Origin of the sequence: Kitasatospora sp. YST-16 (genome assembly GCF_026802215.1) — a bacterium.
Lineage (GTDB): Bacteria > Actinomycetota > Actinomycetes > Streptomycetales > Streptomycetaceae > Kitasatospora > Kitasatospora cineracea.
Genome location: NZ_CP113837.1, coordinates 2902854 through 2958490, shown reverse-complemented (window position 1 = coordinate 2958490; position 55637 = coordinate 2902854). Strand labels below are relative to the sequence as shown.

The following is a 55637-nucleotide window of genomic DNA, read 5'->3' as shown; positions in this document are numbered from 1 at the left end:
CGCTGCCTGGCGCTGCTCGCCGAACGCCGCCCCCGGCTGCGCGACCTGCCGCCCGAGCAGGCCGGCCCGGCGGTCGCCGAGTTCCAGTGGGCGCTGGCCGCGCTGGACCGCACCGCGCTGCGCGGCCCGGAGAACTGGTGGGCCGTGATCGTCGAGCAGCTCTGGGACGGGATGCTCTGACCCCGTCCGCATCCCCGGTGGTCACCGGGGTGGGCTAGGTTGGACGGTCATGCGACTCGGTGTGCTCGACGTAGGCTCCAACACCGTCCACTTCCTCGTGGTGGACGCCCACCCCGGCGCGGCCCCGCTGCCCGCCTACTCCCACAAGGCCGAACTGCGCCTCGCCGAGCTGCTGGAGGACGACGGGGCGATCAGCGGGGCCGGGATCGAGCGGCTGGTCTCGATGGTCGCCTCCTCGCTCCGGGTCGCCGAGGACAAGGGCGTCGTGGACCTGCTGCCGTTCGCCACCTCCGCGGTCCGCGAGGCCAGCAACGGCGAGGAGGTGCTGCGCCGGGTCGAGGAGGAGACCGGCGTCGCGCTCACCGTGCTGTCCGGGCAGGACGAGGCCCGGCTGACCTTCCTGGCCGTCCGCCGCTGGTTCGGCTGGTCCTCGGGCCGGCTGCTCAACCTGGACATCGGCGGCGGCTCGCTGGAGATCGCCTGCGGCCTCGACGAGCAGCCCGACGTCGCCACCTCGCTGCCGCTCGGCGCCGGCCGGCTCACCTCCCGGCTGCCCGGCGAGATCGCCGACCCGGGCGACCTGCGCGAACTGCGGCGGCACATCCGGGCCGAGATCGCCGGCGCGGTCGGCGACTTCGCCCGGCTCGGGGCGCCGGACCACTCGGTGGCCACCTCCAAGACCTTCAAGCAGCTGGCCCGGATGACCGGCGCCGCCCCCGAGGGCGCGGGCGTGCGCGTCCCGCGCCGGCTCACCCGCTCCGGCCTCTCCGCGTGGCTGCCCCGGCTCGCCGCGATGACGCCCGCCGAGCGCGCCCGGATCCCCGGCGTCTCGTTCGGCCGGGCCCGCCAACTGCTGGCCGGGGCACTGGTCGCGGACGCCGCGATGGACCTGTTCGGCCTGGAGGCGCTGGACATCTGCCCGTGGGCGCTGCGCGAGGGCATCATCCTGCGGCGGCTGGACGCGATGGACGGGCACGAGGGCCGGGTGGCGATCGAGGCCTGACCGGACGGTGCGTTTAACCTGGTGGACGTGGCGGATTCAGCGGGCGGGCGGAGGACGGGGCGCGGCCCTCTGCCGTCGAAGGCGGCCCGGGCCGCCCGGGCGGCGCGGCGCAAGCTGGAGCGGGCGCCGCTGCTGCGCACCACGGACCGGCTGGTGCTGCCGCCGCACCCGGCGCTGCACGTGCCGGACACCAAGGTCGCGCTGTCGACCGCGTCGGTGTACCCGTCGACCACCGAAACGGCGTTCGAGCTGGCCGCCCGGCTGGGGTACGACGGCGTCGAGGTGATGGTCTGGAACGACCCGGTGAGCCAGGACGTGGAGGCGCTGCGCCGGCTCTCCGACCGGTACGCGGTGCCGATCCTGGCGGTGCACGCGCCCTGCCTGCTGATCACCCAGCGGGTGTGGACCACCGACCCGTGGACCAAGCTGGTGCGGGCCCGGCGGGCGGCCGAGCGGCTCGGCGCGGACACCGTGGTGGTGCACCCGCCGTTCCGCTGGCAGCGGCAGTACGCGCGGGACTTCGTGACCGGGGTGGACCGGATGGCCGGGGAGACCGACGTCCGGTTCGCGGTGGAGAACATGTACCCGTGGCGCTACCGGGACCGCGAGGTGCTGGCGTACGCGCCGGGCTGGGACGTCACGGACGAGGCGTACCGGCACTTCACCGTCGACCTGTCGCACGCGGCGACCTCCCGCACCGACGCGCTCGGACTGGTCGACCGGATGGGCGACCGGCTGGCGCACGTGCACCTGGCGGACGGCTCGGGCTCGGGCAAGGACGAGCACCTGATCCCGGGGCGCGGCAAGCAGCCGTGCGCGGAACTGCTGGAGCGGCTGGCCCGCACCGGCTTCGACGGGCACGTGGTGCTGGAGGTCAACACCCGCAAGTCCGGCGGCCCCGCCGAGCGGGAGGCCGACCTGGCCGAGGCGCTGGCCTTCACCCGGCTGCACCTGGCCACCGCGCGGCCCGGGAGCTGACGGGCCCTCTGTTCACAAAGCGTGTGCGCGGCGGGGGAGTTCGGCCTAGGGTCGGCCACATGATCAACGGAACCCCGGTCGAACCGGTGCGCGCCCACGAGGCCGAGACCTGCGCGGACCCGAGCAGCGTGATCGCGCTGCTGGGCGAGAACGCCGAGCACACCACCTACCGCTCCAGCTTCGCCGAGGGCGCGGTCGGCGCCCCCGCGCACTTCCACACCCGCGCCACCGAACTGTTCTTCGTGCTGGACGGCGCCCTGCGGGTGCTGGTCGACGACCGGGTGGTGCTGCTGGAGCAGGGCGACTTCCTGGCCGTGCCGCCGCGCACCCCGCACGCCTTCGCCGCCGCCGAGGGCCGCACCGCGGACGTGCTGTTCACCTTCACTCCGGGCCTGGGCCGCTTCGACTACCTGCGCCTGCTGGGCCGGGTGACGCGCGGCGAGGCCGACCCGGCGGAGATCCGCGCCTCGGCGGAGCGCTACGACAACCACTACGTGGACAGCCCGGTGTGGCAGGCGGAACTCGCGTGATCGGCCCCGCCACCCACGTCCGGCACGCCCGCCCCTCCCGGGACCTGGCCGCCGCCGAACGCTTCTGGACCGAGGGCCTGGGCCTGTCGGTGCTGTGGCGCACCACCGAGCGGGTGCCCGGCGAGCACGACCTGGTGATGGTCGGCTTCCCGGGCGGCGGCTGGCACTTCGAGCTGACGCTCGACCCGGAGCGCCCGCTGGAGCCCACCCCGACCGCCGACGACCTGTTCGTGCTCTACCTCGGCGGCCCGGTGGACGAGGCGCTGGTGCAGCGGCTGGTCGAGGCCGGCGGCACCCGGGTCGCCGCGCACAACCCGTACTGGGACGAGCACGGCGTCACCGTGCGCGACCCGGACGGCTACCACCTGGTGCTCTGCTCGCGCAGCTGGGCCTGAGGAGAACACCGTGACCGAACAGGGGAACCCACTCGTGTACGACGCCAAGGCGCACGCCAACTCCTTCGGCCCGGTGGCCGCGCAGTACCAGGCCGCCCGGCCGTCCTACCCGGACGAGCTGTTCGACGAGCTGGAGCGGCTGGCCGGCCGCCCGCTGGCCGGCGCCGACGTGCTGGACGTCGGCGCGGGCACCGGCATCGCCACCCGGCTGCTGGCCGGGCGCGGCGCCCGGGTGGTCGCGGTCGAGCCCAGCCCCGGGATGGCCGCGGTGCTGCGCGAGGTCAGCCCGCAGATCCCGGTGGTGAAGGCCGTGGGCGACGAACTCCCGTTCCACGACGCCTCGGTGGACCTGGTGACGTACGCCCAGGCGTTCCACTGGACCGAGCCGGAGCGCTCGGTCCCGGAGGCGGTGCGGGTGCTGCGCCCGGGCGGGGCGCTGGCGGTGTGGTGGAACGTCAAGGACTACGAGGTGCCCTGGCTGGCCGCCCAGCAGGAGCGGCTGACGGCGGCCCTGCCGGACACGTACCACCACAACGGAGGGATGAACGCCAGGCCCGAGAAGTTGACGGCCTCGGGCCTGGAGGTGCGCTCCGCGCGGCTGCGCTGGGAGCGGCGCCTCCCGGTGGACCAGGTGATCGACGACCTCACCTCCCGCTCGTACTTCGCGGTGCTGGAACCGGAGCAGCGGGCCCCGGTCCTGGCCGCGGAACGGGCGGCGCTGCTCGCCGACTTCCCGGACGGCGAGGTCACCGAGCCCTACCTGCTGGACGTGTACGTGCTGCCCAAGCCGTAGTCCCGAGCCGTGGTCCGGAGCCGTGGTCCGGAGCCGTGGTCCGGAGCCGTGGTCCGGCCCGGCCGGGGCGTCCGACGGCGCGCCCGCACTGACCGCATCGCGGACACCGGGTCCGGGAGCGGCCGGTGCGGGCGTAGGCTCGACAGCCCCCGAGAGTCTCCTGAAGGAGCGGCAACGATGCCCCAGCTGAGGTCCAACACGGTCACCCAGGGTCGCAACATGGCGGGCGCGCGCGCCCTTCTGCGCGCCGCGGGCGTAGCCCGCGAGGACTTCGGCAAGCCGATCATCGCGGTCGCCAACTCCTTCACCGAGTTCGTCCCGGGCCACACCCACCTGCAGCCGGTCGGCCGGATCGTCTCCGAGGCGATCAAGCAGGCGGGCGGCATCCCGCGCGAGTTCAACACCATCGCGGTCGACGACGGCATCGCCATGGGCCACGACGGCATGCTGTACTCGCTGCCCTCGCGCGACCTGATCGCCGACTCGGTCGAGTACATGGTCAACGCGCACTGCGCCGACGCGCTGATCTGCATCTCCAACTGCGACAAGATCACCCCCGGCATGCTGATGGCCGCGCTGCGCCTCAACATCCCGACGGTCTTCGTCTCCGGCGGCCCGATGGAGGCCGGCAAGGCCACCCTGGTCGACGGCACCGTCCGCAAGCTCGACCTGGTCGACGCGATCTCCCAGGCGGTGAACGAGAACGTCTCCGACGCGGACATCTCGATCATCGAGGAGAACGCCTGCCCGACCTGCGGCTCCTGTTCCGGCATGTTCACCGCCAACTCGATGAACTGCCTGACCGAGGCGATCGGCCTCTCGCTGCCCGGCAACGGCTCGCTGCTGGCCACCCACACCGGCCGCCGCGCCCTGTACGAGCAGGCCGGCCGCACCGTCGTCGAGATCACCAACCGCTACTACGGCGGTGACGACGAGTCGGTGCTGCCGCGCAACATCGCCACCCGCGCCGCGTTCGAGAACGCGATGGCGCTGGACATCGCGATGGGCGGCTCCACCAACACGATCCTGCACCTGCTGGCCGCCGCCCAGGAGGCCGAGGTCGACTTCGACATGCGGGTGATCGACAGCATCTCCCGCAAGGTGCCCTGCCTGTCCAAGGTCGCCCCGAACGGCTCGTACTACATGGAGGACGTGCACCGGGCCGGCGGCATCCCCGCCATCCTCGGCGAGCTGTACCGCGGCGGCCTGCTGCACGAGGACGTGCACACCGTGCACTCCGACTCGCTCGCCGAGTGGATGAAGACCTGGGACGTCCGCGGCGGTTCGGCCTCCGCCGAGGCCGTCGACCTCTGGTACGCGGCCCCCGGCTGCGTCCGCTCCGCCGAGGCGTTCAGCCAGTCCGAGCGCTGGGACACCCTGGACACCGACGCCGCCGGGGGCTGCATCCGCAGCGTCGAGCACGCCTACTCGGTCGAGGGCGGCCTCGCCGTGCTCTACGGCAACATCGCCGAGGACGGCTGCGTGGTGAAGACCGCCGGCGTGGACGAGTCGATCTGGCGCTTCCAGGGCAAGGCCGTGGTCTGCGAGTCCCAGGACGAGGCGGTCGACAAGATCCTCCGCAAGGAGATCACCGAGGGCGACGTGGTGGTCATCCGCTACGAGGGCCCCAAGGGCGGCCCCGGCATGCAGGAGATGCTCTACCCGACCTCCTTCCTCAAGGGCCGCGGCCTGGGCAAGGCCTGCGCGCTGATCACCGACGGCCGGTTCTCCGGCGGCACCTCCGGCCTCTCGATCGGCCACATCTCCCCGGAGGCGGCCTCCGGCGGCGCCATCGCGCTGGTCGAGGACGGCGACTCGATCACCATCGACATCCCGGCCCGCACCATCAACCTCGACGTCTCCTTCGAGGAACTGCACGAGCGCCGGCTCAAGCTGGAGTCCGAGGGCGGCTACCGCCCGAAGACCCGCGAGCGGCACGTCTCGGCCGCGCTCAAGGCGTACGCGGCGATGGCCACCTCCGCCGACAAGGGCGCCGTCCGGGACGTCTCCAAGCTCGGCTGACCCCGCCCGGGCCCGGGGCCCGCTCCGGAGCGCGTTGCTCCCGGGGCGGGCCCCCGCTCGTGGTGATAATCGGACCGTGACGACGACGAGCACGGCGGGACCGACCAGCACCGCGGACGGGGCACCCGCCCCCCGGCCGATCCGCTACTTCGGCACCACCTGGGTCCACCGCGGCACCGGCTACTGGCTGCGCCGCGCCGCGGTCTCGCTCGGCGCCCTCGCGGCCACCGCCGCCGGGGCGCTCGCGCTGCGGCTGGGCGTCTCCGGCGTCCGGCTCTCCGAGGCCGCCCCGCTCTCGCTGCTGCTGATGCTCGCCATCGGCGTCTGCTCGGCCCTGGCCGGCCTGCGGAACTGGAAGATCCTCACCGAGGGCAAGGACTCGCTGACCGGCTGGATGGCCGAGGAGAAGTCCCTGGCCGGAGTCTGGCTGATCGGCTTCGCCGGCGCCCTGGCCGTCTACTTCGCCCGCAGCCTGGTCGAGGCCCCCGGCGAGGGCCTCCAGCGCGCCGCCTACGACCAGGAGAACGCCACCTGGCACCGCCGCCGGGCCGCCCGCGCCGAGCGCGAGGCCCGCAAGGCGGCCCGGCGGCGCCCCTGAGCGCCCGTCAGCTGCGGGTCAGCGTGCCGCACTCCCCGCTGTCCTGCAGCGGCTTGGTCCGGTCGTACGGGTCGGTGGCCGGGCCGCTCGGCGCCGGGCCGGTCGCGGCCGCCCGCATGAACTCGAACTCGGGCTCCAGGTAGCCGGAGTAGGCGTCGCACCGGTTGTTGCCGAAGTCGCTGCTGCCCTTGCCCAGCCTCGGCTTCCCGGGCGTCACCTTGTAGTGCTTCGGGTCGTAGAACCGGAAGTCCTGCACCCGGCGGACGATCTCCCGGTCCACCACCCGGCTGCGGTCCACCTGGGCCCAGGAGGCCGGCAGCGCGGTGCCACCGGTGCCCGGGGTGGCCTTCCCGGCATCCGGGCCGGGGCGCAGCGCGTACACGTAGGTCACGTCGGTGTGCACCAGCATGCCCTGCGCGCCGTCGTCCTCGAAGCTGATCCGGCCCTGCACCTTCACCTGGTCGGTGACCGGCACCGCCCGGGCCGGGTCGAACCGGCTCACCCAGGTCGTCGGGTCGTGCTCGGCGCTCGGGTGTTCCAGCGCCGCGGCCAGGTCCTCGGCGTCCGGCCCGTCCATCAGGTCCAGGACGGGCTGGACGCTCCCGCCGGACAGCACCTGCGGGTCGAGGTTGCCGGCGACCAGGTACGCCTTCACCGCCTCCACGTTCGCGGCCACCTGCTTCGCGCTGAACACGCCCGTCGCGGGCGTGCTGTCGGGCATCCCGATGCCGTCCACGCCGTTCGGCCACGCCTCGGCGGGCGAACCCGCCCACGGGCGCTCCGGGGTCGGCACGTCCGGGTCCACGCTGGGCGCCGCACTGCTCGGCGGGGCGGTCTCCGCACCCACGGTGGGCAGCGCGGAGGACTTCGGCGGGAGCGTCGAGCCGTCCCCGAGGGACGCCAGCCCGATCAGCACCAGCACCGGCACCAGCAGCAGCACCAGCGCGCTGCCCAGGCCCGGCCGCCACCGCGCCCGCGGGTAGCGCGCCACCGGGCGGGCCCGGCGGCGCCACCGGGAGCGGCGGATCTCCGTGACGGGGCGGACCTCCGTCGTCGGGCGCCACGGCCCGTTCTCCGGCGGCGGGTCCTTCTTCCACCGCTCGGCCAGCATCCGGGCCCGCCCGGACGCCTCCTTGTTCGTCGCGGACCGGACGAACTCCTCGTCCAGCACCAATCCATCGAAGGGGTCGTCGGGTCTGCCGGGGCCTTCGTCCGGCCTCGGCTCGTCTATCGTCGGCACGGCCGGAAGTATGCCGACCACCCCCGGCACGCCTGACACCGGGGGTGCCCGATCCGCCGCCCGCCGGGGTGTTCGATCGGCCCGGCAGCGGCGGATCCTGACGGAGCGTCAGCGTTTGCGGGCCGCCTTCACCGCGCCGACCACGCCCGCCACCGCCAGCAGGGCGCCGGCCGGCAGCAGCGAGGTGAACAGCGCCCCGAACAGGCCGTGGTCGCCCAGCAGCCACAGCGCCAGGGTGTTCAGCACCAGCAGCGCCCCGGAGGCCGGCAGCGCCGATTGCCACGGGTGCTCGTCCGCCCAGCGGCGCAGCCGCCGGTCACCGCCGCCGCGCAGCCGCCCGCCGACCGTGCCGACCAGGAAGAAGAAGAACAACCCCAGGCTCACCGGCCCGGACAGGATGCCCAGTGACCAGTGCAGGGTGACCACGTCCACCGCGAGCGCGGCCCCGCCGACCACCGTGCCCACCGCCGCAGCCGTCCGCCACGGTCCGAGCGTCGCGGCGGCGACGGCGACCTGGCGGTTCTCACGTCCTGACAACTCTCCGTGTCCCATGCCTCCACGGTGCCCCCGGTCCGCGCCGGAATCCAGAGCCCGGGCCCCTGAGATTCCCCCTACGGGAGCGGCCCGCCCGGCCCGGCCCGCCCGGCCGCCCGCAGGGTGGACACCTGCGCCGGGGCGGGCCGCTCCCGGGGCAAGATGGCGGGCAGGAACCGGAACCGCAGCGCACGGAGAGTCCCATGAGCGACCGCACCACCGCCGGGCAGAAGATCGCCTTCCTCGGGACGGGCAAGATCGGCGAGGCCCTGCTCTCCGGACTGCTCCGGGCCGGCACCGCACCCGCCGACGTGCTGGTCACCGCCCGCCGCCCCGAGCGCGCCACCGAACTCGCCGACCGCTACGGCGTCACCACCGTCACCAACGCCGAGGCCGCCAAGCTCGCCGACACCCTCATCCTCGCGGTCAAGCCGCAGGACATGGGCGCCCTGCTGGACGAACTGGCCGAGCACGTGGCCGCCGACAAGCTGGTCGTCTCGGCCGCCGCGGGCATCCCCACCGCCTGGTTCGAGGAGCGCCTCGCCCCCGGCACCCCCGTGGTCCGCGTGATGCCCAACACCCCCGTCCTGGTCGACGAGGGCATGAGCGTCATCTCCGGCGGCTCGCACGCCACCGAGGCCCACCTGGCCCGCACCGAGGCGATCTTCCGCTCGGTCGGCAAGGCGCTGCGCGTCCCGGAGAACCAGCAGGACGCCGCCACCGCGCTCTCCGGCTCCGGGCCCGCCTACTTCTACTTCCTGGTCGAGGCGATGATCGACGCGGGCATCCTGCTCGGCCTGCCCCGGCAGGTCGCGCACGAGCTGATCGTGCAGTCCGCGATCGGCGCCTCGGTGATGCTCCGCGACTCCGGCGAGCACCCGGTCAAGCTCCGCGAGGCCGTCACCTCCCCGGCCGGCACCACCATCGCCGCCATCCGCGAACTGGAGAACCACGGCGTCCGGGCCGCCCTGCTCGGCGCCCTGGAGGCCGCCCGGGACCGCTCCCGGGAGCTGGCCGGCGGCGGCAAGTAGGCTCGGGCCCCGTGAGCGACGACACGGGCTACGACCTGCTGATCCTGGACAACGACGGCGTGCTGGTGGACAGCGAGCCGATCTCCAACCGGGTGCTCGCCGAGTACCTGACCGAACTCGGCTTCCCCACCACGATCGAGGACTCCTACCGCGACTTCATGGGCACCGCCGCGCACACCGTGCACGACGTGGTCGCCGAACGGTACGGGGCGGTGCTCCCGGCGGGCTTCGACGACCTGTTCCACGAGCGGGTGTTCGCCGCCTTCGAGCGCGAGCTGCGGCCGGTGGCCGGGGCGGAGAAGCTGCTCACCCACCTCCAGGAGCACGGCGTCCGCTACTGCGTGGCCTCCTCCGCCCACCACTCCTGGATCCGCACCGCGCACCGCCTCACCGGCCTGTCCGGGTACTTCACCGACGAACTGCTGTTCTCCGCCCAGGACGTCGGCGTCGGCAAGCCCGCCCCCGACCTGTTCCTGCACGCCGCCCGCACCATGGGCGCCGACCCGGCCCGCTGCCTGGTCCTGGAGGACAGCCGCAACGGCGTGCTGGCCGCCCGCGCCGCCGGCATGGACGTGTACGGGTACGCCGCGCTCACCGACCCGGCCAAGCTCACCTCGGCCGGGGCCACCGGGCTGCTCACCGCGCTGGATGAGGCGGTCCGGCTGCTGCCGAACTGATCCCGTCGCACCCCTCCCGCCGGCGCCGCCGACCGCCTACGCTCTGCCCAACAGTTGCGTACCGGCCGGTAGCGTCGGTGGTGAGCGAGGTTCCCATGCAGGTCGCGGCGCCGACCGAACCCACCCCGCGGCTCCGGCAGGCCCGGGCCGCGCTGGCCGTCTCGTTCTTCCTGCAGGGCACCACCTTCGCCCTGCTGGTCACCTGCATCACCGACCTGCAGAAACGTTACGGCCTCAGCGACGGACTGCTGCCGGTCTTCCTCGCCGCCGTCCCGGTCCTGGCCGGCGTCGGCTCGATCGCCTCCGAGACCCTGGTCAAGCGCACCACCGCCCGCGGCGTCCTGCGGGTCGTCCAGCCCGCCCTCTGCCTCACCCTCGCCCTCACCGGCCTCGGCTCGCAACTGTGGCAACTCGCCATCGCCCTCGGCCTGTTCGGCCTCCTGGTCGGCGCCCTCGACGCCTCCATGAACATGCTCGGCGTCGGCCTCCAGCACCGCTACGGCCGCAGCATCATGATCGGCTTCCACGCCGCGTTCAGCCTCGGCGGCATCCTCGGCGCCGCGCTCGCGGCCCTCGCCGCGCACCGGGACACCGGCCTGCCCCTGCTGTTCGGCGGCGCCGCGACCGTCCTGGTCCCCGCCGCCCTGCTCGTCGGCCGCCACTTCGCCGGCCCCGCCGAACTCGGCGACGCCGTCCGGGAGGCCGCCGAACTCGCCGCCCGCCGCATCCCCTGGAAGCCGCTGCTCCCGCTCTGCGCCGTGATGGCCTTCGCCTACATCGCCGACGCCTCCGTCTCCAACTACAGCGTCAAGTACCTCACCGACGGCCTGCACAGCCCCGCCGACCTCGCCAAGTTCTCCTACCTCGGCTACATGGTCGCCATGCTGCTCGGCCGCGCCGTCGGCGACCGCGCCGTCCAGCGCTTCACCGTCCTGCCCGTCGTCCGCACCGGCACCGCGGTGGCCGGCGCGGGCTTCCTGATCGCCGTCCTCGCCCCCGGCACCTGGACCGGAATCCTCGGCTTCACCGTCCTCGGCTTCGGCATCTGCGCGATCATCCCGCAGGTCTTCGCCGCCGGCGGCCGCCTCTTCCCGCACGCCAGCGACGCCGCCGTCGCCCGCCTCAACCTCTTCAACTACGTCGGCTTCCTGATCGGCTCCCCCCTCGTCGGCTCCCTCGCCGAACTCTCCGACTACCGCTGGGCCTTCTGCGCCCCCATGCTCCTCGTCCTCGCCGTCCTCCCGCTCGCCCGGCACTTCCTCCCGGCCCCGGCCGACGACCGGCCCGACCTGGCGAAGGCCCCGGCCTAGGCGCTGTGCTCGACGTACTCGAGGACGACGCCGCCGGGGTGCCGCACGACGGCGTTGCGGCCGGTCGGCACCCGGTTCGGGCCCGACAGGATCTCCCCGCCGCGGGCGTCCAGGAGCGCCTGCAGCCCGTCCAGGTCGTCGACGAGCACGGTGCCCTGGACGTCCCGGAACGGGGCGAGGGCCTCGTCGGTGCCCGCGACGAGCAGGAAGCCGCCGATGCCGGCCACCTCCACGCCCCGGTAGGGGAAGCGCTGCCTGACCTCCTGGCCGGTCAGGTCCCGCAGGGCGGGCAGCGCGCGGTCGAGGTCGTCCACGTACAGCCGGGCCAGTGTGGTCAGTACCTTCACGGTCGCCCCTCCGAGATCAATTCGACTTTCCCGAACTGTTGAATCGATCGTCATACTAGACGCGGACCCCGAGGAGGAGGAAGCGGATGCGCGCACTGCCCCAGCCCCAGCCCGAAGACCTCGACCTGGCGACCGTGCTGCACGCCCTCGGCGACCCCGTGCGCCTGGAGCTGCTGCGGCGCCTGGCGGCCGACGGCGAAACCACCTGCAGCCCCGAGGGGTTGACGGTCCCGCGCTCCACGCTGTCCAACCACTGGCGGATCCTGCGCGAGGCGGGCGTCACCTCCACCCGGATCAGCGGGAAGACCCGGCTGGTGACCCTGCGCCGGGACGAACTCGACGCCCGCTTCCCCCGCCTGCTCGACGCCGTGCTGGACGAGTTCACCCGCCCCGCCGCGAACGGCCCCGCCCCGGCCTGACCGCGACCGCCCCTCCGGGGAGCGGGACTCGGGCGGGCGCGGGCGGCTTCGGCGCAGCCGGCGACGGCGTTCCGGTTCGCGCGCGGGGAACCACGGGAGGTTCGGGCCGGAGGGGCGGGAGGGGGTTTCTCTGCTTGGTTTCCTTGCCTCGGAGAGTGCGGGAGAACCGGATGCCGGAAAGTCGTCAACCGGTCGTTCCGGAAGCCGAGTCGGAACCGGGGCGGACCGGGAGCCGGGGCCGGCCCCGATACGGTGTGGGTCATGGCGGACACCACCTGCGGACTGCACCTGTTCTGGGACGAGGCCGAGACCGGATACGACTTCGGGCCCGGGCACCCGATGGACCCGACCCGGCTCGCGCTGACGATGCGGCTGGTCGAGTCGCTCGGACTGACCCGGCAGCCGTCGGTGACGGTGCGCTCGGCCCCGCCCGCCGGAGACTCCACGCTGCGGCTGGTGCACACCGCCGAGTACGTGGCGGCGGTGAAGCGGGCCGCGGCCGACCCGTCCGCGGTCGACGCGGCGCACGGACTGGGGACGGACGACAACTGGGCGTTCCCGGGGCTGCACACGGCCTCCGCGCTGATCGCCGGGCAGTCGGTGGCGGCGGCCGAGGCGGTGTGGCGCGGGGAGACCCCGCACGCGGTGAACTTCGCGGGCGGCCTGCACCACGCGATGCCCGGGCAGGCGTCCGGGTTCTGCATCTACAACGACCCGGCGCTGGCGATCGCCCGGCTGCTCGAACTCGGCGCCGAGCGGGTCGCGTACGTGGACGTGGACGTCCACCACGGCGACGGCGTGCAGCAGGCGTTCTGGAACGACCCGCGGGTGCTGACCGTCTCGCTGCACGAGAGCCCCAGCACGCTGTTCCCGCAGACGGGTTGGGCCACCGAGACCGGCGGCCCGGACGCCGCGGGCAGCGCCGCCAACCTGGCGCTGCCCGCCGGGACGGGCGACGCCGGGTGGCTGCGCGCCTTCCACGCCCTGGTGCCGGAGCTGCTGGCCGCGTTCCGACCGCAGGTGATCGTCAGTCAGCACGGCGCCGACACCCACGTCGAGGACCCGCTGGCCCACCTCGCCGTCACCGTCGACGCCCAGCGGATCATCGCCGAGGCCGTCCACCGCCTCGCCCACGAGCACGCCGGCGGCCGCTGGATCGCCACCGGCGGCGGCGGGTACGCGGTGGTCGACGTGGTGCCCCGGACCTGGACCCACCTGGTGGCCACCGCGGCCGGCCACCCCGTCGACCCGGCCACCGAGACCCCCGAGGAGTGGCGCGCCGAGGTGTACCGGCTGACCCGCCACCCCGCCCCGCTGCGGATGACCGACGGCGCCACCCCGCACTGGGCGGACTTCCAGGACGGCGGCTACGACCCCGCCGACCGCCTCGACCAGGCCGTCCTGGCGACCCGCCGGGCCGTCCTGCCGCAGCACGGACTGATCCCGTGACCGCCCGCGCGGAGCTGCGCGCCTACCTGGTCAAGCACCGGCTGGCCGGCCCCGAGGTCCCCACGCCCCGGCAGAACAACCTGCGCCACTACCGGCTGTTCGCCCAGGGCGACCCCAAGGCCCTGATGGGGCTGGAGCCGGAGCCCCGCCGCGACCCGGACGCGGTGCTGCGGCTGATGGCCGAACGCGTCGGCGTGCACCCGGACCCCGGCTACACCGAGGGCCCCGACTCGATCGACCCCGACCGCACCCTGGACGCCCTGGACCGCCTCGCCCTCCTGCTGCGCCGCACCGCCGAGCGGCGCGGCAGCGTGCTGGCGGGCACCGGCCACCCCACCAAGCTGGCGGGCTTCCACCGCGCGCTGGCCGAGGCGCTCGAAGCGGCCGGCTGCACCGTGCACACCCCCGCGCGGGGCGTGCGCTTCCGCGAGCCCACCCCGGAGGGCGAGCGCCCCCGCTACCTCGACGTGCTGGACGGCGTCCTGGTGATGCGAGCCCTGGACGGCCCGGACGGGCCCGGCCGCCCCGGCCCCGGCGACCTCGCCCACACCCACTCCCCGCTGCCGGTCCGGCTCGCCCTGACCGCCCTCGCCGACGCCGGGCACCGCCCGCCCGACCTGGTGCTGGGCGACCACGGCTGGCTCTGCGGCGCGGGCCGCCTGGGCATCCCGGCCGGCGGCATCGCGGACTGCAACGACGTCGCCCCGTTCGCCGCCGAGGCGGACGGCCTGGTGGAGGTGGTCGTCCCGCTGGAGGACGGCTCCGCGCCGAGCTGCTACGTTCCGCTGAGCGACTACGTACTGCAACGGGCGGATCTCGCACCGTACAACAGGTGAGGGCCCCCCTCTTCCCACCCGTACCACCCATAACTACTCTGGGGATACACGTGTGCCGGTGGAGTCACCGGAGGGGAAGCCGGTGCCTTGCACACGGGTAAGGGTCGGGTGATGGGTCATGAGTTCCGGCGAACGTCCCCTGCAGGATGTCGTCTTCCTGACCGTGGCCGAGGTCGCCTCGGTGATGCGGGTGTCGAAGATGACGGTCTACCGCCTCGTGCACAGCGGCGAGCTTCCGGCCATCCGGGTCGGACGCTCCTTCCGGGTGCCCGAGCAGAAGGTGCACGAGTACCTCCAGGAGTCCTACGTGCGCCTGGAAAGCGCGTAGGCCGGGGCCCCGACGGGGCACCGATTACGGCAAACGCGACGTGGACGGTAGGCTAGGCCCTCCGTCAGTCGTATGGACTCCCGTCTCTCACGGGCGCGGGTCCGAGTGAGCGAGGAAATTCCGTGGGCTCTGTCATCAAGAAGCGTCGCAAGCGTATGGCCAAGAAGAAGCACCGCAAGCTTCTGAAGCGGACTCGCGTCCAGCGTCGCAACAAGAAGTAACACCGTTCGGCGCCATCCTCGCTCTCGCGGGGATGATCCCCCCGCACACGCGTTCAGCTACGCAGGTAGAACTGGCGCCGACGGTGTGCCGCTGCCCGCCCCAGGGAGAAATCCCCGGGGCGGGCAGTGGCGTTTGAGCCTCCGGAACCTCCGCGCGGTACGGTGCAGGCCAGGGCGGGCATCCAGGGAGGTCGGGGCATCGTGGGCAAGGTCGTGCTCGTCACCGGCGTGGCGCGCCCGCTCGGCGCGCGCTTCGCCGAGCGGATCGCCGAACGGCCCGACGTGGACCGGGTGGTCGGGGTGGACGCCGCCCCGCCGCCGGCCGCACTGCCGCCCGGCGTCCGCTACGCCCAGGTCGACCCGCGGCGCCCCGCGATCGCCCGGGTGATCGCCGAGCACGAGGTCGACACCGTCGTGCACCTCAACGTCACCGCGCTCGGCCACGGCGGCCGGGCCGCGGTGAAGGAGAGCAACGTCATCGGCACCATGCAGCTGCTCGGCGCCTGCCAGCAGGCGCCCGGGCTGGGCCGGCTGGTGGTCAAGTCCACCACCGCGGTGTACGGCTCCGCGCCCCGCGACCCGGCCGTGTTCGGCGAGCGGATGCAGCCCAAGGCACTGCCCCCCGGCGGCTTCGCCCGGGACGCTGCCGAGGTCGAGGGCTACGTCCGCGGCTTCGCCCGCCGCCGCCCCGACGTCGCGGTCACCGTGCTGCGCTTCGCCAACATCCTCGGCCCGGACGGCGACACCCCGCTCGCCGCCTACTTCCGCCTCCCGGTGCTGCCCACCGCGTTCGGCCACGACCCGCGGCTGCAGTTCGTCCACGAGGACGACGCCCTGGAGGCGCTGCGACTGGCCGCCCTCGGCGCCCCCACCGGCACCTACAACGTCGCCGGGGACGGCGTCCTGCTGCTCTCCCAGTGCGCCCGCCGGCTCGGCCGCCCCACCGTCCCGCTGCTGCGGCCCGCGCTCGGCCTGGTCGCCCAGCTGGCCCGGCAGCTGGCCGCCCCCGCGGACCGGGCGTTCTCCCAGGAACAGCTCCAACTGCTCACCCACGGACGGGTGGTGGACACCGCCCAGCTGCGCGACCGGTACGGCTGGGCACCGCGCTGGACCACCCCGGAGACCTTCGCCGACTTCGTCGCGCACAGCTCGCCCGGCCCGCTGCCGCCCGAGCGGCTCACCGCCGTCACCGACCGGCTGGCCGGACTGCTCGGCGACCCCCACCACCCCACCGACACCCAGGAGTTGAGGCCGCGATGACAGCCGCCCGGGAGTCCGCCGACCCGGCGGCCAAGGTCATCCCGATCGAGTCCGCCCCCAGCTGGAACGGCCCCGAACCGCGCCCCGGCCTCGCCGACCGGATCGCCGACGGCGTCGGCACCGCCCTCGCCGGACAGCTCGGCGCCACCGCCACCCGGGTGTTCGGCAAGGGCTGGGAGGAACGCGCCGCCCACGGCCTCGGCTTCCTGCGCCGCCGGCTCACCGGCGACTACGAGGTCGACGACTTCGGCTTCGACCGGGAGCTCACCGAGGAGGTCTTCCTCGCCCTGCTCCGGCCGCTCGCCGAGAAGTACTTCCGGATCGAGGTCCGCGGCACCGAGCACATCCCGGCCGAGGGCGGCGTGCTGATCGTCGCCAACCACTCCGGCACCATCCCGCTGGACGCCCTGATGACCCAGGTCGCCGTCCACGACCACGCCGACCGGCACCTGCGGATGCTCGCCGCCGACCTGGTCTTCGTCCTGCCCGTGGTCAACGAGCTGGCCCGCAAGGCCGGACACACCCTGGCCTGCAACGAGGACGCCCAGACCCTGCTGGAACGCGGCGAGGTGGTCGGCGTCTGGCCCGAGGGCTTCAAGGGCATCGGCAAGCCCTTCGCCGACCGCTACAAGCTCCAGCGCTTCGGCCGCGGCGGCTTCGTCGCCTCCGCGCTGCGGGCCGGCGTGCCGATCGTGCCCTGCTCGATCGTCGGCGCCGAGGAGACCTACCCGATGATCGGCAACTTCAAGACCCTGGCCCGGCTGCTCGGCCTGCCCTACGTCCCGATCACGCCCACCTTCCCCTGGCTCGGCCCGCTCGGCGCGATCCCGCTCCCCACCAAGTGGACCATCCAGTTCGGCGAGCCGATCCCCACCGACAGCTACCCGAAGGACGCGGCCGAGGACCCGATGCTGGTCTTCAACCTCACCGACCAGGTCCGGGAGACCATCCAGCACACGCTGTACAAGCTGCTGGTGCAACGGCGTTCGGTCTTCGGCTAGGCGGGGCCGCCTGCGAAAGCAGGGGCGCGGTTCCCCGCGCCCCTGCCGGTGCTCGCGCTTCGCTAGTTGAGCGTCAGGCCCGGGAGCAGGCCCGGGACCAGCGGCGGGATGGTGATGCCCGGGACCGCGCCCCCGGCGGGGGCGCTCGGGGAGCCCGAGGGGGCCGGGGTGGGGGCGGCGGACGCGGCCGGGGAGCCGCTCGCGGCGGGCGAGGCGCCGGTGCCGGTCAGGCCGCCCAGCAGGTCGCCGAGACCGCCCGCGGTGCCCGCACCGGGCGCCGGGCTGACCCGGACCGACGGCCCGGCCGCCGGGGCCCGGCCGCCGCTCGCGCCGCCGGACGCCCCGGTGCCGGGCAGCAGCGGCTGCTGCTCCGTGCCGGTGCCCGCACTGCTGCCGCCGCTCGCGCCGCCGCCCGCGGTGCTCCCGCTGCCGCCGCTGCCGCCCTGGCCGGGGACCTGCTCCAGCCGGAGCGGCGCGACGTCCTCGCTTATGTCGTCGAAGAGCTGGTCGACCTTGCCGGCCTGGGCGCTCAGCCCGGACGGCAGCTTGGACTGCAGGGCCGACCAGCGCTGGTCCTCCCCGGCGAAGCCGGCGAGCTGGCGCATCGGGGTGAGCGAGCCGTTGGTGCGGTAGACGGCGCGGAGCAGGTCGCGGCCGCGGATCGCCTCGGCGTGCATGTCGTCGAGCGCGCGGCGGACCTGGTCGACCGTGGTGGGGCTGAGCGAGGTCGGGCTGTCGGAGCGGCCGAGCAGCGACTGCGCCTCGTCGAGCCGGGTGGACGCCTGCTGGAGCAGCAGGGCGCCGCGCTCGGTGTCGCTGTCGGCCCAGTCGAGGCGCAGCCCTTCGAGGCCGCGCTTCATGCCGTACAGGGCGTCGCCCGGGAGGGCGTTGGTGGAGGCGGCGGCGGCTCCGGCGAACCCGCCGACGGCGACGCCGGCGACCAGGCCGCCGATGGCCAGGCGGCGGCCCCAGCGGGTGCGGCGGGTGCGCGGGGCGCGCTGGGCGGGGAGGACCGCGGTGGGGGCGCCACCGGCCCACTCCTGCTCGAACGCGGCCATCAGCCGGGCTCGTTGGACCGTCCGCGTCTCGGCGGCGAGCTCGGGGGCGGGCACCGCACCGAGCGCGTCGGCCATGGCGAGGAGCTCGGTCATGGCGGCGGAGCCGGCCCGGTGCGAGCCGCTGCTCCGCTGGTCACTCTGGTGGGCCTCCAGCGCCTCGGCGAAGGACTTCGCCCGCCGGTGCTCCAGCACGTTTGCCGTCACGGGCCACACCTCCCTTCGTCGTTTTCGACACCGTGGCCCGCCGGTTGGTTGTCCCGACAGGCCGAAACCACACCATCGGGTGACAGCTCGAGTTCCCACTTGACTGAGAGCCCGGTGGCGGATTGCACGCTGGCCAACGAGCGGTGTCGGGAGTCGGTTACGCACGACCCCCCTGGCGTATTAAGCAGAGCAGATGACCACTCCGTCACCCGGACGTGCCTGCGGCCTGGGCGGGTTGACGGTCCGTCGGGCGCGGGCGCGGGCCGGGGCCGGGCCGGTCTGTGGGCTGTCACGTCCACGGGCCGCGGATCACCGGGCGTCCGGCGGCAGCAGGCGGGCCAGCGTGCGCACCGCCCGGTACTGCAGCGTCTTGATGGCGCCCTCGTTCTTGCCCATGATCCGGGCCGTCTCGGCGACCGACAGGCCCTGCAGGAAGCGCAGCGTGACGCACTCCTGCTGCTGCGGGTTGAGCCGGCGCACCGCGTCCAGCAGGGCGGCGTTGGAGAGCGACTCCAGCACCGACTCCTCGGGGCTGCGCTCGCACTCGTTGGAGTCGAGCATCTCGCCGGTGGTGACCTCCAGCCGGAACCGGCTGGACTTGAAGTGGTCGGCCACCAGGTTGCGGGCGATGGTGACCAGCCAGGCGCCGAAGTCCCGGCCCTGCCAGGTGAAGGTGCCGATCCGGCGCAGCGCGCGCAGGAAGGTCTCGCTGGTCAGGTCCTCGGCGGTGGCCCGGCTGCCGACCCGGTAGTAGATGTACCGGTACACGGTGTCGGCGTAGTGGTCGTAGAGCCGCCCGAAGGCCTCGCTCTCGCCGTTCTGGGCCCGTTCGACCAGCTCCACCACCGGGTTGTGCTCGGTGTCGTAGCCGGGCCCGGCGGGCGCGCTGCGGGAGCGGCCGCGGGTGCCGGGGGCGGGCACGGTGCGGCCGCGCGGGCCCGCGGCGGGGGCGCTGCCGGAGGCGGCGGAGCCGGTCGTGGTCGAGCGCAGCAGCGGTGCGGCGAACGCGGCCGGGGCGGGCGCGGCGAACGCGGGGCCGGCCACCGCGGGCTGCGGCACGACCAGTTCGAACTCGCGGATCGCGGCCCACAGCCGTTCCAGGCGCACACCGCGGCGCAGAGTGGCGGTCGACGGGCGGGAGGTGGCTGGCGCGTCGTTCCGGACGGGTGGGTACACGGGACTCCCAGAGGCAGAACTGTGGACGGATCACCTCCGCCTGTGCGGAGAGCACGCCGCACTGGCCACCCGTCACGGGGACGTTCGGGTGGGGTGCATCCAGGAGAGAATAACGCTTTGTGCAATGACAGCTACACCGCGTGGTCGAAGTGGTCGGTTGAGGTCCACTTCTTGCGCATATTCACCTACCGGTGACCGGAGTTGGCGCCATCCATCCGGCTCAATGTGACCATTTGTGCACAGCAGGTGACCGAACACCGGTGCGCAGGCCGGGTTTCCCCGCTATCCGCCGCCCCAACCCACGACTTTGGCCGACTGCCGAACGATCAGTTCCGGTCAGGGCCGGACGCTCCCGAACCACTGCCCGCCCCCGGGCGCCCCCGCACCGCTCCGACCTGCACGACCACCCGCGCAGGGGCGTGTCGCGACCACCGGGTTGACGCCGGATCAGGCCCGCTGCCGGCGGTGCACCGCGACCGCCGCCGCGGCCGCCCCCGCCAGCACGCCCAGCCCGGCCGCCGCCGGGAGTCCGATCCGGGCCGCCTTCCGCCCGGTCCGGAAGTCCCGCACCCGCCAGCCCATCGCCCGCGCGTGCCGGCGCAGCGCCCCGTCCGGGTTGATCACGTACGGGTGGCCGACCAGGCTCAGCATCGGGATGTCGTTGGCGGAGTCGCTGAACGCCGCGCAGCGCGCCAGGTCCAACTGCTCGCGGCGGGCCAGCTCCTGCACCGCGGCCGCCTTGGCCGGGCCGTGCAGCATCCCGCCGACCAGCCGGCCGGTGTACTCGCCGTCCCGGGTCTCGGCGACGGTGCCGAGCGCGCCGGTCATGCCCAGCCGGCGGGCGATCAGCCGGGCCACCTCCTGCGGCGCGGCGGTCACCAGCCACACCCGCTGCCCGGCGTCCAGGTGCATCTGCACCAGCGCCCGGGTGCCCGGCCAGACCTTCTCGGCCAGCACCGGCTCGAAGATCTCCTCGCAGATCCGCTCCAGGTCCGCGGTGCGCTTGCCGGCCACCAGCCCGAGCGCGCTGTCCCGGGCGTCGGCGATGTGCTCCGGGTTCTCCGCGCCGTGCAGCCGGAACGCCGCCTGCTGCCAGGCGAACCGGGCCAGGTCGCGGCGGGAGAAGAAGCGCCGCCGGTACAGCCCGACCCCGAGGTAGAAGATCGCCGCCCCGCGCAGGATGGTGTTGTCGCAGTCGAAGAACGCGGCCGCCCGGACGTCCCCGGGCTCCGGCGTGTGGTCGCCCGCGGGCGCCTTCGGCGGCTGCGGCGCGAGCTGGGCCTCGGCGGCGTCGGCCGCGGCCTCGGCCGCCAGGGCGGTCCGGTCGCCGGTGGAACGCCTTGACTGGGTGAGCCTTCGTAGCGCGGCCATGCGACGAGCATAGTCAGCGCGGCCGACCGACCCCGTGTCCGCGGAGTGCCGCCGCAGTGAACGGGCGGCGGCACAATGAACCGGTGAGCCTGCTGCGACGCGCGAAGAAGAACCCCGCCGAGACCACCGTCACCCTGATCGGCAAGCCCGGCTGCCACCTCTGCGAGGACGCCCGCGCGGTGATCCTCAAGGTCACCGGCGACCTGGGCGCCGCCTTCGAGGAGAAGGACATCCTCCAGGACCCGGCCCTCTACGAGCAGTACGCCGAGCAGATCCCGGTCACCCTGGTCGACGGCCGCCAGCACGACTTCTGGCGGGTCGACGAGGCCCGGCTGCGCAAGGCGCTCGGCGCCTAGCCCGGCCCCCGGCCCCCGCCGGGTACCCGTGCTTCGTGAACGTTCGATGAAGATCGGCCTAGGAGTTCCTTCACTCCTCGGCTTACGATCGAACGGTTTCCGTGTCCGCCGGGGGCCGTGCAAGAGGAGGGCGCGATGAACGGCTACGCCGTCGTCGACGTCGAGGCCACCGGTCGTAGCCCCTGGCGCCACCGGGTGGTCGAGGTGGCCGTGGTGCAGCTGGACGCCGGGCTGCGCACCGAGCGGGAGTTCACCACGCTGGTGGACCCGGCCGGGCCGGTCGGGCCGACGCACGTGCACGGCATAGCCCAGGACGACGTCGAGGGCGCGCCGCGGTTCCGGCAGATCGCGCCCCGGCTGCTGGAGCTGCTGGCCGGCCGGGTGCTGGTCGGCCACCACGTGACGTGCGACCGGGCGTTCCTGGAGCGCGAGTTCGCCCGGATCGGGGTGGCGCTGCCGCCGGTGCCGCTGCTGTGCACGATGCGGATCGCCCGCCGGATGCTGCCGGAGGCCGGCGGCTTCGGGCTGTCCGCGTGCGTGGAGGCGGCCGGGCTGGGCTGGTTCCCGGCGCACACCGCGCTCGGCGACGCGCAGGCGACGGTGGAGCTGCTGCGGCACTGCCGCCGGACCGGCTGCCCGGACGTCCGGCTGCCCGCGCCGCCCGCCGCACCGGTGGTGCCGTGGCCGCGGCTGGGCCCGGCCCGCTCGGCCGGCCCGCGCGGGGAGGCCCCGCTGCTGCGCCGGGTGGCACCGCTGGGGCCGTGGCCGGCGGGGGTGGAGGGCCCGCGGGCGCTGATCGGTTCGGCGGGTTACGAGTGATGCGTGTCACTGTTCGGGGACAAATCGGACACCATCTTTGTGCACACGTTCACAAACGCATAGCCTGGCGGTCCAAGCCCAGCTTCACCCACAGGAGCAACGTGGCAATCGGCCGACCCTCACCCAGCAGTTCGCAGACGCCCGACCCGGGCGCCGCGCGCAGGTCCTCGCGTGCGCGGGGCATCCCCGAGGCGACCGTGGCCCGCCTCCCGCTCTACCTGCGGGCGCTGACCGCGCTCTCCGAGCGCTCGGTCCCGACCGTCTCCTCCGAGGAGCTGGCCGCCGCCGCCGGGGTGAACTCCGCGAAGCTCCGCAAGGACTTCTCCTACCTCGGCTCCTACGGCACCCGCGGCGTCGGGTACGACGTGGAGTACCTCGTCTACCAGATCTCCCGCGAGCTGGGCCTCACCCAGGACTGGCCGGTCGTCATCGTCGGCATCGGCAACCTCGGCCACGCCCTCGCCAACTACGGCGGTTTCGCCTCCCGGGGCTTCCGGGTAGCCGCGCTGCTGGACGCCGACCCGAACGTGGTCGGCAGCACCGCCGCGGGCCTGCCCGTGCGGCACATGGACGAGCTGGAGGAGATCGTCGCCACCCAGCACGTCTCCATCGGCGTGATCACCACCCCGCCCGGTGCCGCCCAGCAGGTCTGCGACCGGCTGGTGGAGGCCGGCGTGACCAGCATCCTGAACTTCGCCCCGACCGTGCTGACCGTGCCGGACGGGGTGGACGTGCGCAAGGTCGACCTGTCGATAGAGCTGCAGATCCTCGCCTTCCACGAGCAGCGCAAGGCCGGCGACGAACCGTCCGCGGGCGACTCGGTGCTCGACCGCGCCCCCGGCCCGGTTCGGGCCGCCGCTGCCAAACTGCGTCGAGCTGCCGGTGGCGGCAAGGCCGAGCAGGCGAAGACCGCGCCCGCCGCCAAGGCGGGCCCGGACGACGACCTGTCCGCGGTGATGCCGGCGTGAGCACCAACATCCGTCACGACGAGGTGGGGGCATGAGTCTTCTGGTAGTCGGTCTGAGCCACCGGACCGCGCCGGTCGGCGTGCTGGAGCGCGCCGCGCTCACCGGCGACAGCCCGGCCCGGGTGCTGCACGAGGCGGCCGCGTCGGCGACCGTCGCCGAGGCCGCGCTGGTCAACACCTGCAACCGGATCGAGCTGTACGCCGACGTGGACAAGTTCCACGCGGGCGTCGCCGAGCTGTCCCAGCTGCTCGCCGGGCACAGCGGCGTCGACCTGGACGAGCTCACCCCCCACCTGTACGTGCACTACGAGGACCGCGCCGTCCACCACCTGTTCTCGGTGGCCTGCGGCCTGGACTCCATGGTGGTCGGCGAGGGCCAGATCCTCGGCCAGCTGCGCGACGCGCTGGCCAAGGCCCAGGAGGAGCACACCGCGGGCCGCGGCCTGAACGAGCTGTTCCAGCAGGCCCTGCGGGTCGGCAAGCGCGCCCACAGCGAGACCGGCATCGACAAGGCCGGCCAGTCGCTGGTCACCTTCGGCCTGGAGCAGGTCGCCGCCGGGGCCGGCCCGATCGTCGGCAAGCGCGCCCTGGTGGTCGGCGCGGGCTCGATGAGCTCGCTGGCCGCCGCCACCCTGGTCCGCTCCGGCGTCACCGACCTGCTGATCGCCAACCGCACCCCGGCCCGCGCCGAGCGGCTGGTGGAGATCCTCGGCGGCGCCGCCCGCACCCTGGACTTCGCCAAGGTCCCGCAGGCGCTCGCCGACGTCGACCTGGTGATCTCCTGCACCGGCGCGGCCGGCACCGTGATCGACGCCCCCGAGGTCGCCGCCGCGCTCGCCCTCCGCACCGCCGAACAACCCCTCGCCTTCCTCGACCTGGCCATGCCCCGGGACGTCGACCACGCCGTGCACGCCCTCGACGGCGCGCTGCTGGTCGACCTGGAGAGCCTCTCGCACGCGCACGCCGCCACCCCCGGCGCCGGCGACGTGGACGCCGTCTCCACCATCGTCGCGGACGAGGTCACCGCCTTCGGGCAGGCCCAGCGCGCCGCCCGGATCGCCCCGACCGTGGTCGCCCTGCGCGCCATGGCCTCCGAGGTGGTCCGCAGCGAACTCGCCCGCCTCACCTCGCGGCTGCCGGACCTCGACGAGCGCTCCAGCGCGGAGATCTCGCAGACCGTGCGCCGGGTGGTCGACAAACTGCTGCACGCCCCGACCGTCAAGGTCAAGCAGCTCGCCGCCGAACCCGGCGGAGCCTCCTACGCGGAAGCCCTGCGCGAACTGTTCGACTTGGACCCCGCGGCAGTGCACGCTGTCTCCGGCACCCCGATCGGCGCCCAGGCGGGATCCTCGATCCCGCCGGGCGGCATCCCCGCCGCCCAGGCCGCCGTCGCCCCGCCCGCCGGAGCCACCGCCCCGCCCGCCGGAGCCACCAGATGAACACCCCGTCAGCCCCCCAGCACGACCAGGACGATCACCTCATGAATGGTCAAGAGACAGTGACGCCGCTGCGCCTCGGCACCCGCCGCAGCGCCCTCGCCATGGCCCAGTCGGGCATGGTCGCGGAGGAGGTGGCCGAGATCACCGGCCGCCGGGTGGAGCTGGTCGAGATCACCACCTACGGGGACGTCTCCCGCGAGTCGCTGGCCCAGATCGGCGGCACCGGGGTGTTCGTCTCCGCCCTGCGCGACGCCCTGCTGGAGGGCCGGATCGACCTGGCCGTCCACTCGCTCAAGGACCTGCCCACCGCCGCCCCCACCGGGCTGCTGCTGGCCGCCGTCCCCGAGCGCGAGGACGTCCGGGACGCGCTGGTCGCCCGCGACGGCCTGGACCTGGCCGGACTGGTCGGCAAGAGCTCCGGCCGCACCGTCCGGGTCGGCACCGGCTCCCCGCGCCGGATGGCCCAGCTCAACGCCTGGGCCCGGGCCCGCGGCGCCGACCTGGAGACCGTGCCGATCCGCGGCAACGTCGACACCCGGATCAACTACGTCCGCTCCGGCGAGCTGGACGCCGTGGTGCTGGCCACCGCCGGACTCAACCGGCTCGGCCGCTCCGCGGAGATCACCGAGCACCTCGACCCCGCGCTGATGCTCCCCGCCCCCGGGCAGGGCGCGCTCGCCGTCGAGTGCGTCGACCCGACCCTGGCCGCCGTACTGGCCCGGCTCGACCACCGCCCCACCCGGGCCGCCGTGGTCGCCGAACGCGCCCTGCTGGCCACCCTGGAGGCGGGCTGCTCCGCCCCGGTCGCCGCCCTGGCCGCCTGGACCGGCACCGAACTGCGCCTGGACGGCGTGGTCGGCACCACCGACGGCGCCGAACTGCTCAAGATGTCCGCCAACGGCCCGCTCGTCCCCGACGAGACCGCCGAGGAGCAGGCCGCGGCCCTGGGCCGCGCCCTGGCCACCCGGCTGCTCGACACCGGAGCGGCCAACCTGATGGGGGAGCGCGCCCGATGACCGCCGCCGGATTCCACCCGCCCGCAGGGCGCTGCACCTTCCTCGGCGCCGGCCCCGGCGACCCCGGACTGCTCACCCTGCGCGCCGTCGACGTGCTCGGCACCGCCGACGTACTGATCGCCGACCCGCTGACCGCCGCCGCGGTCCGCACGCACTGTCCGACCGGCGTCCAGGTCCTCGACCCGGCCGACGCCGGCAAGGAGCTCGCCGACCTGGCCGCCGACGCGGTCAAGGCCGGCCGCCACCTGGTCCGCACCGTCGACGGCGACCCCGGCCTGGACGGCTGCGCCGCCCAGGAGATGCTGCGCTGCGCCCAGGCCGGCGTGCCGTTCGAGGTCGTCCCGGGCGTCGCCCAGTCGGTGGGCGTGCCCGCCTACGCGGGCGTGCCGCTGCGCGGCGGCCAGGGCGCCGACGTCCGCTTCGTGGACGCCGAGGCGCTGCTGGCCGGCCAGGTCGTCGACCTGGGCGCGCCGGAGACCACCCTGGTGGTCCGCACCACCCTGGGCCAGCTGCCCGCGACCGCCAACTCCCTGGTGGCGCACGGCCGCAAGCCCGACGCGGCGCTCTCCGCGACGCTGTCGGGCACCACCACCCGGCAGCGCACCTTCACCTCCACGCTGGCCGCCATCGCCGCCGACCTGAAGGCCGCCCGGGTGCTGCCCTCGCCGGTCTCCGCCCCGGTGGACCCGGCGACCTCGGTGATAGCCGTGGTGGGCGAGCAGGTCGCCCACCGGGCCTCGCACTCGTGGTTCGAGACCAAGCCGCTGTTCGGCTGGAACGTCCTCGTGCCGCGCACCAAGGAACAGGCCCACGGCCTGTCCGACCAGCTGCGCTCGTACGGCGCGGTGCCGCAGGAGGTGCCGACCATCGCGGTCGAGCCGCCGCGCACCCCGCAGCAGATGGAGCGGGCCATCAAGGGCCTGGTCACCGGACGCTACGAGTGGATCGCCTTCACCTCGGTCAACGCCGTCAAGGCCGTCCGGGAGAAGTTCGAGGAGTACGGCCTGGACGCCCGGGCGTTCGCCGGGATCAAGGTCGCCGCGGTCGGCGAGACCACCGCGCAGGCGCTGGTCGACTTCGGCGTCAAGCCCGACCTGGTGCCCTCCGGCGAGCAGTCCGCCGCGGGCCTGCTGGAGGACTGGCCGCCGTACGACCCGGTGTTCGACCCGATCGACCGGGTGCTGCTGCCGCGCGCCGACATCGCCACCGAGACCCTGGTGGCCGGCCTGGTCGAACTCGGCTGGGAGGTCGACGACGTGACCGCGTACCGCACGGTGCGCGCCTCGCCGCCGCCGGCCGAGACCCGCGAGGCGATCAAGGGCGGCGGCTTCGACGCGGTGCTGTTCACCTCGTCCTCGACCGTCCGGAACCTGGTCGGCATCGCCGGCAAGCCGCACAACGTGACCGTCATCGCCTGCATCGGCCCGGCCACCGCCAAGACGGCGGAGGAGCACGGCCTGCGGGTCGACGTGATGGCCCCGGCCCCGTCCGCGTCCGCGCTCGCCCAGGCGCTGGCCGACTTCGGGGCCACCCGCCGGGACGCCGCCACCGCGGCGGGCGAGCCGGTCTACCGGCCGAGCGAACGCCGCCCCGGCTCGCGCCGCAAGGCGCGCTGACCCTCGGTCGGGGGAGGCCCTCGGGCCTCCCCCCGACGCATTCTCCGCGACCCAGGGAGCCTTCGAAGTGTCCGCCGAATTCCCGTCCGTCCGCCCGCGCCGGCTGCGCTCCACCCCGGCGATGCGCCGCCTGGTCGCCGAGACCCGGCTGCACCCGGCCGAGCTGGTCCTGCCCGCGTTCGTCCGCGAGGGGATCACCGAGCCGAGGCCGATCACCTCGATGCCGGGCGTGGTCCAGCACACCCGGGACACCCTGCGCCGGGCCGCCGTCGAGGCCGCCGAGGCCGGGGTCGGCGGCATCATGCTGTTCGGCGTCCCCGAGGTGCAGGACGCGGTCGGCTCCGAGGGCACCAACCCCGAGGGCATCCTGCAGCTCGCCATCCGCGACGTGGTCTCCGAGGTCGGCGACCAGCTGGTGGTGATGTCCGACCTGTGCCTGGACGAGTACACCGACCACGGCCACTGCGGGGTGCTCGCCGAGGACGGCTCGGTCGACAACGACGCCACCCTGGAGCGCTACGCCGAGATGGCCGTCGTCCAGGCCGACGCGGGCGTCCACCTGGTCGGCCCGTCCGGGATGATGGACGGCCAGGTCGCGGCGGTCCGCAAGGCGCTGGACGCGGCCGGGCACCGGGACACCGGCATCCTCGCCTACACCGCCAAGTACGCCTCGGCGTTCTTCGGCCCGTTCCGGGAGGCCGTCGGCTCCTCGCTCAAGGGCGACCGCAAGACCTACCAGCAGGACCCGGCCAACGCCCGCGAGGCGCTGCGCGAACTGGAGCAGGACCTCGCCGAGGGCGCCGACCTGGTGATGGTCAAGCCCGCGATGGCCTACCTGGACATCCTGCGCCAGGTCGCCGACGCCTCCCCGGTGCCGGTCTCCGCGTACCAGGTCTCCGGCGAGTACGCGATGGTCGAGGCCGCCGCGGCCAACGGCTGGATCGACCGCGAGCGGACGATCATGGAGACCCTCACCTCGATCCGCCGGGCCGGCGCCGAGCAGATCCTCACCTACTGGGCGGTCGAGGCCGCGGGCCTGCTGGGCTGACGGGGCGTCAGATTCGTCAGGTGCGTCAGGTGCGCCGGGATCAGGCGGACTTCGGGAAGTCCTTCCGCTTGATCTTGGCGCGCCGACCGTCCGGGTGGTGGAAGACGATGCCCTCGGCGAGCGCGCCCGGCGCGAACCGGCTCTCCAGCTCCGCCAGGTGCTCCCGCAGGCCCCGGTAGCTGCGCGGGACCTCCTCGTACACCGGCGCCTCGCGGTCGAACGGCAGGCACAGGTGGGCGTCCAGCCCCAGCGGGTTGCCCTGGATCCGCGGTCCCAGCGCCTCGCACGGGTGCTCCCCGTCCGGCCAGCCGGCCACCTCGGTGCCGCGGGCGGCGGCCAGGATCCACCTGTCCTCGGCGGCGTCCTCCGCGGTGTCGACGTACCAGCCGTCGACGATGCCCAGCTTCTTCTGCGCGGCGCTCGGGTTGCGGCGCTTCTCCACCCGCACCAACTGCCCCGAGCGGACGGTCAGTCGGACGTTCGTGCCGTCCAGCTTCTCGGTCGCCGTGCCCTCCCCGGCGAACACCCAGGCGCACTCGGCGCGCGGGCGGTCCACCACCCGGAAACCGGCGTCCCGCTCGAACAGCGTCGGGATCTTCTCCATGGTCGCCATCCCCCTCCGTACCTGACCGACGAGCTCCTCGGGCGTGACCGTCCCCGCGGCCAGGCCCGCGGCCAGCGCGCGGACCAGGTCCGCGACCGACACCTCCGCCTCCACGGCGACCCGCTTCAGCGCCTTCTTCTCCTCCGGCGACACCCAGGCCACCAGCCGGGACCAGCCCTCCGGCGGCACCCAGCGGGCCAGCTTCTCCGGGTCCTTCCTGGGCCTGCCGCGGCCGCGTTTCTCCTCCACGGGCGTCGACGGTAGGTCAGCTTTTCCCTGGTGTCAATTGGCATAACGGAAAATCGGCGCGGGCACGACGAAGGGCGCGGCGGCCGTGAACGGCCGTCGCGCCCCGGGGTGTTGACGTCGGGTCAGCCGATGTCGACGATGCCGCCCTCGCCGCCGCCGACGGCGGTGTCGGTGGCCCAGCCGTAGCCGCCGCCCGCGGTGAAGATGTGGGAGGTCTCGGCGAAGCCCGCCCAGTGGCCGGCGACGAAGGGCTCGTCGGCGGTGGCGACACCCTCCTGGCCGCCGCCGACGGCGACGTGCGCGTAGGCGGGGGCGGCGATGCCGGCCAGTGCGAGGGCGGCGACGGAGGTGACGACGACCTTGCCCAGCTTGCTCTTCATGGGGGTTCCTCTCTGCGTCAGGGTGGTTCTACGGGAACACAGCGGTGCGGCTGGATCGGCGCTGCACGCGCCCACCGGTGCTCCGATCACCCGATCGCGCCGCAGACGAACGGGTTTCCGGGAGCGGCCGGAGACATGGAACCGCCGGGCCCGCGGGATCGCTCCCCCGGACCCGGCGGTCGGTTGCGACCGGAAGGTCAGCCGATCAGGTGGCTGACGCCACCGTCGCCGCTGCCCACGGTGTTCTGGCCGACGACGCAGGTCTGCGACGGCTGGTTGTTGAGGACACCGGCCTCGACCGGCACCGCGACACCGATGACGGCGACGGCGATGTTGTGGACCTCGGGGAGGCAGAGGTTCGGGTTGTCCAGGGTGTGGAAGTTCGGGCTGTGGTTGCCCGAGGTGCCGGTGGCGTTGGTGCCGCCGTTGCCCTGAACCGAGGTGGCGGCGCCGTCCGCGTCGCCGATGGCCATCGCCGGGGAGGCGATCGAGGCGAGACCGGCGGCGGCGATGCCGGCGGCGGCGAGAGCCTTCTTGATCATTGGGTTTTCCTTTTCGGATCTGATGGAGTGGAGCAGCGGACCGACGCGTGGCTCGCGCCCGGTCCTGACCGCCGGGCCGGGGGAGCGGACCGGGCGGGTCGTGCTGCGCGGAGCGTGGGGCTCCGCGCCGGGGGGCAGTGGCGGTGGGTCAGCCGACCAGGTGGGAGACGCCGCCGTCACCGCTGCCGAGGGTGCCCTGGCCGACCACGCAGGTCTGCTTGGGCTGGTTGTTGAGCGCGTCCACCTCGACCGGGACAGCCACGCCGAGCACGCCGACGCCGATGTTGTGGATCTCCGGGAGGCAGATGTTCGGGTTGTCGGCGAAGTGGAAGTTCGGGCTGTTGTTGCCCCAGGTGCCGGTGGCGTTGGTGCCGCCGTTGCCCTGGATCGAGCCGGCCGAACCGTCCGCGTTGCCGATGGCGACGGCGGGGGTGGACACCGCGGCGAGCGCGGCGGCGGCCAGGCCGACGGTAGCGAAAGTCTTCTTGAGCATGGTGGAGATGCCTCTCTGAAATGCTGTTCGAGGGGTGCTGCCCCGTCGTCGTCGGGATCAAAGAATGGCGGCACGGAAAGTTACGGGGTCCGGAGGAAATTCGTCATCGGTCACCGGTTTACCCGCGCGCCGGTCGGATTTTCGTCGGTGCGGAGATCGGATTATTCAGCCGTTCCGGTTAACTCCCGCTATCCGCGAGGGAGCTGGCTCGTTCGCCAGGGTGCCCACCAGGCACTCGAACCCATTTCCCGAACTCCCCGAACGAACGGCGAACAGCATGAAGCTCTCCAAGCGGGCGACCGGCGCCCTGCTGCTGGCGGTCGGCGCCGGCGTGGTGGCGGCGCAGGGCGCGGCCCAGGCCGCTCCGAAGACCCCGGCCGAGGTGGCCGCGATCGAGAACGGCCTGGCCACCCAGGAGGTGCCGTTCAGCATCCCGCTCAGCGCGGCCACCGCCCCGCTCCCGCTGCTGCCGGACGGCGGCGAGGTGCACGGCGGGATCCCGACCTCGCCGCTGATGCCGCCCACCGGGACCGACCAGAGCCCGACCCGGCCGATCCCGGACCACGTGCTGCCCGCGCTCAACGGCGGCAAGGCCGGCCCGTCGCTGGGCGCGGTGCTCCCGCTGCCCGAGGTCGACCGCGGCGCCGAGCTCGGCACCCTCGGCCTGGACGCCCCGGCCGCCCCGCTCAACCTGGGCGGCCCGGCGGTCGGCCTGGGCCAGCCGGTCTCCTTCGTGGAGGGGCAGGGCGGTCAACTCACCGACGCCGCACTGACCCTGGACAAGGTCGACCCGCACCTGGTGACCGCGCCGGTGCAGGCCGTCCCGGGCGCGAGCGCCTCGCTCGGCGGCCAGCAGGACCGGATCTCGGTCACCGACTCGGTGCGGAACCTGGCCGCCACCACCACCGCCGCCACCGGCGAGATGATGAACCAGGCCGACCCGGTGGGCATCCTCGCCAGCGGGCTGGACCGGACGCAGTTCTGACGGCCGGTCGGACACGGCGGAGCGGCCCGGGCCCCTCGCGGGGAGCCCGGGCCGCTCCGCGTCCGCGCTCAGCCCGGCAGCACGCCGAGCAGCGGGCCGGCCAGCGGGAGGTCCTTCGCGCCGCCGCCGCCGGACAGCGGCGCGGTGAGCGGGGCGGTGCCGACCGGGGCGACGCCGTTGTCGGGGACGACCGCGACGCCGTTGTTCAGCACGTCCGCACCGGAGCCGGCCCACGGGTCGAGCCGCAGGTCCTTCACCGGGGCGACGGCGTAGCCGAGCGCGCCGGTGGTGCTGCCGACGGCCTGCTGGGGGTCGGTGTTCTGCAGGTGGGTGGTGGGCACGGGCAGCCCGCCGAGCGTCTCGGTCTCGGCGTGCGCGGCCTGGGCGGTGACGCCGCCGAGCAGCACGGCGGCGCCGAGCGCGGCCACGGCGCCGGTGGTCTTCCGGGTCATCGGCCAATCCTTCGGGGTGAGTGGAGCGGTGCTCCAGGGGGAACGCGCGCGGCCCCCCGGCCGCGGGGCCGAGGGGCAGTCTGCACGGGGTTACCGATCAGCCGGGGCCGTTCAGCAGTCGTCGCCGACCGGCGGCTCGTGGTGCTCGTGGTGCTCGGCCGGCACGTCCACGTTGGCGCAGGTGTTGCCGAACGCCGGGTTCAGCAGGCCGATGACGTTGATCGAGTTGCCGCAGACGTTCACCGGGACGTGCACCGGGACCTGCACCGCGTTGCCCGAGAGCACGCCGGGGGAGTTGGCGGCGACGCCCTCGGCGCCGGCGGAGGCGTTGGCCAGACCGGCCGAGCCGAGGACCAGGCCGGCCGCGGCGGCCGACAGGACGGCGGCCTTCTTCACGTTCTGCATGGGGGTTGATCTCCTAGATCACACAGGGAGTTGGTGCGCCGCACCGCACCCGGGGGTGCGGTGCGGCGCGGGCGCTGCGTCAGGCAGTTCAGCCGACGTTGGCGCAGGAGTTGCCGAACGCCGGGTTCAGCAGGCCGATCACGTTGACGGTGTTGCCGCAGACGTTGACCGGGACGTGCACCGGGACCTGGACCAGGTTGCCGGAGAGCACGCCGGGGGAGCCGGCGGCGACGCCCTCGGCGCCGGAGGAGGCGTTGGCCAGGCCGGCCGAGCCGAGGACCAGACCGGCGGCGGCGACGGACAGGACCGCGGCCTTCTTGAAGTTGCGCATAGCTCTCTTCCTCACGTTCTGCCCGACTGATGGATGGTCGGGTGCCGGGCGATCGCATCATCGCCCGCGGTTTTCCGGATGCGCCGTGAATGTCACTCACGCGGCCCAACTGCCTCGTGTCGCCCATGGCTCGGGCGACGCGTGCCGCGTCGGGGTGCGCCGGCGGCTGCCCACTCACGGCTGGGGGCGGTCGCTTGGCGGCGCGTCCAGGGCGGCCCGGGGGCTGCCTGTGGAGCGGTGTTCGTGAGGAAGAACGAGCCGATGCGGCCGGGGAAACGGGCGGATTCCGCGAACTCCCCCGGGCGTCACCCGAATGCGCGGATTAGGCCGAGTGGGTGATTGTTCGGGGGCGTCCGCAACTGTGCCGGAGCGGTTTCGTTGGCCTGGTGCACGTCCCGTGTGCTTCCTTCCGGCAGCCCCCGGCGCGGCAATTGGAAGATCTGATTTATCGAGGAGACTCAATGAGCATCAAGAAGGCCGCCGCCGTCGGCGCCGCTGTCGTGGGCATCGTCGCCGCCGGTGCGGGCTCCGCCATGGCGAGCAGCGGCGCCGAGGGTGTCGCCGCCGGTTCCCCCGGTGTCGCCTCCGGCAACGAGATCCAGGTTCCGGTGCACATCCCGGTCAACCTGTGCGGCAACTCGATCGACGTGATCGGCGCCCTGAACCCGGCGTTCGGCAACTCCTGCGCCAACGTCGGCTGACGCACGGCCACCAGTCGGCCGAGCCGTCGTCCGCACCCTCCTGGCGGGGTGCGGACGGCGGCTTGTGCGTTTTCCCGGGCCGCGGCTCCGTTCCTCCGGGCCGCGGCTCCGCTTTTCCTGGCTGGGGCGCTGACGGACCGTCATGCTGCCGCGAGTCTTGTTGTGTTACCTGTCAGTACCTAGCATGTGAGCCTGCCTCATGTTCGCCGGGCCCCCGGCCCGGCACCCGTGCTCCGCGCCGCCCGGCAGCCGCCGGGCGATCCCCCACCCTCGCAAGGAGTCATGAGTGTCCAGGTCACTCCTCGGCCGAGCGGCCCGCCGCCGCCCGCCCGCGCTGCTCGCCACCGCCGCCCTGCTCGCCGCCCTCGGCCTCGGCACCGGCCTCGGCGCGGCCGACGCCCGAGCCGCCTCCGGCAGCCCGGGCAAGCCCGCCGCGATCGTCGCGCTCGGCGACAGCGCGATATCCGGCGAAGGCGCCGGCACCGACACCAACGACGACTACGTCCCCGGCACCGACACCCCCACCAACTACTGCCACCGCTCCACCCGGTCCGAGATCTTCGTGACCCAGCTGCCCGGCGTCACCCCGATCGACCTGGCCTGCTCCGGCGCCCAGACCGGCGACCTGGTCAGCGACCCCGAACTGGCGAAGATCACCGGCCCCGGCAGCGGCGACTTCGGCGAACCCAAGCAGGACGTCCAACTCGCCGCCACCGCGGGCAAGTACGACGTCAAGATGGTGGTCGTCACGATCGGCGCGAACGACGACTTCGAGTTCGCCGGCATCATGATGTCCTGCCTCGCCCAGTACTTCCCGGTCCCGCAGTCCCAGGGCTGCCGGGACACCATCGGCAGCGCCGAGATCACCCGCCGGGCCGCCGGGGTCAAGCCCAAGGTGACCGCCGCGCTCACCAACATCCGCAACACCATGCGGAAGGCCGGCTACTCGGACGACTCCTACCAGCTGGTCTACCAGTCGTACTTCAACCCGATCACCCCCGACATCCGGCGCAACGACTACGCCGGCAAGGTCGCCGACGGCTGCCCCGCCTTCCCCGAGGACCTCGCCTGGGGCCACAACTGGGTCGTCCCCACCCTCAGCGACGCCCTGCGCGAAGCCGCCTCCGGCGTCCCCGGCGTCCGCTACCTCGACCAGCGCCGGGTCGCCTTCGGCCACGAGGTCTGCGCCGAGTGGACCAGCTCGCCGTACGAGTACACCAACGGCGACGTGATCGACCTCTCCGAGAAGACCCGCAACGGCTGCGACAGCCCGATCTCCATCCCGGGCCTGTGCATGAACAACGTCCGCCAGTCGTACCACCTGCGGGTCGCCGGGTACGCCGCCGAGGCCGCCTGCCTGCGGCAGTTCTACCAGCAGGCCGCGCTCGGCCAGGCGTTCTGCTCGCTCAACCAGCAGGACGGCACCTCGATCACCCCGCTCACCCCCGGCAAGCCGTTCCCCGACGCCCCCGAGGACGGTGCCTGGTACCAGCTCGCCAACCAGTCCGACGGCAAGGTCCTCGACCTGGCCGGCGGCGGCAGCTACGGCGACTCCACCAACGGCCGCACCGCCATCACCTACGCGCCCACCGGCGGGCTGAACCAGTCCTTCGTCTTCGAGGCCAAGGCCGGCGGCTCCTACGAGCTCGACTTCAGCGGCAACCGCGACATGTGCCTCGACGCGGCCGGCGCCGCCACCGCCCCCGGCACCAAGATCCAGCAGTGGCGCTGCACCGGCGGCGGCAACCAGCACTGGCTGCTGCAGCCCGTCGGCGACGGCACCTACAAGCTCGCCGACTCCCAGGACCCGACCAAGCTCGCCACCGCCACCACCCAGACCGACGCCCAGGGCAACCGCCTGGTCCAGCTCGCCGCCGACAACGGCTCCGCCGCCCAGCACTGGCAGCTCACCAAGCTCGGCATCGTCTACCTGCACGGCTGACGACCCGTCAGGACACCCCCAGCCGGGCGGCCGCACCCGAAGGCACCGGGTACGGCCGCTCCGGCGGCAGCAGCGCCAAGTCCCGCGTCGCGTGCAGCGCGCGGGCCAGCGGCGTCAGGTCCTCGATCCGCACCAGCCACTCCCCGGCGTAGCGCTCCACCAGCGTGCCGCCCAGCCCCAGCTGCAGCGAACGGTGCCCCAGCGGCCGCAGGTCCAGGTCCCGCTCCGGATCCCACTGCACCCGGGCCTCGCTGCGCCGCAACTCCCGCTGCCAGGCGGCCTTCGAGGCGTGCACCCCCCGCTCGTACGAGCTCAGCACCGCCGCCTCCAGCGCGGCGTCGAACCCCTCGCGCCGGATCACCACCCCCAGCACCCGCTCCTGCCCCTCGCTCCGGGCCCAGTCGCTGCGAGGCCCCGTAGGGGCCCGGGGAACGGCGGGTCGATGCTGCTGGTGGCCGGAGCCCATCGAAGGTCCGTGCTGCTGCGTGTCTTCAACAGAACCCGAAGCCGATGCGCGCAACGGCAGTGAACCTCTCGCAGCCACGGCCCCGCCGTTCCCCGGGCCCCTGACGGGTCCCTTCGCGGGTGGGAGCATGGGGCCGGAGGTGCGCGGTGGCCGGTGGGCGGTTGGTGCTGGGGTTGGACGTCGGGGGGACCAGTACGCGGGTGCTGGTCGCCGAGTTGGACGGGCGGGTGGTCGGGCGGGCACGCGGGGACGGGGGCAACCCCGTCGCGCACGGGGCGGCGGCCGCGGCCAGGGAGATCGGGGATACCGTGCGGGCCGCGCTGGCCGGGCTGGACCCGGCGCGGGTGGCGGCCGGGGTGCTGGGGCTCGCGGGCGGGCTGGTCGCGCGGCCGGAGTTCGGGCCGGTCTGGGACGGCCTCGGGCTGGGCGCGCACCCGGTGCTGGTGAGCGACGTCCTGCTGGCGCACGCCGCGGGCACCGCCGCGCCTGACGGGCACGTGGTGCTCAGCGGGACGGGCGGGATGGCCGCCGAGGTCCGCGACCACCGGGTGCACCGCACCGCCGACGGGCACGGCTGGCTGCTGGGCGACCGCGGCTCGGGCGTCTGGCTCGGCCGGGAGGCCGTCGCCGGGGCCCTCGCCACCATCGACCGGGACGAGCCGCCCACCGGCCTGGACCTGGCGGTCACCGCGGAGCTGACCGGCCCGGACGGACCGGGCGACGACCCGCGCTCGGCGCTGATCGCCGCCGTCCACGCCCAGGCCCCGACCCGGCTGGCCCGGCTCGCCCCGGTCGTCCTCGACCGGGCCGGGGCCGGTGATCCGGCGGCGCTCGCCCTGGTCGACCGGGCCGCCGACCACCTGCTCGACACCCTCGCCCTGCTCCGCCCGCCCGGCTCCGCCCTCCCGGTGGTGCTGGCCGGCGGCCTGCTCACCGCCGGGACCCCGCTCGCCGCCCGCCTCCGCACCGGGCTCGCCGCCCGCTGGCCGGACGCCCCGCTGCGCACCGCCGGGAACGGCGCGGGCGCGGCGGCCTGGCTGGCCGCGCGGTCGCTGGGCCGCGGGACGGCGGAGCTGCACCGCGCGCTGACGGCCTGACACCCCTCCACCGGCGGGCCGTCCTCACGGGCAGGTCATCGCCCAGGGCGCGACCTTGCCGGGCGGGGCCTGCTGCGGGGCGCCGCCGGCGGTGTCGCCGGTGCTGCGGGCGGCTGCGCCCGGGAGGGCGATCTCGGCCCAGACCCACTTGCCGCCGCCCTTGCGCACCACGCCGTGGGCGAGGGCGAGTTCGGCGATCAGCAGCAGGCCGCGGCCGGACTCCGCGTCGCCGTCCGGGGTGCCGGGGACGGGGACGGCGGGGGAGGAGTCGTAGACCTCGATGACGGCGCGGTGGTGCAGCGGGTCGGCGTGCACGCCGACGGTGACGGCGTCCCCGGTGGCGTGGCGGACGGCGTTGCCGAGGAGTTCGGAGGTGACGAGGTCGAGGGTGAAGCGGGTGTCCTCGTCGAGCGGGGTGTTCCAGGCGGTGAGGAGGTCGCGGACCCGGCGGCGTCCGGCGGCGACGGTGGCGGGCTCGCGGGGCAGTGAGAACCATCGACGGTGGACGGACATGGCGGGCTCCTCACGCGGTTTCGCCCGATGGGCGGAGACTCGGCAGCCGATATGAGGGTATGTCAGATCCCAACATCTCTAGACAAGCTGAAATCTCTAGAGATGTCAATGCGTCAGGGACCGCCCCTGCGTAGGATGTCTAGAGAAGAGGGGAAGGAAGTCCGCCGCCATGACCAGTCACCCACGCGTCACGCAGCCCAAGTACCAGCGGATCGCCGACGACCTCAAGCGCGAGATCGACGCCGGCCGCTACCGCCCCGGCGACCGGCTCCCCGGCGAGAACGACCTGATGGCGACGTACGGCGTGGCCAGGATGACGGCCCGGCAGGCGCTCGGCGTGCTCCAGGGCGAGGGGATAGCGGAGGCCCGCCGCGGCGTCGGCGTGTTCGTGCGGGAGTTCCGGCCGATAAGGCGGCGCGGCATCCAGCGGCTGTCCGGCCGCACCTGGGGCGGCGGCGCCTCGGTCTGGTCGGCCGACATAGCGTCCCGCGAGCTGACGGTGGACCAGCTGAGCGTCACCGAGCGGGAGGCGCCCGAGCAGATCGCCGCCGTGCTGGGCCTCAAGGGCGGCGAGCCGGCCTGCGTGCGCAGCCGCCGCTTCGTGCTGGACGGCAAGCCGGTGCTGATCTCCGACTCCTACCTGCCCGCCGTGCTGGTCGCGGGCAGCCGGATCACCGACCCGGACACCGGCCCCGGCGGCACCTACGCCCGGCTCGCCGAACTGGGCCACAAGCCGGTGCACTTCCAGGAGCAGATCCGCTCCCGGATGCCCGCCGGGGACGAGGCGGAGCGGCTGGCGCTGGCCCCCGGCACCCCGGTCTTCCTGGTCCACCGGGTGGCGTTCGCCGAGGACGGGCAGGCGGTGGAGGTCAACGAGATGGTCCTCGACTCGGCCTCGTACATCCTCGAGTACGACTTCGACGCCTGAGCCCCGAGCCCTGAGCCGGCGTCGTCCGCGGCGTCCGCGGCACCGGTGTCCGGGCGGTCCCCGCTCACCGGTTCGGCGCAGCAGCCCGGGGCGGGCCGGGGCGCGGCGGCGGAGGGTGGGAGCGGGGTCTGCCCGCGAGCGGCGCGGTGCGGCCCCGCGAACCGGGAGGCGCCGAGGTGACCCACCACGACCAGTTGGACTACTCCGACCGCACCGACTTCGAGGACGCCGACCGCGGCCTGGTCGCCGGCCCCGCCACCGACACCGTCGCGGGCCCGGACGGCCGGACGGCCTGGGACTTCCGGGCCACCGACTTCCTGGCCGGGGAGCGCCCCGACACCGTCCACCCCAGCCTCTGGCGGCAGTCCCAGCTGACCGCCCGCGCCGGGCTGTTCGAAGTCACCGAGGGCGTCTACCAGATCCGCGGCTTCGACCTGTCGAACATGACGCTGATCGAGGGCGAGCGCGGCGTGGTGGTGGTCGACCCGCTGGTGTCCGCCGAGACCGCGGCGGCCGGCCTGGCGCTGTACCGGGCGCACCGCGGCGAACGCCCGGTCACCGCCGTCCTGTTCACCCACTCGCACATCGACCACTTCGGCGGCGTGTTCGGCGTGGTCGGGCCGGACGCGGACGTCCCGATCGTCGCCCCGGCCGGGTTCATGGAGCACTCGGTCGCCGAGAACGTCTACGCGGGCACCGCGATGCTCCGGCGCGGCGGCTACTACTCGGGCATGGCGCTGCCCGCCGGACCGACCGGCAAGGTCGGCATGGGCCTGGGCTTCGCCGCCTCGGAGGGCACCGCCTCGCTGATCCCGGCGACCCTGGAGGTCACCCGCACCGGCCAGGAGGAGCGCCTCGACGGCGTGCTGTTCCGGTTCCAGCTGACGCCCGGCACCGAGGCGCCGTCCGAGCTCAACTTCCACCTGCCCGAGCGCCGCGCCCTGTGCATGGCCGAGAACGCCACCCACAACCTGCACAACATCCTGACCCTGCGCGGCGCGGTCGTCCGGGACGCCCGGATCTGGTCGCACTACCTCACCGAGGCGATCGAGCTGTTCGCCGCCGACTCCGACGTGGTCCTCGCCTCGCACCACTGGCCGACCTGGGGCACCGAGCGGCTCACCCGCTTCCTGTCCGAGCAGCGCGACCTGTACGGCTACCTGCACGACCAGACCCTGCGCCTGCTCAACCAGGGCCTGACCGGCCCGGAGATCGCCGAACAGCTCGAACTCCCGCCCGCGCTGGCCGCCGCCTGGCACGCCCGCGGCTACTACGGCTCGGTCAGCCACAACGTGAAGGCCGTCTACCAGCGCTACATGGGCTGGTACGACGGCCACCCCGCCTCGCTCTGGGAGCACCCGCCGACCGCGACCGCCACCCGCTACGTCGACTGCCTCGGCGGCCTGGACGCCACCCTGGCCAAGGCCCGCGAGTACGCCGACGCGGGCGACCTGCGGTTCGCCGCCCAGCTGCTCAAGCACGCGGTCTTCGCCGCCCCCGACCGCGCCGACGCCAAGGAGCAGCTGGCGGAGGTCTTCGAGCGGCTCGGCTACGGCGCCGAGAACGCCACCTGGCGCAACTGCTACCTGGTCGGCGCCCACGAGCTGCGGCACGGCGTCCGGCCCACCCCGATCTCGGCCGGCAGCATGGCCGGGGCGCTCTCCGTCGACCAGGTCTTCGACTCGCTGGCGATCCGGGTCAACGGGCCCCGGGCCTGGGACGAACGGCTCAGCAGCGTCTGGAAGTTCACCGACCTCGGCACCGTCCACCGGGTCACCCTGCACAACGGCGTCCTGGTGCACCACGAGGCCGCCGGCGACGGCGGCCCGGCCGACCTCACCGTCACCCTCACCAAGCCGCAGCTGTTCGCCCTGCTGGCCGGGAAGGGCGCCGACGACCTCGACCTGGACGGCGACGCCACCGTGCTGGACCGGCTGTTCGCCGCCCTGGACGAACCCGATCCGTCCTTCCCGGTGGTCACCCCCTGACCACCGCCCGGCGGGAGGTCAGTCCTGGTCGGCCGGGGCCTCGTACTCGGCGACCAGGACGGCCCGGGCCAGGGCCAGGAAGCCGAGGGTGCCGCTGACCACGGCCGCCGGGGTGTCCGCGGACAGCCCGAGGGACTCCACCGGCAGGGCGTGCACGGCGAACACGTAGCGGTGCGGGCCGTGGCCGGGCGGCGGGGCGGCGCCGCCGAAGTCGTTGCTGCCGTAGTCGTTGCGGCCGTGCACGGCCCCGGCGGGCAGGCCGGGGAAGTCGCCGCCGCCCGCCCCGGCGGGCAGCTCGGTGGTGCCGGCCGGGAGATCGGTCAGCTGCCAGTGCCACCAGCCGCAGCCGGTCGGCGCGTCCGGGTCGAAGCAGGTCACCGCGAAGCTCTTCGTCTCCGGCGGGAAGCCGGACCAGCTGAGCTGCGGCGAACGGTTCCCGCCCCCGTACGCCTGCTCCGGACCGAGCCGGCCGCCGTCGGCGACGTCGGCGCTGAGCAGCGTGAAGGACGGGACGGGCCGCATGAAGTCGAACGGCAGCGGCGGCCTGGTGGCGGGCGTGGTCATCGGCAGGTTCCCCCTCGGAAGGACGGTCGGTGCCGGGCGAGCCTAGCCGCGAGTTTCCGGCTCGCCCAATGCCCTTGCGGCGTGGGAGAATTGATGCGCGAGGAGGTGCGCCGCCGGCCCCCAGTCCCTCGGTTCGTCCCCCTTCGTCCGACTCATCCCGCGGCCGCCGCGAGGTCGAGTTCGGCGCGGGCCGGGTCGGCGAGCAGGGCGGCGAGGGCGGCGGCGAAGACGGGGCCGCCCCCGGCGAGGGCGAGGTCCTTCGCGGCGAGGCGGATCGGGAAGTCCGCGTCGGTGCTGTCGACCCGGGCCATCACACCCGCCAGCGGGCCCGCGGCCAGCGCGCGGCGGGCCTGAGCGGCGGGGACGCCGAGGCGTTCGGCGACGGCCAGGGCCTCGCCGACCACGGTCACGGAGCTGACGACGGCGCCCATCACGACGAGCTTGAGGGCCGCGCCCGCGCCGGGGCCGCCGCAGCGGACCACCCGGCCGAAGCGCTCCAGCAGGGGCTGCGCCCGGTCCAGCGCGGGCTCCTCGCCGCCCGCGTAGACGACCAGCGAGCCGGCCGCCGCCGCGTCGACGCTGCCGAGCACCGGGGCGTCCACCAGGTCGACGCCGTCCGGGAGTCGCCCGCGCTGCTCGGCGACGGCGGCCGGGCCGATCGAGGACATGTCGATCCACAGCGTGCCGGGGGCCAGCGCGGGGCGGAACCGGTCCGCGACCGCGGCGACCGCCGCCGGGTCGGCGAGCATCGTCACCACCACGCCCGCGCCGCGCACCGCCTCCTCGGGGGAGGCCGCCGCGGTCAGGCCCTCCGCCCGGCCCGGGGTCCGGTTCCAGACCGTCAACTCCCTTGCCGCGCCGTCCAGTCGGCGGGCCAGCGGCAGCCCCATCCGGCCCAGCCCCAGCACTGCCACCCGCTCCGTGATCTCCATGCCGACCACGCTAGGTGCGGCACCGGGAGGCGACAAACGAATGTCCGGCATGGTAGCCATGCGAGATGGACATGGCTTGGCTGGAGGTCTTCGGCACCGCCGCCCGGCTCGGCTCGTTCACCGCCGCGGGCGAGCAGCTGGGCTGGACGCAGTCCGCGGTGTCGCGCCAGATCGCCACCCTGGAGGGCGAGTTGGGCGTGGTGCTGTTCGACCGGCTGCCCCGCGGCGTCCGGCTCACCGAATACGGGCGGACGCTGCTGCCGCACGCCGAAGCCCTGCTGGACCGGCTCGACGGCACCCGCCGCGACCTCGCCGCGCTCACCGGCCTCACCGCCGGCCGGCTCCGGCTGGGCGCCTTCGACAGCGCCAACGCCGCCCTCGTCCCGGCCGCGCTGGCCGCCTTCCGGGCCGCGCACCCGGCGGTCGCCCCGACCCTCACCGAGGGGCTCTCCGGCGACCTGCTCGACCTGCTCGCGGACGGCTCGATCGACCTCGCCGTGGTCACCGCGTACCCCGAACACCGGTACGACACCGAGCGGTTCGACCTGCACCGGCTGGCCGACGACCCGGTGCTGGTGGCCCTCCCGCGCACCCACCGGCTGGCCCGGCGCCGCCGCCTGCGGCTGGCCGAACTCGCCGACGAACCCTGGATCGCCGCCAGCCGCCGCCCCGAGGCCACCCTGCTGGCGGCCTGCGTCCGCAGCGGCTTCCAGCCCCGGATCGCCTACGAGGTGGCCGGCTGGACGGCCAAACTCGGCCTGGCCGCCGCCGGACTGGGCATCACGCTGATCCCCGCCCTGGCCGCCCGCGCGGGCCGCCCCGACCTCGCCTTCGTCCCGCTGCACCCGGACGACACCCCCGTCCGCCACGTCCACGCCGCCACCCGCCGCGGCCACCACCCGGCCCCGGCCGTCACCGCCTTCCTGCCCTTCCTGCAGGCCGCGGCCCACGGCTGACCGCCGCCGGACGGTCGCCTATCCTGACGCGATGCGCTTGCGGGGGAGGATGTCGGTGCGGGTGCGGGCCGCGCTCGGTGCGGCGGCGGCGTCGGTGCTCGCCCTGTCGCTGGCCACCGTCTGGGCCGGCGACGCGGCCTACCAGCAGTGGATGCCGAACGCGGAGGCGAAGGCGTTGCGCGAGGCCACCCTGCTGGACGATGCGATCAGGCCCCGGGAGGACCGCCCCGCCGAACCGCAGCACCCCGGCGCCCCGCCCTGGAACGACTGGCTCGGCCGACTGACCGAGGGCGGGTACCAGCATCGGCGTACGCCCTCGTGCTGGAGGACGGCAGCTGGGCCGTCCACGACCGGATCGACCCGGGGAAGTTCAAGTACCTCCCGCCGCTGACCACCCGCGAGTACGGCTACGCCGACCTGGTGCGGATCCACCTGCCCGACGGCGTCGGCTACAACATCAGCACGCCTGTCGGCCCCAACCCCACCGACCGCACCGTCACCTTCCTGCGCCGCACCGAGCCGAACAGCGGCCAGGACCTGAACGCGCTCACCGGCCGGACCGACCTGACCAGCCAGTGGGTCACCACCTACGTCATGGTCAACCCGATCGAGGCGAAGGCCGCCCGGGCCAGGGTCCGCCACATCCTGGGCTGGTACGTGGTGCCGGGCGGGTCGCTGTTCGTGGCGCTGGTGGCCTGGGCGGTCACCGGGCTGGCGCTGCGGCCGGTGGAGGCGATCCGCGGCCGGATGGCCCGGATCGGGGCGGGCGCCTTCCACCAGCGGGTGCCGGTACCGGCGGCCCGGGACGAGATCGCCGCGCTGGCGGTGACCACCAACCTCACCCTGGACCGGCTGGAGCACGCGCTGGACGAGCAGCGCCGCCTGGTCGCCGACGCCGCCCACGAACTGCGCACCCCGGTCGCGGTGCTGCTCAGCACCCTGGAAGTGGCGCTGGCCCACCCCGACCGGGCCGACTGGCGGGCGGTCGCGGAGCGCGCCCACACCGACACCACCCGGCTGCACCGGCTCACCGAGGACCTGCTGCTGCTCCACCGCAGCGAGGAGCAGCCCGCCGGGCCGGCCACCGTCGAGTGGCACGACCTGGTCGAGGAGCAGCTCGCCGAACGGGCCTTCGGCGGCGAGCGGCGGATCCGGACCGGCCCGCTCGAACCCGCCACCGTCCCCGGCACCGAGCCGCTGCTCGGCCGGGTGGTCGGCAACCTGCTGGACAACGCCGTCCGGCACGCCGCCGACGCGATCACCGTGTCGCTCCGCACGGTCGACGGCCGGGCGGAGCTGACGGTCGCCGACGACGGGCCCGGCATCCCGGCCGCCGACCGGGAGCGGGTCTTCGAGCGGTTCGTCCGGCTGGACGAGGCCAGGTCCAGGACGGACGGCGGCGCGGGCCTGGGGCTGTCGCTGGTCCGGGGCATCGTCGAGGGCCTGGGCGGCTCGGCCGAGGCGGTCGAGCCGTCCGCGGGCGCGGGCGCGGAACTGGTCGTCCGGCTGCCCCTCGACCCGTCGGACCCGGGTCAGTCGGACGACCACCGGTACACCGTGACCCCGCCCCCGGCGGCCACCTCGCGGTAGCCCGCGCCCGGCAGTTCGGCGCGGGCCCGGAGCATCTCGGCCTCGGGGAGCGGGAAGTCGCCCGGCCGGTCCAGCACGGCCACCCACTCCGCGGTCGGGCGGCCCCACGGCGCGTCCCGGCCGGGGCGGGTGAGGTAGGGGAAGAGCGAGACGGTGCAGCGCCCGGTCAGCTGGGGCGCCAGCCGGTTCGCGGCGGCGACCCGGGCGCCGTCCGGGACGGTGGCCAGCACGGCCCGGGCGTCCGCCAGTCGCGGGGGAGCGGAGCCGACCAGGGTGGCCGGAAACAGCAGCACCGCCACCACCGGCACCAGCACCGGCACCAGCGCGGCCGCCCGTCCCGGCAGCAGCGCGGCCGCCCGCCCCGGCAGCGGACGGGCCGTCAACCGGCGCTCCGGGCGCAGCAGTCGGCCCAGCCCGTCGGCCAGCGCCAGGAACAGGACCGGCATCAGGACGGCGTTGTAGTGCTGGCCGGTGCCCCAGTAGGCCGGATTGTCCGACCAGAAGCGGGCCGCCAGCGGGGGCACGGCGAGCAGGACCAGCGGCGAGCGCAGCGCCAGGAACCCGGTCGGCAGCAGCAGCACCAGCACCGTCCGCCACTTCCCGACCGGCAGCAGCAGCTGGACCAGCGGATTGCCGCCCCGCCAACTCCCGCCCGCCGCATAGGTGTACAGGCCGCCCGGGTTGTACGCGGGGATGACCACGCCCACCGCCAGCACGGTCGCGCCCACCGCCGCGAGGACGGTCGCCGCGCCCAGCCGCCGCCGACCGCGGGCGAACACGTAGACGCCGACCGCCGCCACCACCAGGCCCTGGTCCTCCTTGACCAGCAGCAGCGGCAGCGCCCACCCCACCGCGGCGCGCCACCGCCCGCGGGCCAGCGCCTCGACCGCGAAGGCGGTCAGCGGGACGGCGAACGCCACCTCGTGGAAGTCGAACCCCACCGCCGACCACAGCCCCCAGGAGAGCCCGTACCCGCAGCCGACAGCCGCCCCGCGCACCGGGCCGAGCCGGTCCACGGCCAGCCGGGCCACCGGCAGCGCGGACAGCGCCAGCAGCGCCGCCTGGGCGAGCAGCAGCGTCCGGGCGTCCGGGAACAGCCGGTAGAGCGGCGCGAGGACGGCGAGCACCGGGCTGAAGTAGTCGCCGAGCAGGTTCAGCCCGGTGCCCTTGAGGGTGGCGACCGGCGCGCCGAGCCCGGCGTAGCCGCGCACGCCCTGCTCGAAGATGCCCAGATCGAACCCGGAGGTCTCCATCCGCTGCTGGCGCACCACCGCCACCGTCCCGTACGCGCCGAACAGGGCCACCGGGAGCAGGACTTGGAACCACCGTCGGAACAGCATGGGCGCGACCGTAGGAAGACCGCGCTGAGGGACTTCTGAACGAAGCTGAAGATCCTTTCAGCCCCGCCCCGCCCCGCCGGGCCCTTGTCTAGGCTGGCCGCATGCGACTCCTACTGGTCGAGGACGAGGCGCGGCTGGCGGAGTCGCTCGCCGACGGCCTGCGTGCCGACGGCTACGCCGTGGACGTGGCCGGCGACGGCGTGAGCGGCCTGGCGCAGGCGACGGCGGTGCCGTACGCGGCCGTGGTGCTCGACCTGATGCTCCCCGGGCTGAACGGCTACCGGGTCTGCCGGGCCCTGCGGCAGGCCGAGAACCCGGTGCCGGTGCTGATCCTCACCGCGAAGAGCGGCGAGTACGACGAGGCCGAGGCACTGGACTGCGGGGCGGACGACTTCCTCCGCAAGCCCTTCTCCTACGTGGTGCTGACCGCCCGGCTGCGCGCCCTGGTCCGCCGCGGCGCGGCCGGCCGGGCCGCGGTGCTGGCGGTCGGCGACCTGGCGGTGGATCCGGCGGCCCGGCGCTGCACCGTCGGCGGGGCCGGACTGCGGCTGACCGCCAAGGAGTTCGGCGTCCTGGAGTGCCTGGCCCGGCGGCCGGACCAGGCCGTCCCGAAGACCGAGATCCTCGACGCGGTCTGGGACACCGCCTTCCGCGGCGACCTCAACATCGTCGAGGTGTACGTGGCCGCGCTGCGCCGCAAACTGGCGGCCGCCCGGGCCCGCTGCGTCATCGAGACGGTGCGCGGCGTCGGCTACCGCCTGGTGCCCTGAACCGCCGGAGCCTCAGGGCCAGACCAGGCAGTACAGCTGGTGGCCGGCCTCGTGCAGGCGGTTGGCGAAGTCCTGCCACTCGTGCAGCATCTGGTAGATGACGAAGGCGTCCCGCGGGCCGCGGCGGTCGGGGACGGTGGACCAGATGAAGGCGGCAGCGCCGAGCTCGGTCTCGTCGGCCTTGCGGAGCGGCTCGACCACGGTGTGCGGGAGCTGGACGACCGCGTAGTCCGGGTGCAGGACGACCAGTTCGAGCGGCGGGACGTGGTGCAGCGGGACGCCCTGGATGCCGGTGAGGACCATCGCGCTCATGGTCTCCGGCTTGATCTTGGTGGAGAGGTGGCCGCCGGCGGAGCCGCTGGTCTCCATCAGGTCGCCGAGCCGGCCGAGGGCGCCGAGTTCGCCGGCGTCGAGCCCGAGCCCGCCGGGGCCGAGGGCGGTGGGAACCCTGGCGGCGGTGGCGCGGTCCGGAGCGCCGAAGTACTTGTAGGTGACCCCCACTCTGCCCTCGCCCCTCCTTCCCCTGCCCGTACCCGTACCCCCGCCGGTCTCTCCGGGGCTGCGGCTGCGCCCCGCCGCCTCGTCGAAACCGTCCTGCCTCTCGGACACTCGGACCATCCTCAACGGAACTCGCCGGAATCGACAGACCCTCGCACGCTCGGTGTCCCTCCGAACATGCCCCTTACCCGCCTGTCGGCGTGCTACACGAGCGCGCGTCACTCGACCTTACCTTCGGCACAGCCCGTGAGGGGAGCAGCACACGGATCATCGTTCCAGATGATCGGGCCCGACATGCAGAACGCCAGGACACGATTTGAGACCATGTGCGGGTAAGAGCGGTTCCCGGCCACTCCCAGCACCCAACGGATGAGCGAGCAGATGAGCTACCCGTACGAAGCCCCCCAGTCCCAGTCGCTGTTCGACCGCGCCCTGGCCGTCACCCCCGGCGGCGTCAACTCGCCGGTGCGGGCCTTCCGCGCGGTCGGCGGCACGCCCCGCTTCATGGTGTCCGGCACCGGCCCGTACCTGACCGACGCGGACGGCCGCGAGTACGTGGACCTGGTCTGCTCCTGGGGCCCGATGCTGCTCGGCCACGCCCACCCGGAGGTGATCGGGGCGGTGCAGCGGGCGGTGGCCCGGGGCACCTCGTTCGGGACGCCCGGGCAGGGCGAGGTGGAGCTGGCCGAGGAGATCACCGCCCGGATCGCCCCGGTCGAGCAGGTCCGGCTGGTCTCCAGCGGAACCGAAGCGACCATGTCCGCGATCCGGCTGGCCCGCGGCTTCACCGGCCGCGCCAAGGTGGTCAAGTTCGCCGGCTGCTACCACGGCCACGTGGACGCCCTGCTGGCCGCCGCGGGCTCCGGCGTCGCCACCTTCGGCCTGCCCGACACCCCCGGCGTGACCGGCGCCCAGGCCGGCGACACCATCGTGCTGCCGTACAACGACCTGGACGCGGTGCGCGCCGCGTTCGCCGCCAACCCCGGCCAGATCGCCTGCGTGATCACCGAGGCCTCGCCCGGCAACATGGGCGTCGTCCCGCCGCTGCCCGGCTTCAACCGCGGCCTGGCCGAACTCTGCCGGGCCGACGGCGCGCTGTTCGTCTCGGACGAGGTGATGACCGGCTTCCGGGTCTCCAGGGCCGGCTGGTACGGGCTGGAGGCCGCCCACGAGGGCTGGGCGCCGGACCTGCTGACCTTCGGCAAGGTGATGGGCGGCGGCTTCCCCGCCGCCGCGTTCGGCGGCCGCGCCGACGTGATGGCCCACCTCGCCCCGGCCGGCCCGGTCTACCAGGCCGGCACCCTCTCCGGGAACCCGGTCGCCACCGCGGCCGGCCTGGCCCAGCTGCGGCTGTGCACCGACGAGGTGTACGCGACGGTCGACCGGGTCGCCGCCGAGGTCTCCGGCCTGGTCACTGCGGCGCTCGCCAAGGAGGGCGTGGCGCACCGGCTGCAGACCGCGGGCAACATGTTCTCGGTCTTCTTCACCGAGCAGCAGGTCACCAACTACGACGAGGCGCGCACCCAGCAGGCGTTCCGCTTCAACTCCTTCTTCCACTCGATGCTGAGCCAGGGCGTCTACCTGCCGCCGTCCGCCTTCGAGTCCTGGTTCGTCTCGGCCGCGCACGACGAGCGCGCGATCGAGCGGATCGCCGCCGCCCTGCCCGCCGCCGCCCGCGCCGCCGCCGAGGCCACCGAGGAGACCGCCAAGTGACCGAGAACACCAGCGAGAACACCCGCGACGACCGCAGCGAGAGCAGCGGCGAGAACAGCAGCGGGACCGGCAAGGACATCACCGTCGTCCACGTGATGCGGCACGGCGAGGTGCACAACCCGGAGGGCGTGCTGTACGGCCGCCTGCCCGGCTACCACCTCTCCGACCTGGGCCGGCAGATGGCCGAGCGGGTCGGCGAGCACCTCAAGGACCGGGACATCACGTACGTGGTGGCCTCGCCGCTGGAGCGGGCGCAGGAGACCGCCGAGCCGATCGCCAAGGCGCACGGCCTGCAGGTGGCGGCCGACCCGCGGCTGATCGAGGCGGAGAACGTCTTCGAGGGCAAGACCTTCGGCGTCGGCGACGGCTCGCTGCGCAACCCCGGGTACTGGAAGTACCTGACCAACCCGTTCAAGCCGTCCTGGGGCGAGCCGTACATCGACCAGGTGGTGCGGATGATGGGCGCCATCGCGGCGGCCCGGGACGCCGCGCGCGGGCACGAGGCGGTGTGCGTCAGCCACCAGCTGCCGATCTGGATCCTGCGCTCGTTCGCGGAGCGCCGCCGGCTCTGGCACGACCCGCGCCGCCGGCAGTGCTCGCTGGCCTCGCTGACCAGCTTCACCTACGAGGGCGACCGGATCGTCTCGATCGGCTACCGCGAGCCGGCCCGGGACCTGCTGCCGGCGCACCTGGTGGGCAAGGGCAAGAAGGGCGACAAGCCGGTCGGCAAGAGCTTCGGGGCGTAGCCCGCACCGGGCCCGCCGAGGTAAGCCCGGCGGGCGGAGAAATGCCCGAATTAAGACGATCATAAGCGGAGAAGCCGCAGGTCACGGGGGGTCGGGTCGACAACGCCGGACCCCCCTAAAACGGGCCGAAGAGCCATGCGAAACTTTTCACATGTCACGGACGTCCAGCCGCATCCGACTCACCGCCGCCCTCGGCGCGGCCTCCGCCCTGGCCCTGGCCGGGTGCTCCAGCTCCGGCAGCAGCAGCGGCGGAGTCGGCTTCGTCACCGGCAAGGGCGGCGTCGCCACCGCCGCCCCCGCCAAGCGGGTCGCCGCCCCCGAGATCACCGGCACCTCGCTGGACGGCGGCGGGGCCCTCAAGCTCTCCGACTACCGCGGCAAGGTGGTCGTCCTCAACATCTGGGGCTCCTGGTGCAGCCCCTGCCGGGCCGAGGCCAAGGGCCTGCAGGAGACCAGCCAGAAGTACGGCGACCAGGTCCAGTTCCTCGGCATCAACACCCGGGACACCGACCCCGCCAACGCCGTCGCCTTCGAGAAGAACTTCGGGGTCACCTACCCGAGCATCTACGACCCGGACGGCGCCGAGATCCTCAAGTTCCCCAAGGGCAGCCTCAACCCGCAGTCCATCCCGACCACCATCGTGATCGACAAGGACGGCAGGCTGGCCGCCCGCGCCATGCGCGCGATGTCCGCCGAGGACCTGCAGAAGATGGTCGACCCGGTGCTGGCGGAGTCGAAGTGAGCGCCCTGCTGGCAGCGGCGGACGTCGGGTACAACGAGACGGTCGGCAGCGGCGCGCTGGTGCTCGCCCTGCCGATCGCGCTGGCCGCCGGGCTGGTCTCGTTCTTCTCGCCGTGCGTGCTGCCGCTGGTGCCCGGCTACCTCAGCTACGTCACCGGCTTCTCCGCCGCCGACCTCTCCGACGCCAGGGGCACCCGGCGCGGCCGGATGCTGCTCGGCTCGGCCCTGTTCGTGGCCGGGTTCGCGGCCGTCTTCATCTCCGAGGGCGCGCTGTTCGGCTACGTCGGGAAGTCCCTGGCGGACCACAAGCGGATCGTCTCGGTGGTCATGGGCGTCGTCACGGTGCTGATGGGCCTGGCCTTCATGGGCCTGCTGCCCGGCTTCTCGACGCGCGAACTGCGCACCCACCGCCGCCCTGCGGTCGGCGTGTACGGCGCCCCGCTGCTCGGCCTGGTCTTCGGCGTCGGCTGGACCCCCTGCCTCGGCCCGACCATGGCGGCGATCAACACGCTCTCCACCAACGAGGCCGACGCGGGGCGCGGCGCACTGCTGATGACGGTGTACTGCCTCGGCCTCGGCGTACCGTTCGTCCTGGCCGCCCTGGCGTTCCGCAAGGCGCTGGGCGCCTTCGGCTGGGTCAAGCAGCACTACCAGTGGGTGATGCGGATCGGCGGCGGCATGCTCGTCGCGGTCGGCCTGGCCCTGGTGACGGGGGTGTGGGACGCGCTGGTCAACCAGCTCCAGTACCTCGCCCAGAACTTCTCGATCGGAATCTGACCGTGAGCGACACCAAGACCAGCCCCAAGCCGGCCGACGCCGCGGAGCCGGACGCCGAGCGGCTCAGCAGCGCGCCGGAGGAGAACGACTCGGTGCCGGCCGGCATGGGCGTGCTCGGCTGGCTGCGCTGGTTCTGGCGCCAGCTGACCTCGATGCGGGTCGCCCTGCTGCTGCTGTTCCTGCTCTCGCTGGCGGCCATCCCCGGCTCGCTGGTGCCGCAGAACACCAACGCGTTCAAGGTCGCGGAGTGGAAGAACGCCCACAAGGGCGTGGCGCCGCTCTTCGAGAAGCTCCAACTCTTCGACGTGTACAGCTCGGTGTGGTTCTCCGCGATCTACATCCTGCTGTTCGTCTCGCTGGCCGGCTGCATCCTGCCCCGCACCTGGCAGTTCGTCGGCGTGCTGCGCGCGCAGCCGCCGGCCGCCCCGCGCAACCTGACCCGGATGCCGGTCTACGCGGCCTGGCACACCGGGGCCGCCCCGGAGGCGGTCAACGCGGCCGCGCACCGGCTGCTGAAGAAGCGCGGCTTCCGGGCCGCGGCCGGCTCCGGCTCGGTGGCCGCCGAGAAGGGCTACCTGCGCGAGGTCGGCAACCTGCTGTTCCACTTCGCGCTGTTCGCCCTGCTGGCCGGCTTCGCCTGGGCCAGCCTGTTCAGCGGCTCCGGCACCAAGATCGTGCTGGAGGGCCAGGGCTACTCCAACACCACCACCCAGCTCGACGACTTCACCGGCTCGGCGTTCTACGGCGTCGACGACCTGGACGCCTTCGGCTTCAAGCTGGACGGCTTCACCGCCGAGTACCAGACCCAGGGCCCGGCGGCCGGCACCGCCAAGGAGTTCGTCGCCAACGTCCGCTACTGGGACGGCGCCGACTCCGGCAAGCAGAAGAACGCCCGGATCGAGGTCAACCACCCGCTGGAGGTGGGCGGTTCCAAGGTCTTCCTGACCGCGCACGGCTTCGCCCCGGTGGTCACCGTCCGCAACGCGAAGAACGAGGTCGTCTACCGCGGCCCGACGCCGTTCCTGCCCCGGGACAGCAACGTCACCTCGCCCGGCGTGATCAAGGTCAACGACTACGGCACCGACGCCCAGGGCAACAAGACCCAGCTCGCCTTCAAGGGCTTCTTCCTGCCCACCGCGGCGGCCGACTTCACCGGCACCGGCCCGATCTCGGTCTTCCCGGCCGCCGCCGACCCCCGCCTGGTGCTCAACGTCTACGCCGGCGACCTGCGCACCGACAGCGGCCTGCCGCAGAACGTGTACGAGCTCGACGACAAGGCGATGACCCAGCTCAAGGTCAACGACGCGCCCGCCACCGCGATCCTCAAGGTCGGCGAGGGCTGGGAACTGCCCGACGGCTACGGCACCCTGACCTTCGACGGCTACCAGCAGTGGGCCAACTTCACCGTCTCGCACCGCCCCGGCAACGCGGTCGCGCTGCTCGGCGCGGTCGCCGCGATCCTCGGCCTGATCGGCTCGCTGTTCGTCCAGCGCCGCCGGATCTGGGTCCGGGCCACCGCCGGGGCCGACGGCCGCACCCTGGTCGAGATCGCCGGCCTGGGCCGCAGCGAGTCCGCCCGCACCGCCGAGGAACTCGCCGAGATCGCCGTCGACCTGCAGGACGACGCCCCAGCCGCGGAGGAGCCCCCGGCCACCGAGGAGCCCCCGGCCACCGAGGAGCCGCCAGGTTCCGAGAGCCCCGAAGACGACGCACCCGCCGCAGCCGACTCCCCGGCCGCTGCCGTTCCCACCGCCCCGGAAACCAAGGAGTAGACGGTGCTGCTCGCGCAGGTCGACACCCAGTTGGCCAACTTCTCCAACTACCTCATCTACTCGGCGATGACGGTCTACACCCTGGCCATGTTCGCCCAGATCTTCGAGTGGACGTTCGGCGCCAAGGGCGGCGTCGCCGTCCGCTCCGCGCAGCAGAGCACCCTGGCCGAGTCGGTCGCCGACTCCGCGGCCGCGGCCAGGGGCGTCCGCAAGGTCACCGTCACCGTCGCCGCCCAGGGCGGCGGCACCACCACCCTCACCCGCACCGCGCTGGCCGACGCCGGCGCCACCACGGTCACCAGCGGCCGCGGCGACGAGGGCCCGGCCGACGGCGCCGGCCCGGCCGGCACCAGCGAGAAGGCCGACCTGGTCGGCCGGATGGCGGTCTCGCTGACCGTCCTCGGCCTGCTGCTGCACGCCGCCAGCGTGGTCACCCGCGGCCTGTCGGTGATGCGCTGGCCGTGGGGCAACATGTACGAGTTCTCGTGCGCCTTCGCCCTGATGATGGTCGCCGCGTACGTCATCCTGCTCGCCACCAAGAAGAACGTCCGCTGGCTCGGCCTGCCGGTCACGGTGGTCGCGCTGCTCATCCTGGGCGTGGCCGTCTCGGTGCTCTACACCGACTCCGAGCAGCTCGTCCCCGCCCTGCACTCCTACTGGCTGGGCATCCACGTCTCGACCGCCACCATCTGCGGCGGCGCCTTCTTCGCGGCGTTCGTCGCCACCGGCGCCTACCTGCTCAAGGACCGCTACGAGCACCGGGTCGCGGCCGGCCTCACCGTCCGCGCCGCCAACCTGATGGAGCGCCTGCCCGCCTCCGGCACCCTGGACAAGCTCTCCTACCGGATCAACGCGATCGTCTTCCCGCTCTGGACGTTCACCATCATCGCGGGCGCGATCTGGGCCGAGGCCGCCTGGGGCAAGTACTGGGAGTGGGACCCGAAGGAGACCTGGTCCTTCATCACCTGGGTCGCCTACGCCGCCTACCTGCACGCCCGGGCCACCGCCGGCTGGCGCGGCCGCAAGGCCGCCTACCTGGCCCTGCTCGCCTTCGCCTGCTGGCTGTTCAACTTCTACGGCGTCAACATCTTCGTCACCGGCAAGCACTCCTACGCCGGCATCTGACGCCCCTCCACCACCCCACACCCACGCACCACAAAGCCGCGAGGAGGGCCGCACCATGGAGTGCGACGAGGTCATCATGACCGTCCGAATCACCGCAGCGGAACGCACGCTGCTGCGACGGCTCGCCCAGGGCCATCACAGCGACGTGTCCGAGGTCGTCGCCGACGGGCTGCTGGACGTCCTGCCCACACTCCACTGCGCGGCGGACGCCTACCGGCTGCTCGCCGCCATCACCACGCCGGCGCCCTGCGCGCTCACCGTCTGGCTCCCCACCGAGCTGGCCGACCTGCTCACCATCGCCGCCGCGCGGATCGCCCACTCCACGGGCGTCCGGCTCGGCTCCTCCTGCATCATGCTGGGGGCCGCCGTCCGGCTCTGGCTGGCCCAGGACCCGCAGCGGCTGGCCGCCAACCTCACCACCATGCACGCCGGCCGTCCGGCGGCGCTGGCGGCCGCCTGAGCGACGACGAGGGCCCGGGGCCCGGCGGGTGCGTCCCGCCGGGCCCCGGGCCCTCGTCGTCCGTTACGCCGCCTGCTGCCAGCCGACGGGGAGAAGTAGGCCGGGCGGCGCTCGATCCGCGACCAGGTGGCGATCGGCTCGACGGCCGGGGCGGCGGCGGTGGCGGCGGCCACCGCGGCCCGGGCGGCGAGGACCGCGGTCAGCGCGGCCAGTTCCTCGGCGTTCAGCGAGCCGCGGACGATGCGGACGAGAGGTTCGCTCATGGTTCCTGTTCTCCCCCAAGCTTGAGTCTGAAAGGTTTCGGCGCGTTCGACCGCCGGTTACATCGGCGGGTTGCCGTGCTTCCGGCTGGGCAGGTCGGCGTGCTTGGTGCGGAGCATGGCGAGCGAGGCGGCCAGCACCTCGCGGGTCTCGGCGGGGTCGATGACGTCGTCCACGAGGCCGCGCTCGGCCGCGTAGTACGGGTGCATCAGCTCGCTCTTGTATTCCTTGATCTTCTGCGCGCGCATCGCCTCGGGGTCCTCCGCGTCGTTGATGTCGCGGCGGAAGATCACGTTGGCGGCGCCCTCGGCGCCCATCACGGCGATCTCGTTGGTCGGCCAGGCGAACGACAGGTCCGCGCCGATCGAGCGGGAGTCCATCACGATGTACGCGCCGCCGTACGCCTTGCGCAGGATCAGCTGGATCCGCGGCACGGTGGCGTTGCAGTACGCGTACAGCAGCTTGGCGCCGTGCCGGATGATGCCGTCGTGCTCCTGGTCGACGCCGGGCAGGAAGCCGGGCACGTCGAGCATGGTGACCAGCGGGATGTTGAACGCGTCGCACATCTGCACGAAGCGGGCGGACTTCTCGCTGGCGTTGATGTCCAGCACGCCGGCCAGCGACTGCGGCTGGTTGGCGATCAGGCCCACCACGTGGCCGTCGATCCGGGCCAGCGCGCAGATCACGTTGGTGGCCCAGCGCTCGTGCACCTCGAGGTACTCGCCGTGGTCGACGATCTCCTCGATCACCTTGCGCATGTCGTAGGGGCGGTTGCCGTCGGCCGGGACGAGGTCCAGCAGCGAGTCGTTGCGGCGCTCGACCGGGTCGTCGTTGGGGACGGACGGCGGCATCTCGCGGTTGTTCTGCGGCAGCAGCGAGAGCAGGTAGCGGACCTCTTCGATGCAGGACTGCTCGTCGTCGTAGACGAAGTGCGACACGCCCGACACCGAGGAGTGCACGTCGGCGCCGCCGAGGCCGTTCTGGGTGATCTTCTCGCCGGTGACGGCCTGCACGACGTCCGGGCCGGTGATGAACATCTGCGAGGTCTCGCGGACCATGAACACGAAGTCGGTGAGCGCCGGGCTGTAGGCCGC

The 55637-nt window shown here is 73.9% G+C and carries 62 protein-coding genes and 1 pseudogene (2 of these 63 cut by a window edge); 42 read left to right on the top strand and 21 right to left on the bottom strand.

Features of this window, described 5'->3' with window-relative positions:
* From OU787_RS13440 to OU787_RS13405, 8 genes are all read left to right on the top strand, one after another.
* Positions 1–180 carry the final stretch of an SUKH-4 family immunity protein gene (locus OU787_RS13440; RefSeq protein ID WP_268659449.1) on the top strand. 1098 nt of this gene lie to the left of the window's left edge, so only the last 180 of its 1278 coding nucleotides appear in the window; its start codon lies beyond the left edge, outside the window; it ends in the stop codon at positions 178–180.
* A gap of 49 nt (positions 181–229) precedes the next feature.
* Positions 230–1183: a Ppx/GppA phosphatase family protein gene (locus OU787_RS13435; RefSeq protein ID WP_268659448.1), complete on the top strand. Its 954-nt coding sequence runs from the start codon at positions 230–232 to the stop codon at positions 1181–1183.
* A 150-nt stretch (positions 1184–1333) separates the two neighbouring features.
* Positions 1334–2161 carry a sugar phosphate isomerase/epimerase family protein gene (locus tag OU787_RS13430; protein ID WP_030457876.1) on the top strand — a complete coding sequence of 276 codons (828 nt, stop codon included), beginning with the start codon at positions 1334–1336 and terminating at the stop codon, positions 2159–2161.
* 59 nt (positions 2162–2220) lie between these two features.
* Entirely contained in the window at positions 2221–2691 is a 471-nt protein-coding gene (locus tag OU787_RS13425) for a cupin domain-containing protein (RefSeq protein WP_268659447.1), read from the top strand.
* The gene (locus tag OU787_RS13420) at positions 2688–3086 is read left to right on the top strand and encodes a VOC family protein (RefSeq protein WP_268659446.1); all 399 of its coding nucleotides are present in this window, start codon (positions 2688–2690) and stop codon (positions 3084–3086) included. Before OU787_RS13425 ends, OU787_RS13420 begins: the two co-directional genes overlap by 4 nt.
* Positions 3087–3096: 10 nt before the next feature.
* On the top strand, positions 3097–3879 hold the full coding sequence (locus tag OU787_RS13415) for a class I SAM-dependent methyltransferase (protein ID WP_268659445.1): 783 nt from the start codon (positions 3097–3099) through the stop codon (positions 3877–3879).
* Between the two features lie 177 nt (positions 3880–4056).
* Positions 4057–5901: a dihydroxy-acid dehydratase gene (gene ilvD / locus OU787_RS13410; RefSeq protein ID WP_268659444.1), complete on the top strand. Its 1845-nt coding sequence runs from the start codon at positions 4057–4059 to the stop codon at positions 5899–5901.
* 76 nt (positions 5902–5977) lie between these two features.
* Positions 5978–6499, top strand: a complete 522-nt coding sequence (locus tag OU787_RS13405) for a hypothetical protein (protein WP_268659443.1) — start codon at positions 5978–5980, stop codon at positions 6497–6499.
* A gap of 7 nt (positions 6500–6506) precedes the next feature.
* On the opposite strand, the gene OU787_RS13400 is transcribed toward OU787_RS13405, so the two are convergent.
* Together OU787_RS13400 and OU787_RS13395 are read right to left on the bottom strand one after the other, a co-directional pair.
* Complete coding sequence (locus OU787_RS13400; protein WP_268659442.1) at positions 6507–7739, bottom strand: SCO2583/SCO2584 N-terminal domain-containing protein; 1233 nt, start codon at positions 7737–7739, stop codon at positions 6507–6509.
* 108 nt (positions 7740–7847) lie between these two features.
* Positions 7848–8276 (bottom strand): hypothetical protein, encoded by a 429-nt coding sequence (locus OU787_RS13395; protein ID WP_268659441.1) that lies wholly within the window; start codon positions 8274–8276, stop codon positions 7848–7850.
* 200 nt (positions 8277–8476) lie between these two features.
* On the opposite strand from OU787_RS13395, the gene proC reads away from it, so the two are divergent.
* From proC to OU787_RS13380, 3 genes are all read left to right on the top strand, one after another.
* Positions 8477–9304, top strand: a complete 828-nt coding sequence (gene proC, locus OU787_RS13390) for a pyrroline-5-carboxylate reductase (protein ID WP_268659440.1) — start codon at positions 8477–8479, stop codon at positions 9302–9304.
* 11 nt (positions 9305–9315) lie between these two features.
* Positions 9316–9981, top strand: coding sequence for an HAD family hydrolase (locus tag OU787_RS13385; RefSeq protein ID WP_268659439.1), 666 nt, complete (start codon positions 9316–9318; stop codon positions 9979–9981).
* A gap of 95 nt (positions 9982–10076) precedes the next feature.
* Positions 10077–11291 carry an MFS transporter gene (locus tag OU787_RS13380; protein WP_268661860.1) on the top strand — a complete coding sequence of 405 codons (1215 nt, stop codon included), beginning with the start codon at positions 10077–10079 and terminating at the stop codon, positions 11289–11291.
* Here the strand turns inward: OU787_RS13380 and OU787_RS13375 are convergent.
* Positions 11288–11638, bottom strand: a complete 351-nt coding sequence (locus OU787_RS13375; RefSeq protein ID WP_268659438.1) for a VOC family protein — start codon at positions 11636–11638, stop codon at positions 11288–11290. The genes OU787_RS13380 and OU787_RS13375 overlap by 4 nt on opposite strands.
* A gap of 86 nt (positions 11639–11724) precedes the next feature.
* Here OU787_RS13375 and OU787_RS13370 point away from each other — a divergent pair, with 86 nt between their 5' ends.
* The 7 genes from OU787_RS13370 to OU787_RS13340 all read left to right on the top strand — a co-directional run bounded on the left by OU787_RS13370 (position 11725) and on the right by OU787_RS13340 (position 17152).
* Positions 11725–12057 (top strand): ArsR/SmtB family transcription factor, encoded by a 333-nt coding sequence (locus OU787_RS13370; RefSeq protein WP_268659437.1) that lies wholly within the window; start codon positions 11725–11727, stop codon positions 12055–12057.
* Between the two features lie 261 nt (positions 12058–12318).
* Positions 12319–13506, top strand: a complete 1188-nt coding sequence (locus OU787_RS13365) for an acetoin utilization protein AcuC (protein ID WP_268659436.1) — start codon at positions 12319–12321, stop codon at positions 13504–13506.
* Positions 13503–14342 carry a phosphatase gene (locus OU787_RS13360; protein ID WP_030457861.1) on the top strand — a complete coding sequence of 280 codons (840 nt, stop codon included), beginning with the start codon at positions 13503–13505 and terminating at the stop codon, positions 14340–14342. The genes OU787_RS13365 and OU787_RS13360 overlap by 4 nt, the downstream gene beginning before the upstream one ends.
* A gap of 118 nt (positions 14343–14460) precedes the next feature.
* Positions 14461–14670: a helix-turn-helix domain-containing protein gene (locus tag OU787_RS13355; protein ID WP_014136488.1), complete on the top strand. Its 210-nt coding sequence runs from the start codon at positions 14461–14463 to the stop codon at positions 14668–14670.
* Positions 14671–14792: 122 nt separating this feature from the next.
* Positions 14793–14891: a 30S ribosomal protein bS22 gene (locus tag OU787_RS13350; protein ID WP_003948845.1), complete on the top strand. Its 99-nt coding sequence runs from the start codon at positions 14793–14795 to the stop codon at positions 14889–14891.
* 201 nt (positions 14892–15092) lie between these two features.
* A complete protein-coding gene (locus tag OU787_RS13345) occupies positions 15093–16151 on the top strand; it encodes an NAD-dependent epimerase/dehydratase family protein (RefSeq protein ID WP_268659435.1) in 1059 nt (352 codons plus the stop codon).
* Complete coding sequence (locus OU787_RS13340) at positions 16148–17152, top strand: lysophospholipid acyltransferase family protein (RefSeq protein ID WP_030457859.1); 1005 nt, start codon at positions 16148–16150, stop codon at positions 17150–17152. Before OU787_RS13345 ends, OU787_RS13340 begins: the two co-directional genes overlap by 4 nt.
* 62 nt (positions 17153–17214) lie before the next feature.
* On the opposite strand, the gene OU787_RS13335 is transcribed toward OU787_RS13340, so the two are convergent.
* The 3 genes from OU787_RS13335 to OU787_RS13325 form a co-directional block, all read right to left on the bottom strand.
* A complete protein-coding gene (locus tag OU787_RS13335; RefSeq protein WP_268659434.1) occupies positions 17215–18414 on the bottom strand; it encodes a DUF5667 domain-containing protein in 1200 nt (399 codons plus the stop codon).
* 309 nt (positions 18415–18723) lie between these two features.
* Complete coding sequence (locus tag OU787_RS13330) at positions 18724–19590, bottom strand: ECF subfamily RNA polymerase sigma factor, BldN family (RefSeq protein ID WP_051816502.1); 867 nt, start codon at positions 19588–19590, stop codon at positions 18724–18726.
* 447 nt (positions 19591–20037) lie between these two features.
* Positions 20038–20961, bottom strand: coding sequence for an HAD family hydrolase (locus tag OU787_RS13325; RefSeq protein WP_030457856.1), 924 nt, complete (start codon positions 20959–20961; stop codon positions 20038–20040).
* 83 nt (positions 20962–21044) lie between these two features.
* Between OU787_RS13325 and OU787_RS13320 the strand changes: the two genes are divergently transcribed.
* From OU787_RS13320 to hemB, 7 genes are all read left to right on the top strand, one after another.
* Entirely contained in the window at positions 21045–21317 is a 273-nt protein-coding gene (locus tag OU787_RS13320; RefSeq protein ID WP_030457855.1) for a glutaredoxin family protein, read from the top strand.
* A 135-nt stretch (positions 21318–21452) separates the two neighbouring features.
* On the top strand, positions 21453–22136 hold the full coding sequence (locus OU787_RS13315; protein ID WP_268659433.1) for a 3'-5' exonuclease: 684 nt from the start codon (positions 21453–21455) through the stop codon (positions 22134–22136).
* Positions 22137–22243: 107 nt separating this feature from the next.
* Positions 22244–23104, top strand: a complete 861-nt coding sequence (locus OU787_RS13310) for a redox-sensing transcriptional repressor Rex (RefSeq protein ID WP_051816525.1) — start codon at positions 22244–22246, stop codon at positions 23102–23104.
* Between the two features lie 31 nt (positions 23105–23135).
* The gene (locus tag OU787_RS13305) at positions 23136–24542 is read left to right on the top strand and encodes a glutamyl-tRNA reductase (protein WP_268659432.1); all 1407 of its coding nucleotides are present in this window, start codon (positions 23136–23138) and stop codon (positions 24540–24542) included.
* A gap of 41 nt (positions 24543–24583) precedes the next feature.
* On the top strand, positions 24584–25558 hold the full coding sequence (gene hemC, locus OU787_RS13300) for a hydroxymethylbilane synthase (RefSeq protein WP_268659431.1): 975 nt from the start codon (positions 24584–24586) through the stop codon (positions 25556–25558).
* Complete coding sequence (locus OU787_RS13295) at positions 25555–27174, top strand: uroporphyrinogen-III synthase (protein ID WP_030457850.1); 1620 nt, start codon at positions 25555–25557, stop codon at positions 27172–27174. Before hemC ends, OU787_RS13295 begins: the two co-directional genes overlap by 4 nt.
* Before the next feature lie 67 nt (positions 27175–27241).
* Positions 27242–28222, top strand: a complete 981-nt coding sequence (gene hemB / locus OU787_RS13290; RefSeq protein ID WP_268659430.1) for a porphobilinogen synthase — start codon at positions 27242–27244, stop codon at positions 28220–28222.
* Positions 28223–28262: 40 nt separating this feature from the next.
* On the opposite strand, the gene OU787_RS13285 is transcribed toward hemB, so the two are convergent.
* The 4 genes from OU787_RS13285 to OU787_RS13270 all read right to left on the bottom strand — a co-directional run bounded on the left by OU787_RS13285 (position 28263) and on the right by OU787_RS13270 (position 30490).
* Positions 28263–29075, bottom strand: a complete 813-nt coding sequence (locus OU787_RS13285; RefSeq protein ID WP_268659429.1) for a hypothetical protein — start codon at positions 29073–29075, stop codon at positions 28263–28265.
* A 122-nt stretch (positions 29076–29197) separates the two neighbouring features.
* The gene (locus OU787_RS13280) at positions 29198–29455 is read right to left on the bottom strand and encodes a hypothetical protein (RefSeq protein WP_030457847.1); all 258 of its coding nucleotides are present in this window, start codon (positions 29453–29455) and stop codon (positions 29198–29200) included.
* A 197-nt stretch (positions 29456–29652) separates the two neighbouring features.
* Complete coding sequence (locus OU787_RS13275; protein WP_035953754.1) at positions 29653–29997, bottom strand: hypothetical protein; 345 nt, start codon at positions 29995–29997, stop codon at positions 29653–29655.
* A gap of 148 nt (positions 29998–30145) precedes the next feature.
* Complete coding sequence (locus tag OU787_RS13270; RefSeq protein ID WP_030457845.1) at positions 30146–30490, bottom strand: hypothetical protein; 345 nt, start codon at positions 30488–30490, stop codon at positions 30146–30148.
* A 277-nt stretch (positions 30491–30767) separates the two neighbouring features.
* On the opposite strand from OU787_RS13270, the gene OU787_RS13265 reads away from it, so the two are divergent.
* Entirely contained in the window at positions 30768–31475 is a 708-nt protein-coding gene (locus OU787_RS13265) for a hypothetical protein (protein WP_268659428.1), read from the top strand.
* 68 nt (positions 31476–31543) lie between these two features.
* On the opposite strand, the gene OU787_RS13260 is transcribed toward OU787_RS13265, so the two are convergent.
* From OU787_RS13260 to OU787_RS13250, 3 genes are all read right to left on the bottom strand, one after another.
* Positions 31544–31927, bottom strand: a complete 384-nt coding sequence (locus OU787_RS13260) for a hypothetical protein (RefSeq protein WP_051816501.1) — start codon at positions 31925–31927, stop codon at positions 31544–31546.
* Between the two features lie 111 nt (positions 31928–32038).
* Positions 32039–32332: a chaplin gene (locus OU787_RS13255; protein ID WP_268659427.1), complete on the bottom strand. Its 294-nt coding sequence runs from the start codon at positions 32330–32332 to the stop codon at positions 32039–32041.
* Positions 32333–32420: 88 nt separating this feature from the next.
* Complete coding sequence (locus tag OU787_RS13250) at positions 32421–32663, bottom strand: chaplin (protein ID WP_030457841.1); 243 nt, start codon at positions 32661–32663, stop codon at positions 32421–32423.
* A gap of 461 nt (positions 32664–33124) precedes the next feature.
* On the opposite strand from OU787_RS13250, the gene OU787_RS13245 reads away from it, so the two are divergent.
* A complete protein-coding gene (locus OU787_RS13245; RefSeq protein ID WP_030457840.1) occupies positions 33125–33364 on the top strand; it encodes a chaplin in 240 nt (79 codons plus the stop codon).
* A 286-nt stretch (positions 33365–33650) separates the two neighbouring features.
* The gene (locus tag OU787_RS13240) at positions 33651–35306 is read left to right on the top strand and encodes an RICIN domain-containing protein (protein WP_268659426.1); all 1656 of its coding nucleotides are present in this window, start codon (positions 33651–33653) and stop codon (positions 35304–35306) included.
* Between the two features lie 7 nt (positions 35307–35313).
* On the opposite strand, the gene OU787_RS13235 is transcribed toward OU787_RS13240, so the two are convergent.
* A complete protein-coding gene (locus OU787_RS13235) occupies positions 35314–35772 on the bottom strand; it encodes a DUF4291 family protein (RefSeq protein ID WP_268659425.1) in 459 nt (152 codons plus the stop codon).
* A 173-nt stretch (positions 35773–35945) separates the two neighbouring features.
* Here OU787_RS13235 and OU787_RS13230 point away from each other — a divergent pair, with 173 nt between their 5' ends.
* Positions 35946–36869: an N-acetylglucosamine kinase gene (locus OU787_RS13230; protein ID WP_268659424.1), complete on the top strand. Its 924-nt coding sequence runs from the start codon at positions 35946–35948 to the stop codon at positions 36867–36869.
* A gap of 24 nt (positions 36870–36893) precedes the next feature.
* On the opposite strand, the gene OU787_RS13225 is transcribed toward OU787_RS13230, so the two are convergent.
* Positions 36894–37382 (bottom strand): ATP-binding protein, encoded by a 489-nt coding sequence (locus tag OU787_RS13225; RefSeq protein ID WP_051816499.1) that lies wholly within the window; start codon positions 37380–37382, stop codon positions 36894–36896.
* Between the two features lie 169 nt (positions 37383–37551).
* On the opposite strand from OU787_RS13225, the gene OU787_RS13220 reads away from it, so the two are divergent.
* Complete coding sequence (locus tag OU787_RS13220) at positions 37552–38310, top strand: GntR family transcriptional regulator (protein WP_030457835.1); 759 nt, start codon at positions 37552–37554, stop codon at positions 38308–38310.
* Between the two features lie 176 nt (positions 38311–38486).
* Complete coding sequence (locus OU787_RS13215) at positions 38487–40298, top strand: alkyl/aryl-sulfatase (RefSeq protein WP_268659423.1); 1812 nt, start codon at positions 38487–38489, stop codon at positions 40296–40298.
* 18 nt (positions 40299–40316) lie between these two features.
* Here OU787_RS13215 and OU787_RS13210 read toward each other — a convergent pair whose 3' ends face one another.
* Together OU787_RS13210 and OU787_RS13205 are read right to left on the bottom strand one after the other, a co-directional pair.
* A complete protein-coding gene (locus tag OU787_RS13210) occupies positions 40317–40862 on the bottom strand; it encodes a YbhB/YbcL family Raf kinase inhibitor-like protein (RefSeq protein WP_268659422.1) in 546 nt (181 codons plus the stop codon).
* A gap of 152 nt (positions 40863–41014) precedes the next feature.
* Positions 41015–41794, bottom strand: a complete 780-nt coding sequence (locus OU787_RS13205; protein ID WP_268659421.1) for an NAD(P)-dependent oxidoreductase — start codon at positions 41792–41794, stop codon at positions 41015–41017.
* Between the two features lie 65 nt (positions 41795–41859).
* On the opposite strand from OU787_RS13205, the gene OU787_RS13200 reads away from it, so the two are divergent.
* The 3 genes from OU787_RS13200 to OU787_RS13190 are packed head-to-tail and all read left to right on the top strand — an operon-like array spanning position 41860 to position 44340.
* Positions 41860–42750, top strand: a complete 891-nt coding sequence (locus OU787_RS13200; RefSeq protein ID WP_030457831.1) for a LysR family transcriptional regulator — start codon at positions 41860–41862, stop codon at positions 42748–42750.
* A 31-nt stretch (positions 42751–42781) separates the two neighbouring features.
* Entirely contained in the window at positions 42782–43141 is a 360-nt protein-coding gene (locus OU787_RS13195; RefSeq protein WP_198544937.1) for a hypothetical protein, read from the top strand.
* Complete coding sequence (locus OU787_RS13190; RefSeq protein WP_051816498.1) at positions 43069–44340, top strand: sensor histidine kinase; 1272 nt, start codon at positions 43069–43071, stop codon at positions 44338–44340. The genes OU787_RS13195 and OU787_RS13190 overlap by 73 nt, the downstream gene beginning before the upstream one ends.
* On the opposite strand, the gene OU787_RS13185 is transcribed toward OU787_RS13190, so the two are convergent.
* Entirely contained in the window at positions 44283–45680 is a 1398-nt protein-coding gene (locus OU787_RS13185; RefSeq protein ID WP_051816497.1) for a DUF2079 domain-containing protein, read from the bottom strand. The genes OU787_RS13190 and OU787_RS13185 overlap by 58 nt on opposite strands.
* A gap of 101 nt (positions 45681–45781) precedes the next feature.
* Here OU787_RS13185 and OU787_RS13180 point away from each other — a divergent pair, with 101 nt between their 5' ends.
* Positions 45782–46450: a response regulator transcription factor gene (locus tag OU787_RS13180; protein WP_030457828.1), complete on the top strand. Its 669-nt coding sequence runs from the start codon at positions 45782–45784 to the stop codon at positions 46448–46450.
* 12 nt (positions 46451–46462) lie between these two features.
* Here the strand turns inward: OU787_RS13180 and OU787_RS13175 are convergent, their stop codons facing one another.
* Complete coding sequence (locus OU787_RS13175) at positions 46463–46951, bottom strand: hypothetical protein (protein WP_030457827.1); 489 nt, start codon at positions 46949–46951, stop codon at positions 46463–46465.
* Between the two features lie 366 nt (positions 46952–47317).
* Between OU787_RS13175 and hemL the strand changes: the two genes are divergently transcribed.
* The 7 genes from hemL to OU787_RS13140 all read left to right on the top strand — a co-directional run bounded on the left by hemL (position 47318) and on the right by OU787_RS13140 (position 54282).
* The gene (gene hemL, locus OU787_RS13170) at positions 47318–48661 is read left to right on the top strand and encodes a glutamate-1-semialdehyde 2,1-aminomutase (protein WP_030457826.1); all 1344 of its coding nucleotides are present in this window, start codon (positions 47318–47320) and stop codon (positions 48659–48661) included.
* A 95-nt stretch (positions 48662–48756) separates the two neighbouring features.
* A complete protein-coding gene (locus OU787_RS13165; protein ID WP_051816524.1) occupies positions 48757–49407 on the top strand; it encodes a histidine phosphatase family protein in 651 nt (216 codons plus the stop codon).
* A 151-nt stretch (positions 49408–49558) separates the two neighbouring features.
* Positions 49559–50149 carry a TlpA family protein disulfide reductase gene (locus OU787_RS13160; protein ID WP_030457824.1) on the top strand — a complete coding sequence of 197 codons (591 nt, stop codon included), beginning with the start codon at positions 49559–49561 and terminating at the stop codon, positions 50147–50149.
* Entirely contained in the window at positions 50146–50925 is a 780-nt protein-coding gene (locus OU787_RS13155; protein ID WP_268659420.1) for a cytochrome c biogenesis CcdA family protein, read from the top strand. Before OU787_RS13160 ends, OU787_RS13155 begins: the two co-directional genes overlap by 4 nt.
* Before the next feature lie 2 nt (positions 50926–50927).
* The gene (resB, locus tag OU787_RS13150) at positions 50928–52697 is read left to right on the top strand and encodes a cytochrome c biogenesis protein ResB (protein ID WP_268659419.1); all 1770 of its coding nucleotides are present in this window, start codon (positions 50928–50930) and stop codon (positions 52695–52697) included.
* A 3-nt stretch (positions 52698–52700) separates the two neighbouring features.
* Positions 52701–53822: a c-type cytochrome biogenesis protein CcsB gene (ccsB, locus tag OU787_RS13145; RefSeq protein WP_268659418.1), complete on the top strand. Its 1122-nt coding sequence runs from the start codon at positions 52701–52703 to the stop codon at positions 53820–53822.
* 55 nt (positions 53823–53877) lie between these two features.
* Positions 53878–54282: a hypothetical protein gene (locus tag OU787_RS13140; RefSeq protein ID WP_030457820.1), complete on the top strand. Its 405-nt coding sequence runs from the start codon at positions 53878–53880 to the stop codon at positions 54280–54282.
* Positions 54283–54374: 92 nt separating this feature from the next.
* Here OU787_RS13140 and OU787_RS13135 read toward each other — a convergent pair.
* Together OU787_RS13135 and OU787_RS13130 are read right to left on the bottom strand one after the other, a co-directional pair.
* Positions 54375–54545 (bottom strand): annotated as a pseudogene (locus OU787_RS13135) (acyl-CoA carboxylase epsilon subunit); the annotation flags it as partial.
* Positions 54546–54602: 57 nt separating this feature from the next.
* Positions 54603–55637: the 3' portion of an acyl-CoA carboxylase subunit beta gene (locus OU787_RS13130; RefSeq protein WP_268659417.1), read on the bottom strand. The gene runs 558 nt beyond the window's last position; the window shows 1035 of its 1593 coding nt (coding positions 559–1593); its start codon lies beyond the right edge, outside the window; the stop codon is at positions 54603–54605.

Bases quoted from the DNA above. Each gene is read 5' to 3' on its own strand.
- OU787_RS13435 (WP_268659448.1), top strand. From the start codon at position 230: ATGCGACTCGGTGTGCTCGACGTAGGCTCCAACACCGTCCACTTCCTC.
- OU787_RS13425 (WP_268659447.1), top strand. From the start codon at position 2,221: ATGATCAACGGAACCCCGGTCGAACCGGTGCGCGCCCACGAGGCCGAG.
- ilvD (WP_268659444.1), top strand. From the start codon at position 4,057: ATGCCCCAGCTGAGGTCCAACACGGTCACCCAGGGTCGCAACATGGCG.
- proC (WP_268659440.1), top strand. From the start codon at position 8,477: ATGAGCGACCGCACCACCGCCGGGCAGAAGATCGCCTTCCTCGGGACG.
- OU787_RS13380 (WP_268661860.1), top strand. From the start codon at position 10,077: ATGCAGGTCGCGGCGCCGACCGAACCCACCCCGCGGCTCCGGCAGGCC.
- OU787_RS13370 (WP_268659437.1), top strand. From the start codon at position 11,725: ATGCGCGCACTGCCCCAGCCCCAGCCCGAAGACCTCGACCTGGCGACC.
- OU787_RS13365 (WP_268659436.1), top strand. From the start codon at position 12,319: ATGGCGGACACCACCTGCGGACTGCACCTGTTCTGGGACGAGGCCGAG.
- OU787_RS13355 (WP_014136488.1), top strand. From the start codon at position 14,461: ATGAGTTCCGGCGAACGTCCCCTGCAGGATGTCGTCTTCCTGACCGTG.
- OU787_RS13340 (WP_030457859.1), top strand. From the start codon at position 16,148: ATGACAGCCGCCCGGGAGTCCGCCGACCCGGCGGCCAAGGTCATCCCG.
- OU787_RS13325 (WP_030457856.1), bottom strand. From the start codon at position 20,961: ATGGCCGCGCTACGAAGGCTCACCCAGTCAAGGCGTTCCACCGGCGAC.
- OU787_RS13315 (WP_268659433.1), top strand. From the start codon at position 21,453: ATGAACGGCTACGCCGTCGTCGACGTCGAGGCCACCGGTCGTAGCCCC.
- OU787_RS13305 (WP_268659432.1), top strand. From the start codon at position 23,136: ATGAGTCTTCTGGTAGTCGGTCTGAGCCACCGGACCGCGCCGGTCGGC.
- hemC (WP_268659431.1), top strand. From the start codon at position 24,584: ATGAATGGTCAAGAGACAGTGACGCCGCTGCGCCTCGGCACCCGCCGC.
- OU787_RS13295 (WP_030457850.1), top strand. From the start codon at position 25,555: ATGACCGCCGCCGGATTCCACCCGCCCGCAGGGCGCTGCACCTTCCTC.
- OU787_RS13280 (WP_030457847.1), bottom strand. From the start codon at position 29,455: ATGAAGAGCAAGCTGGGCAAGGTCGTCGTCACCTCCGTCGCCGCCCTC.
- OU787_RS13275 (WP_035953754.1), bottom strand. From the start codon at position 29,997: ATGATCAAGAAGGCTCTCGCCGCCGCCGGCATCGCCGCCGCCGGTCTC.
- OU787_RS13270 (WP_030457845.1), bottom strand. From the start codon at position 30,490: ATGCTCAAGAAGACTTTCGCTACCGTCGGCCTGGCCGCCGCCGCGCTC.
- OU787_RS13265 (WP_268659428.1), top strand. From the start codon at position 30,768: ATGAAGCTCTCCAAGCGGGCGACCGGCGCCCTGCTGCTGGCGGTCGGC.
- OU787_RS13260 (WP_051816501.1), bottom strand. From the start codon at position 31,927: ATGACCCGGAAGACCACCGGCGCCGTGGCCGCGCTCGGCGCCGCCGTG.
- OU787_RS13255 (WP_268659427.1), bottom strand. From the start codon at position 32,332: ATGCAGAACGTGAAGAAGGCCGCCGTCCTGTCGGCCGCCGCGGCCGGC.
- OU787_RS13250 (WP_030457841.1), bottom strand. From the start codon at position 32,663: ATGCGCAACTTCAAGAAGGCCGCGGTCCTGTCCGTCGCCGCCGCCGGT.
- OU787_RS13245 (WP_030457840.1), top strand. From the start codon at position 33,125: ATGAGCATCAAGAAGGCCGCCGCCGTCGGCGCCGCTGTCGTGGGCATC.
- OU787_RS13235 (WP_268659425.1), bottom strand. From the start codon at position 35,772: ATGGGCTCCGGCCACCAGCAGCATCGACCCGCCGTTCCCCGGGCCCCT.
- OU787_RS13225 (WP_051816499.1), bottom strand. From the start codon at position 37,382: ATGTCCGTCCACCGTCGATGGTTCTCACTGCCCCGCGAGCCCGCCACC.
- OU787_RS13220 (WP_030457835.1), top strand. From the start codon at position 37,552: ATGACCAGTCACCCACGCGTCACGCAGCCCAAGTACCAGCGGATCGCC.
- OU787_RS13210 (WP_268659422.1), bottom strand. From the start codon at position 40,862: ATGACCACGCCCGCCACCAGGCCGCCGCTGCCGTTCGACTTCATGCGG.
- OU787_RS13205 (WP_268659421.1), bottom strand. From the start codon at position 41,794: ATGGAGATCACGGAGCGGGTGGCAGTGCTGGGGCTGGGCCGGATGGGG.
- OU787_RS13200 (WP_030457831.1), top strand. From the start codon at position 41,860: ATGGACATGGCTTGGCTGGAGGTCTTCGGCACCGCCGCCCGGCTCGGC.
- OU787_RS13195 (WP_198544937.1), top strand. From the start codon at position 42,782: ATGCGCTTGCGGGGGAGGATGTCGGTGCGGGTGCGGGCCGCGCTCGGT.
- OU787_RS13185 (WP_051816497.1), bottom strand. From the start codon at position 45,680: ATGCTGTTCCGACGGTGGTTCCAAGTCCTGCTCCCGGTGGCCCTGTTC.
- OU787_RS13180 (WP_030457828.1), top strand. From the start codon at position 45,782: ATGCGACTCCTACTGGTCGAGGACGAGGCGCGGCTGGCGGAGTCGCTC.
- hemL (WP_030457826.1), top strand. From the start codon at position 47,318: ATGAGCGAGCAGATGAGCTACCCGTACGAAGCCCCCCAGTCCCAGTCG.
- OU787_RS13165 (WP_051816524.1), top strand. From the start codon at position 48,757: ATGCGGCACGGCGAGGTGCACAACCCGGAGGGCGTGCTGTACGGCCGC.
- OU787_RS13160 (WP_030457824.1), top strand. From the start codon at position 49,559: ATGTCACGGACGTCCAGCCGCATCCGACTCACCGCCGCCCTCGGCGCG.
- OU787_RS13140 (WP_030457820.1), top strand. From the start codon at position 53,878: ATGGAGTGCGACGAGGTCATCATGACCGTCCGAATCACCGCAGCGGAA.